52 protein-coding genes are annotated in these 49,382 nt (G+C 58.4%); 14 read left to right on the forward strand and 38 right to left on the reverse strand.

Annotation, left to right across the window (positions count from 1 at the left end; genetic code table 11):
* Positions 1 to 1,070: HD-GYP domain-containing protein (locus MJ643_RS31455; RefSeq protein WP_282103245.1), on the forward strand; the 1,070-nt coding region annotated here is incomplete at its 5' end.
* 219 nt (positions 1,071 to 1,289) lie between these two features.
* Here MJ643_RS31455 and stbC read toward each other — a convergent pair.
* Genes stbC through MJ643_RS08410 form a run of 3 tightly spaced genes read right to left on the reverse strand, consistent with a single transcriptional unit; the run spans position 1,290 to position 2,756 of the window.
* A complete protein-coding gene (stbC, locus tag MJ643_RS08400; RefSeq protein WP_204371207.1) occupies positions 1,290 to 1,673 on the reverse strand; it encodes a plasmid stabilization protein StbC in 384 nt (127 codons plus the stop codon).
* An 18-nt stretch (positions 1,674 to 1,691) separates the two neighbouring features.
* A complete protein-coding gene (gene stbB / locus MJ643_RS08405) occupies positions 1,692 to 2,396 on the reverse strand; it encodes a StbB family protein (protein WP_049289571.1) in 705 nt (234 codons plus the stop codon).
* A gap of 3 nt (positions 2,397 to 2,399) precedes the next feature.
* Complete coding sequence (locus MJ643_RS08410; RefSeq protein ID WP_208835879.1) at positions 2,400 to 2,756, reverse strand: hypothetical protein; 357 nt, start codon at positions 2,754 to 2,756, stop codon at positions 2,400 to 2,402.
* A gap of 494 nt (positions 2,757 to 3,250) precedes the next feature.
* On the opposite strand from MJ643_RS08410, the gene MJ643_RS08415 reads away from it, so the two are divergent.
* From MJ643_RS08415 to mobF, 3 genes are read left to right on the forward strand one after another with little or no spacing between them, the layout of a single operon-like run.
* Positions 3,251 to 3,580 carry a hypothetical protein gene (locus MJ643_RS08415; RefSeq protein ID WP_247726720.1) on the forward strand — a complete coding sequence of 110 codons (330 nt, stop codon included), beginning with the start codon at positions 3,251 to 3,253 and terminating at the stop codon, positions 3,578 to 3,580.
* Positions 3,580 to 5,118, forward strand: a complete 1,539-nt coding sequence (locus tag MJ643_RS08420) for a type IV secretion system DNA-binding domain-containing protein (protein ID WP_247726721.1) — start codon at positions 3,580 to 3,582, stop codon at positions 5,116 to 5,118. Before MJ643_RS08415 ends, MJ643_RS08420 begins: the two co-directional genes overlap by 1 nt.
* Positions 5,119 to 8,073 (forward strand): MobF family relaxase, encoded by a 2,955-nt coding sequence (gene mobF, locus MJ643_RS08425; RefSeq protein ID WP_247726722.1) that lies wholly within the window; start codon positions 5,119 to 5,121, stop codon positions 8,071 to 8,073.
* A gap of 36 nt (positions 8,074 to 8,109) precedes the next feature.
* Here mobF and MJ643_RS08430 read toward each other — a convergent pair whose 3' ends face one another.
* A complete protein-coding gene (locus tag MJ643_RS08430; RefSeq protein ID WP_247726723.1) occupies positions 8,110 to 8,850 on the reverse strand; it encodes a hypothetical protein in 741 nt (246 codons plus the stop codon).
* A 112-nt stretch (positions 8,851 to 8,962) separates the two neighbouring features.
* Complete coding sequence (locus MJ643_RS08435; RefSeq protein ID WP_247726724.1) at positions 8,963 to 9,310, reverse strand: hypothetical protein; 348 nt, start codon at positions 9,308 to 9,310, stop codon at positions 8,963 to 8,965.
* A gap of 63 nt (positions 9,311 to 9,373) precedes the next feature.
* Here MJ643_RS08435 and MJ643_RS08440 point away from each other — a divergent pair, with 63 nt between their 5' ends.
* From MJ643_RS08440 to MJ643_RS08465, 6 genes are read left to right on the forward strand one after another with little or no spacing between them, the layout of a single operon-like run.
* A complete protein-coding gene (locus tag MJ643_RS08440; RefSeq protein WP_247726725.1) occupies positions 9,374 to 10,066 on the forward strand; it encodes an HAD-IA family hydrolase in 693 nt (230 codons plus the stop codon).
* Positions 10,059 to 11,195 (forward strand): ABC transporter ATP-binding protein, encoded by a 1,137-nt coding sequence (locus MJ643_RS08445; protein ID WP_247726726.1) that lies wholly within the window; start codon positions 10,059 to 10,061, stop codon positions 11,193 to 11,195. Before MJ643_RS08440 ends, MJ643_RS08445 begins: the two co-directional genes overlap by 8 nt.
* Positions 11,196 to 11,205: 10 nt before the next feature.
* Positions 11,206 to 12,075 (forward strand): sugar ABC transporter permease, encoded by an 870-nt coding sequence (locus MJ643_RS08450; RefSeq protein ID WP_247726727.1) that lies wholly within the window; start codon positions 11,206 to 11,208, stop codon positions 12,073 to 12,075.
* Entirely contained in the window at positions 12,075 to 12,917 is an 843-nt protein-coding gene (locus MJ643_RS08455; protein ID WP_247726728.1) for a carbohydrate ABC transporter permease, read from the forward strand. The genes MJ643_RS08450 and MJ643_RS08455 overlap by 1 nt, the downstream gene beginning before the upstream one ends.
* An 11-nt stretch (positions 12,918 to 12,928) precedes the next feature.
* The gene (locus MJ643_RS08460) at positions 12,929 to 14,188 is read left to right on the forward strand and encodes an extracellular solute-binding protein (RefSeq protein WP_247726729.1); all 1,260 of its coding nucleotides are present in this window, start codon (positions 12,929 to 12,931) and stop codon (positions 14,186 to 14,188) included.
* A gap of 9 nt (positions 14,189 to 14,197) precedes the next feature.
* On the forward strand, positions 14,198 to 15,016 hold the full coding sequence (locus tag MJ643_RS08465) for a phosphodiesterase (protein WP_247726730.1): 819 nt from the start codon (positions 14,198 to 14,200) through the stop codon (positions 15,014 to 15,016).
* 625 nt (positions 15,017 to 15,641) lie between these two features.
* Here the strand turns inward: MJ643_RS08465 and MJ643_RS08470 are convergent.
* The 8 genes from MJ643_RS08470 to MJ643_RS08505 all read right to left on the reverse strand — a co-directional run bounded on the left by MJ643_RS08470 (position 15,642) and on the right by MJ643_RS08505 (position 22,987).
* Entirely contained in the window at positions 15,642 to 15,938 is a 297-nt protein-coding gene (locus MJ643_RS08470) for a hypothetical protein (RefSeq protein ID WP_247726731.1), read from the reverse strand.
* Between the two features lie 86 nt (positions 15,939 to 16,024).
* On the reverse strand, positions 16,025 to 18,991 hold the full coding sequence (locus MJ643_RS08475) for a Tn3 family transposase (RefSeq protein ID WP_019486346.1): 2,967 nt from the start codon (positions 18,989 to 18,991) through the stop codon (positions 16,025 to 16,027).
* Between the two features lie 3 nt (positions 18,992 to 18,994).
* Complete coding sequence (locus tag MJ643_RS08480) at positions 18,995 to 19,555, reverse strand: recombinase family protein (protein WP_011645023.1); 561 nt, start codon at positions 19,553 to 19,555, stop codon at positions 18,995 to 18,997.
* Positions 19,556 to 19,840: 285 nt separating this feature from the next.
* Positions 19,841 to 20,407: an OsmC family protein gene (locus tag MJ643_RS08485; protein ID WP_004574805.1), complete on the reverse strand. Its 567-nt coding sequence runs from the start codon at positions 20,405 to 20,407 to the stop codon at positions 19,841 to 19,843.
* Positions 20,408 to 20,421: 14 nt separating this feature from the next.
* Positions 20,422 to 21,198 (reverse strand): SDR family oxidoreductase, encoded by a 777-nt coding sequence (locus MJ643_RS08490; RefSeq protein ID WP_004574804.1) that lies wholly within the window; start codon positions 21,196 to 21,198, stop codon positions 20,422 to 20,424.
* A gap of 59 nt (positions 21,199 to 21,257) precedes the next feature.
* Positions 21,258 to 21,842 (reverse strand): TetR/AcrR family transcriptional regulator, encoded by a 585-nt coding sequence (locus MJ643_RS08495; protein WP_004574803.1) that lies wholly within the window; start codon positions 21,840 to 21,842, stop codon positions 21,258 to 21,260.
* Entirely contained in the window at positions 21,839 to 22,519 is a 681-nt protein-coding gene (locus MJ643_RS08500) for a cupin domain-containing protein (protein WP_004574802.1), read from the reverse strand. Before MJ643_RS08500 ends, MJ643_RS08495 begins: the two co-directional genes overlap by 4 nt.
* Before the next feature lie 36 nt (positions 22,520 to 22,555).
* A complete protein-coding gene (locus MJ643_RS08505; protein ID WP_232881378.1) occupies positions 22,556 to 22,987 on the reverse strand; it encodes a S24 family peptidase in 432 nt (143 codons plus the stop codon).
* Positions 22,988 to 23,093: 106 nt separating this feature from the next.
* Here MJ643_RS08505 and MJ643_RS08510 point away from each other — a divergent pair, with 106 nt between their 5' ends.
* The 3 genes from MJ643_RS08510 to MJ643_RS08520 are packed head-to-tail and all read left to right on the forward strand — an operon-like array spanning position 23,094 to position 25,911.
* The gene (locus tag MJ643_RS08510) at positions 23,094 to 23,780 is read left to right on the forward strand and encodes an SOS response-associated peptidase family protein (RefSeq protein WP_028692962.1); all 687 of its coding nucleotides are present in this window, start codon (positions 23,094 to 23,096) and stop codon (positions 23,778 to 23,780) included.
* 57 nt (positions 23,781 to 23,837) lie between these two features.
* On the forward strand, positions 23,838 to 24,626 hold the full coding sequence (locus tag MJ643_RS08515) for a hypothetical protein (RefSeq protein WP_081011201.1): 789 nt from the start codon (positions 23,838 to 23,840) through the stop codon (positions 24,624 to 24,626).
* Positions 24,571 to 25,911 carry a hypothetical protein gene (locus tag MJ643_RS08520; RefSeq protein ID WP_028692963.1) on the forward strand — a complete coding sequence of 447 codons (1,341 nt, stop codon included), beginning with the start codon at positions 24,571 to 24,573 and terminating at the stop codon, positions 25,909 to 25,911. The genes MJ643_RS08515 and MJ643_RS08520 overlap by 56 nt, the downstream gene beginning before the upstream one ends.
* 41 nt (positions 25,912 to 25,952) lie before the next feature.
* On the opposite strand, the gene MJ643_RS08525 is transcribed toward MJ643_RS08520, so the two are convergent.
* From MJ643_RS08525 to MJ643_RS08640, 25 genes are all read right to left on the reverse strand, one after another.
* Entirely contained in the window at positions 25,953 to 28,202 is a 2,250-nt protein-coding gene (locus MJ643_RS08525) for an SNF2-related protein (RefSeq protein WP_028692964.1), read from the reverse strand.
* A gap of 98 nt (positions 28,203 to 28,300) precedes the next feature.
* Positions 28,301 to 29,740 (reverse strand): DUF6094 domain-containing protein, encoded by a 1,440-nt coding sequence (locus tag MJ643_RS08530; RefSeq protein WP_023629560.1) that lies wholly within the window; start codon positions 29,738 to 29,740, stop codon positions 28,301 to 28,303.
* A 32-nt stretch (positions 29,741 to 29,772) separates the two neighbouring features.
* Positions 29,773 to 30,372, reverse strand: coding sequence for a hypothetical protein (locus tag MJ643_RS08535; RefSeq protein ID WP_028692965.1), 600 nt, complete (start codon positions 30,370 to 30,372; stop codon positions 29,773 to 29,775).
* Between the two features lie 60 nt (positions 30,373 to 30,432).
* Complete coding sequence (locus MJ643_RS08540; protein WP_023629562.1) at positions 30,433 to 30,687, reverse strand: hypothetical protein; 255 nt, start codon at positions 30,685 to 30,687, stop codon at positions 30,433 to 30,435.
* Positions 30,688 to 30,779: 92 nt separating this feature from the next.
* Entirely contained in the window at positions 30,780 to 31,385 is a 606-nt protein-coding gene (locus MJ643_RS08545; protein WP_023629563.1) for a DUF3275 family protein, read from the reverse strand.
* Positions 31,386 to 31,445: 60 nt separating this feature from the next.
* Positions 31,446 to 31,856 carry a hypothetical protein gene (locus tag MJ643_RS08550; protein ID WP_023629564.1) on the reverse strand — a complete coding sequence of 137 codons (411 nt, stop codon included), beginning with the start codon at positions 31,854 to 31,856 and terminating at the stop codon, positions 31,446 to 31,448.
* 69 nt (positions 31,857 to 31,925) lie between these two features.
* Positions 31,926 to 32,135 (reverse strand): hypothetical protein, encoded by a 210-nt coding sequence (locus MJ643_RS08555; protein ID WP_230852926.1) that lies wholly within the window; start codon positions 32,133 to 32,135, stop codon positions 31,926 to 31,928.
* Between the two features lie 418 nt (positions 32,136 to 32,553).
* Positions 32,554 to 32,904 carry a hypothetical protein gene (locus tag MJ643_RS08560; protein ID WP_023629565.1) on the reverse strand — a complete coding sequence of 117 codons (351 nt, stop codon included), beginning with the start codon at positions 32,902 to 32,904 and terminating at the stop codon, positions 32,554 to 32,556.
* 231 nt (positions 32,905 to 33,135) lie between these two features.
* Positions 33,136 to 33,561 (reverse strand): hypothetical protein, encoded by a 426-nt coding sequence (locus MJ643_RS08565; protein ID WP_023629567.1) that lies wholly within the window; start codon positions 33,559 to 33,561, stop codon positions 33,136 to 33,138.
* A gap of 75 nt (positions 33,562 to 33,636) precedes the next feature.
* A complete protein-coding gene (locus MJ643_RS08570; RefSeq protein ID WP_023629568.1) occupies positions 33,637 to 33,795 on the reverse strand; it encodes a hypothetical protein in 159 nt (52 codons plus the stop codon).
* Positions 33,796 to 33,848: 53 nt separating this feature from the next.
* The gene (locus tag MJ643_RS08575; RefSeq protein WP_028692967.1) at positions 33,849 to 34,421 is read right to left on the reverse strand and encodes an STY4534 family ICE replication protein; all 573 of its coding nucleotides are present in this window, start codon (positions 34,419 to 34,421) and stop codon (positions 33,849 to 33,851) included.
* A 324-nt stretch (positions 34,422 to 34,745) separates the two neighbouring features.
* Positions 34,746 to 34,871: a hypothetical protein gene (locus tag MJ643_RS31460; RefSeq protein ID WP_023629570.1), complete on the reverse strand. Its 126-nt coding sequence runs from the start codon at positions 34,869 to 34,871 to the stop codon at positions 34,746 to 34,748.
* Positions 34,872 to 35,120: 249 nt separating this feature from the next.
* Positions 35,121 to 35,471 carry a hypothetical protein gene (locus MJ643_RS08580; RefSeq protein ID WP_023629572.1) on the reverse strand — a complete coding sequence of 117 codons (351 nt, stop codon included), beginning with the start codon at positions 35,469 to 35,471 and terminating at the stop codon, positions 35,121 to 35,123.
* A gap of 252 nt (positions 35,472 to 35,723) precedes the next feature.
* On the reverse strand, positions 35,724 to 35,912 hold the full coding sequence (locus MJ643_RS08585; protein ID WP_023629573.1) for a hypothetical protein: 189 nt from the start codon (positions 35,910 to 35,912) through the stop codon (positions 35,724 to 35,726).
* 452 nt (positions 35,913 to 36,364) lie between these two features.
* Positions 36,365 to 36,805, reverse strand: coding sequence for a type IV pilus biogenesis protein PilM (gene pilM, locus MJ643_RS08590; protein ID WP_247726732.1), 441 nt, complete (start codon positions 36,803 to 36,805; stop codon positions 36,365 to 36,367).
* Positions 36,806 to 36,904: 99 nt separating this feature from the next.
* On the reverse strand, positions 36,905 to 37,558 hold the full coding sequence (locus tag MJ643_RS08595; RefSeq protein WP_247726733.1) for a hypothetical protein: 654 nt from the start codon (positions 37,556 to 37,558) through the stop codon (positions 36,905 to 36,907).
* Between the two features lie 128 nt (positions 37,559 to 37,686).
* On the reverse strand, positions 37,687 to 38,925 hold the full coding sequence (gene pilV / locus MJ643_RS08600; protein ID WP_247726740.1) for a shufflon system plasmid conjugative transfer pilus tip adhesin PilV: 1,239 nt from the start codon (positions 38,923 to 38,925) through the stop codon (positions 37,687 to 37,689).
* Positions 38,926 to 38,962: 37 nt separating this feature from the next.
* Positions 38,963 to 39,904, reverse strand: coding sequence for an ATPase, T2SS/T4P/T4SS family (locus MJ643_RS08605; RefSeq protein WP_023660718.1), 942 nt, complete (start codon positions 39,902 to 39,904; stop codon positions 38,963 to 38,965).
* Positions 39,905 to 39,915: 11 nt separating this feature from the next.
* On the reverse strand, positions 39,916 to 40,431 hold the full coding sequence (locus tag MJ643_RS08610; RefSeq protein ID WP_023660717.1) for a type 4 pilus major pilin: 516 nt from the start codon (positions 40,429 to 40,431) through the stop codon (positions 39,916 to 39,918).
* A 23-nt stretch (positions 40,432 to 40,454) separates the two neighbouring features.
* Positions 40,455 to 41,621, reverse strand: coding sequence for a type II secretion system F family protein (locus tag MJ643_RS08615; RefSeq protein WP_247726734.1), 1,167 nt, complete (start codon positions 41,619 to 41,621; stop codon positions 40,455 to 40,457).
* Complete coding sequence (locus MJ643_RS08620) at positions 41,614 to 42,957, reverse strand: ATPase, T2SS/T4P/T4SS family (RefSeq protein WP_247726735.1); 1,344 nt, start codon at positions 42,955 to 42,957, stop codon at positions 41,614 to 41,616. Before MJ643_RS08620 ends, MJ643_RS08615 begins: the two co-directional genes overlap by 8 nt.
* 221 nt (positions 42,958 to 43,178) lie before the next feature.
* Positions 43,179 to 43,736: a type IV pilus biogenesis protein PilP gene (pilP, locus tag MJ643_RS08625; RefSeq protein WP_023660714.1), complete on the reverse strand. Its 558-nt coding sequence runs from the start codon at positions 43,734 to 43,736 to the stop codon at positions 43,179 to 43,181.
* The gene (gene pilO2, locus MJ643_RS08630; RefSeq protein WP_305955418.1) at positions 43,726 to 44,940 is read right to left on the reverse strand and encodes a type 4b pilus protein PilO2; all 1,215 of its coding nucleotides are present in this window, start codon (positions 44,938 to 44,940) and stop codon (positions 43,726 to 43,728) included. The genes pilP and pilO2 overlap by 11 nt, the downstream gene beginning before the upstream one ends.
* A 124-nt stretch (positions 44,941 to 45,064) precedes the next feature.
* The gene (locus MJ643_RS08635) at positions 45,065 to 46,885 is read right to left on the reverse strand and encodes a PilN family type IVB pilus formation outer membrane protein (protein WP_247726736.1); all 1,821 of its coding nucleotides are present in this window, start codon (positions 46,883 to 46,885) and stop codon (positions 45,065 to 45,067) included.
* Positions 46,882 to 48,021, reverse strand: coding sequence for a TcpQ domain-containing protein (locus MJ643_RS08640; RefSeq protein WP_247726737.1), 1,140 nt, complete (start codon positions 48,019 to 48,021; stop codon positions 46,882 to 46,884). The genes MJ643_RS08635 and MJ643_RS08640 overlap by 4 nt, the downstream gene beginning before the upstream one ends.
* A 289-nt stretch (positions 48,022 to 48,310) precedes the next feature.
* Here MJ643_RS08640 and MJ643_RS08645 point away from each other — a divergent pair, with 289 nt between their 5' ends.
* On the forward strand, positions 48,311 to 48,964 hold the full coding sequence (locus MJ643_RS08645) for a hypothetical protein (protein WP_247726738.1): 654 nt from the start codon (positions 48,311 to 48,313) through the stop codon (positions 48,962 to 48,964).
* Positions 48,965 to 49,382: the final 418 nt, after the last annotated feature.

A 49,382-nucleotide genomic window follows, 5' to 3' on the forward strand; every position in this document is an offset into this window, starting at 1 on the left:
GAGCCCAGAGAGCCCAGAGAGCCCAGAGAGCCCAGAGAGCCCAGAGAGCCCAGAGAGCCCAGAGCCCAGAGCCCAGAGAATTGTCGGAGGAGCAATCTCTGCCGTCTAGTCCACTAAGCAAGAAAAGTGACGGCGCAACCTCAATGGAGAGCGAAATGTGTTATGCACGGAAACTCTGTCTTGCGGCCAAGTCCCAAGTCATGGACATGTTCCAGGAAGCCCGGCTTGGCAAGGCCGTCGACCCAAGCACGACGTTGCCGCTGGTCGGAGAAATCGCTGCCTCGGTGCTGCGCCAACCTCATGCCCTCATCAGCGTCGCACGCATCAAAACGCACGACGATTACACCTACCTGCACTCGGTTGCCGTCTGCGCCCTGATGCTATCGCTGGCCCGGCATCTCGATCTAGACGAGGAGCAAACGCGCCTGGCTGGCATCGGCGGACTGATGCACGACCTAGGCAAGGCCGCGATGCCGCTGGAAGTGCTTAACAAACCAGGCAAGCTCACCGATGCCGAGTTCGCCATCATGAAGCGCCACCCTGTGGAGGGCGCAAAGATGCTGCGCGCAGGCGGGGCCGAGCCCGGGGTGGTGGACATTGCCCTGCACCATCACGAGAAGATCGACGGAACCGGCTACCCGGATCGCTTGGCCGGTGACGCCATTTCACTCCTGGCCCGCATGGGCGCAATCTGCGACGTCTATGATGCCGTGACGTCGGAGCGAGCCTACAAAAAGCCGTGGGACCCGTCCGCGGCGATGCGGCAGATGGCCAAGTGGGAGGGCCATTTCGACAAACGCATCTTCCACGCCTTCGTCAAGGCCGTGGGCATCTACCCCGTCGGCTCCTTGGTTCGCCTGTCCTCTCAGCGTCTGGCCGTTGTCGTTGAGCCGGGAATGGAATCACTGCTGACTCCCAAGGTTCGCGTGTTCTTCTCGCTACGCTCGAGAGAGCCGATCCCGATGCAGACCATCGACCTGGCGGCCACGAGTTGCAAGGACAGTATCACTGGCCCCGAAGACCCGACGCTCTGGAACTTCAAGAACCTCGACGACTTGTGGATGGAATAGCCCCCACAAAACGACGGCCCCGTGAGGGAGCCGTTGAACATCGTCGAGCGATGCCCGTCCAGGGAGGGATGGCCGAGCTCGATTCTCCAGAAGGTAGCTGGTGACACGAGTGTTGAGCCCACCCAACTAGGGTGACGGAAATTTCTGGGGTTCCGGCTTACATCCCCACAAACGGCGAGGCCGCCTTGCGGCGGCCTCAGCGTGTGTCACACCCCGGCGCTAGCCGGCAACCAGGCGGTAGAAGAGCAGGGCACCGCCCAGACCTCCGGCCAGGCCGGCGATGCCGGCGCAGATCGCCGCCACCCACACCGTCCGACGCTGGGTCGCGGCCAACAGGCTTTTGGCTTGGCGGTCCAATTTTTCCAGGGCCTTGTCATGCCGTGCCTCGGTTTCCCGAATCGCGGCAGTCAGCTCCCGATGGGCCGTGACCAACTCGGCACGCGCATCCTCGACCGTGGAGGCCAGGCTTGCGCCGGCCTCCTGCATCGACTGGTGCACCTCGCGTGCCGCCGCAACCGCGCCTTGGAGATCGGACACAATCTCTCTGGAGTCGCCCAGGAACCACTCAATTAATACTTCTTCTCTCGGTTTCCTAGAATCCATTACTGGTACTCCGGTCGCTTAGGCCGTCAAGGCGGCGTAGCATTCGTCCAAGTTTTGACGAATAGGTTTTGCATAACTTGTCCAACGATAGAGACTTACATATTTGCTGCGCTGCGCCTCATCAGCTTCGGCCCGTGCCAGCGCCTTGTAATCGGTATCGTCACCGATCAACTGATCGAATGACATTTTGTTAGCAGCCAAATAACCATATACGTCGCTGTCAAACAGGAACGCGCCTGGCTTGATGGTGGCCTTCTTGGTCTTCTTTACATAGTTGTAGATCGACGGAATTTCGGCCTCGGGGTTATCTTGAATGCGGTTCGGCAGCAGAATAATGCGATCAGCCGAAACACCCATGGTCGCCAGCGCTTCTACAGTCTTCAAACTTTCTTGCCACGCTTTTTGCTCAGGCGTGACCGGAACAATGAATTGTTCGATCTCATCTATGAAGCCGTGGTAGCGCGAACCGGCTTCAAAGAACGACTCGATGTTCGACGCGCCAATGTCGATAATCGCCACGTCCTCAAGTACCAGTTCCTCGATCAAATCGCCTACTTCACGACCGCGCATGGTTTTGACCTCGGCAATGCCCAGGTCCAAAGCAGACTGGTTGATCGACTCGATGGCGAAGAATACCGAACTTGGCATGCGAGGGTAGAGCAGGTGCGCTGCGATAGTGGTTTTGCCGATGCTGCCGCTGTAGTTCAAGATGGCTCGTTTCATACGCTATTTCCTTTTGCCCGTATATTTATCATCAAGATCCGAGAAGTCCATGGAGTGGACTTTCTCAAAATCGCTACTGGTGACGATGCGACCCTTTAAGGGCGCCTCGGGTGGCGTGGGTTCATCTTTCTGGATTGCGCAATCCACTTCCTTTCCCTGGCCATCGCTCCCCGGTCGGGGTAGTGGTGGAGTGGTCGCCGCTGGTGTTCCAGCTCGCTCCTGCCTGGCGGCCCTCGCTCGCATCAGCGCCTTGCAAAATCCGTTAAACCCGATGGTCATCCCGTGCTCATTTTTGAGCGTTTCCCATACATCCTCCCGTGAGGCTCCGGCTGTCAGTGCGGCCTCGATCTCGCCGAGCATGTTCCGCACCAGGGCCGAATCGCTCCGTGGTTTTATTCGCGATAGTGGCATCGCTGATCCCTCGTTATCGACCTCGGGCACTTTTGTCCCCTGTTTGTCTCTGATCCGTACTCTAACCGTCCCTTTTGGGTCTGGCAAGTCCCTTTTCTGTCTCTTCGTTGTCTTCACTCCGTCTCTCGGTTGTCTCTAAAGCGTACTCAGTGGCACCCCTGGGCCGCGAAAAGCCCCTCACGCTGCGCGTGAGGGATCAGGAGGACGCTTTTTTGCGGCCTCCGAGGGGTGCAGACGGCTATTTTCTCCCTTAAAAGCAGAGCGGTATTTTCCCTTAACGAGCTATACACCATACGCAACGCTTCGCGTAGCTAAGTCGTTGAAAAATAAAGCATTTTCAACGACTTGCTAAAAAGCGTAATACCTGCGTAAGACAAAACTAGGCGCAAGCCCTGATTTTGCTGTATTTTGTGTCTTACATGCGTAATACAAGGAGTCCATCCGTGCCCACAGTGAGCTTTCGATGCACCGAAACACAGAAAATCGAGCTGGAAGAACGGTCGCAAGGCGACATTTCGGAGTATGTTCGCCGGCAGCTTTTCCGGCAGATGGAGCAGGAGGACACGCTAGATATGATCCTCCAGCGCCTCGATCAACGGCCTGGCGGCGACGGCCAACCCAGTGCAGGAATCGACCGTCAGTCGATGGCCATCTTGATCGAGCTGCTGTTGCTGCTGCGCACGGCGTCCAAGCCGGACGCCAAGAGGGAGGCCCAGGCTGAGGTCGAGCGTCTGGGCTTCGACGTATGGGATTCATCAAAGAGGGATAGCTGATGAACGAGCGCCAACGATCTCAAACCTGCCTTGCCGTCATGGTTCTGGTACCCCTGTTCGCTTGGTTCTTTACCGCCAAGCTGATGTATGGAATTGAAAAACAAGGCGCCCGCGATAGGGTGTTTTACCTGGCGAAAAATACGTTCACCTTGTGGCCGCTTACGGTCGCGTTAGTTTGTGGATTGATACTTGCGATTGCGTTGTGCGTGCTTATCGTGAAGTTGAGCAAAACCACTTTTGCCGGCGCCCACTTTGACAAGTATTTTCGCGGTAGCCAACTTGTTTCCCAGCGTGAACTCAAGCGGCTTACCAAGGAAAAAGAGGAACAAATAACCATTGCCGGCGTGCCTGTTCCTATTGCTGCCGAGGCTACACACTTCTCAGTTGGAGGCGCAACGGGTACAGGCAAGAGTACGATCTTCCGTGAAATGATGTACGGCTGCATGCAGCGGAAAGATCGTATGGTGATCCTCGATCCCGATGGAGAGTTCCTATCTACCTTCTATCGCAAGGGCGATAAGATCCTGAATCCCTATGATGCCAGGACAGAGGGCTGGAACTTCTATAACGAAATCCGCAGTCACTACGATTTCGAGCGATATGCAAAATCCATTATTCAGGTATCAGACAGTAACGACTCCGAAGAGTGGAACCAGTATGGCCGACTGTTGTTCGCGGAAGTGGCCAAAAAGCTGTACAACACCACGCGCAATCCTGGCATGAGGAATGTGTTTAGATGGACTAACGAGTGCAGTTCGGAAGCGCTACAAGGATTTGTAAAAGGCACTCGCGCCGTCTCTCTGTTCACTGAAAACGAACGCGCTACCGGCAGCGTCCGTTTTGTCCTCAGTAATAAACTGCCTGCACATTTTGACATGCCGCCAGGCAACTTTTCGTTGCGTCAGTGGTGCGAAGATCCTAACGGCGGCAACTTGTTTATCACTTGGGACGAGAACATGCGCGAAGCGCTGCGCCCGTTGATTAGTTGCTGGGTTGATACCATTTTCACCAGCATCCTTGGGATGAAATCCAACCCCAAGCGCCGGATCTGGACCTACCTCGACGAGCTGGAGTCGCTGCAACGGCTGCCCACCCTGGGCGACATGTTGACTCGGGGCCGGAAGAAGGGCGGTTGTGTGGTATCGGGCTACCAGTCCTACACCCAGCTCGAATCCGTGTATGGCGAGAAACTGGCGGAAACCATGCTGGCCAACCACCGGACGATGGTCGCCCTGGCCGTTGGCCGCATGGGTACGGCAACCGCCGAGCGCATGTCCAAAGCCTTGAGCGAACATGAAGTGTTGCGTACCAAGGAAGGCCGCAGTTCGCGCTGGGGTGACTGGGGCACTCGCAGCGAGAACGAGGATGTGAAACCCGAACGCATCGTTATGTCGTCGGAAATCATGGCCTTGAACAACCTCGAAGGCTTCCTTTCGTTCCCCGGCAGCATCCCGATTGCACGGGTGGCCATCGAGCCGATCAACTTCACCCGCACGAACCCGGTACCGGGCATCGTCCCAAACCTTGAGATCATCTAAATGCTCGATATCACGACCATTTCTCGGCAATCACTGGGCAAAGTCGTGTCGTACTACGCAGATGGTGCGGATGACTACTACGCAAAAGACGGCGGCGCCATGCAATGGCAAGGTGCCGGCGCCGAGGCATTGGGCCTATCCGGGGAGGTGGAGCAGGCCCGATTCCGCGAGCTATTGGATGGCCGAATTAGCGACAGCACGAAGCTCATGCGAACCGTCAAAGAGGCGGACGGCAAAGTGGTCAGCAAGGAACGACTGGGGTACGACCTCACATTCTCCGCGCCCAAGGGCGTGTCGCTCCAGGCCTTGGTCCACGGTGACGCCAGTATCATCGAAGCCCACGATAAAGCCGTGGCGGCTGCAATCCGCGAAGCTGAACGGCTATCCCAGGCACGTATAACGGTCAACAAGAAGACCGGCACCGAGAACACCAACAACTTGGTGGTGGCCAAGTTTCGACACGAAACGTCACGCGCCCTGGACCCGGACCTGCATACCCATGCGTTCGTGCTGAACATGACCCAACGGAGCGACGGCGAATGGCGGGCATTGAAAAATGACGGCGTGTTCAATTCGTCCATGTTCTTGGGCAACGTCTACAAGGCGGAACTGGCCCGCGAGCTGGAAAAGGCCGGCTTCCAGTTGCGCTACGAGCGCAACGGCACATTCGACCTGGCGCATTTCTCTGACGAGCAGATCCGCGAATTCAGTTCGCGCAGCCAGCAGATCGAGGCAGCGCTAGCTGCGAAAGGCCTGGACCGCAGCACAGCGTCTTATGCCGAAAAGAACCAGGCCGCGCTGGCCACCCGCGACAAAAAGCAGGGTGGCATCGACCGCGAGGAACTGCGCCAGGTTTGGCTTGAGCGGTCGAGGGCCTTGGGTATCGACTACCACAGCCGCGAATGGGCCGGTGTCGGCGCCGATGCCCAGGGCGGCAGGGAGCGAAACAGCGCGGCCACTCCGCAGATCGAGAAACCCCTGGAGTACCGTGCTGACCAGGTGATCGAATTCGCGATCAAGAGTCTGACCGAACGCCAGGCCGTGATCGAACAGAAGGAGCTGATGGATACCGCGCTGCGCCACGGGTACGGCGCCCTCACTATTGACGACGTGCGCGCCGGCATCGAGCGGCGCGCCGCATCTGGCCACCTGATCCGCGAAGAACCACTGTATTCCTCACAGAACCCAGGCGATGAAAAGAAGGGGAAGGCTGCCGAGAAGGCCCGCCAGGAGGCGCCACAGCTCAGCCGCAAAGAATGGGTGGCAAACCTTGTCCGCGCAGGCAAATCGCGCTCAGAGGCCGCCAGGCTCGTTGATGAGGGTATCCGCACCGGTAGGCTGCGCCAGGGTGAAAACCGCTTCACCACGCACATTGCGCAGAAGCGCGAGCGCGAGGTGCTGCAAATCGAGCGAATGGGGCGCGGTACGGTTGAACCGCGAATCTCCAAGGAAGCCGCCGAAGCCTTCCTTGCCGATCGGGGCTTGAACAAGGAACAGCAGGCCTCGGTGATGCGGATTGCCCGCACACAAAACCAGTTTATCGGCGTCCAGGGCTTTGCCGGCGTCGGCAAAAGCTACATGACTGTAGCGGCCAAGGACCTGCTGGAAGCGAACGGATACCGTGTCACCAGCCTGGCGCCCTATGGTAGCCAGGTGAAAGCGCTCCAGGCCGAGGGCCTGGAGGCACGCACTCTGCAATCGTTCCTCAAGGCCCGCGATAAGAAGATCGACAGCAATACCGTCGTGATTATCGACGAGGCCGGCGTAATTCCTGCGCGGCAGATGCACGAGGCCATGAAAACCATTGAGGCAGCCGGCGCTCGCGTCGTCTTCCTGGGCGACGTGGCACAAACCAAAGCCATTGAGGCGGGCAAACCCTTCGAGCAGCTGATGAAGGCCGGCATGGAAACGTCCCGGCTAACCGACATTCAGCGGCAGAAAGACCCGCAGTTGCTGGAGGCGGTGAAGCTGGCCGCCGAGGGCAAATCCAAGCAATCGCTGCCGCTGGTGAACGAGATACGCGAAATCGCGGACAACGGGGCACGCTACCAGGCGATTGTCGACGCCTATGCCTCTATGCCCAAGGCCGAGCGCGACCAAGCCCTGATTATCACCGGCACCAACGCCAGTCGGATCGAGATCAACGAAGGCGTGCGCGAGGCGCTAGGCCTGAAAGGGCAGGGCGCGGAGTATCCATTGCTCAATCGCCTGGACACGACCCAGGCCGAGCGCCGGCACAGCAAATACTACGGTAAGGGCAGCATTGTCGTACCCGAGGTGGATTATAAGAATGGGCTGCAACGGGGCGTGCAGTACGTGGTACTCGACACCGGTCCCGGCAACAAACTCACGGTGCGCGGGCCGGAAGGCGAGACACTGCAATTCACCCCGGCTCGGTGCACAAAGCTGTCAGTCTACAGCGTCGAGCGAACGGAGCTGGCCCCTGGCGATCAGGTGAAAATCACCCGAAATGACGCCGAGAAGGACTTGGCCAACGGCGACCGATTTGTGGTGAAGGAGATCCACAGCGACCGCGTGGTGCTCGAAGGAGACAAAGCCCGCCAGGTCGAGCTGGACACAGCATCGGCTATGTTCGTCGGCCTGGCCTATGCCTCAACCGTTCACAGCGCCCAGGGCCTCACCTGCGACAAGGTGCTCATCAATCTTGAAACCCAATCGCGCACAACCGCCAAGGACGTGTACTACGTGGCGATCAGCCGTGCCCGTCATGCAGCGGAAATCTTCACCGACAACCGGCAGAAGCTTGGGGATGCGATCAGCCGCTTGAACGCCAAGGCCGGCGCCCTGGATATCAAGCAGCTCCAGCGGCATGCGCTCGAGCGCAAAGGCCACGACCAGGCCGGCAAACAGAAGGACGCCGCGCAGAAGCAACAGCAAGGCCAGCAGTTGCCGGCCAAACAGCCCAAAGAAAAGGGCAGGGCATTCGGCCTGTAATCAGCAAAAGGAGCTTCGGCCCCTTTGCTCTGCGCGTTAAAGACCCTTGGCCATGCGCATTTGAGCGATCCGCTCATGGGACACACCTGCGAGCTTGGCCAACACGCTATTTGGCACCACGCCGAACAGGTGCACATACCGATCAGCACGCGACACGCGCTTGTACGGTGCGATGCCCAGGAACTCCCGGCGCGCCTCTACGACCGCATAGGCCACACCTACGGTGCGGCTCAATTTGGCGGCAGACATGGTGCCCAGGAGCGATTCGTAACCGAGTCCGGGGCCGTGGTAGTCCTCGACAGGCGCCGACCTGGCCAGGTCGGGGGAGGGCGCCACAGCATCCAGGCCGAACGCCTCGCGCAGCGCCTGCACGACTTCTACGGCCACACCCGATGCCTGGGCTATGTCTTCATCGGGCACCAGGCCCAGCGCGCTCTTGTACGGCCTCACGGGATGATCGAGCGGCAAGCGCTGAATACGGCGTGTGACCTTGGAACGGGGTGCAATGCCCTGGGACTCGCGGTAAGCCTGGATACTCTTCACCGACACCCCGCTTTTCGCAGAGACAGACCTGTCCGACTCCAGGCCCAGCAGATGCTGGAAAGGGGCAAGGGCTACTGCGACCGAGTAGACTTCGATCCCGAACTGAACACGTCGGCGCCGTATGCTGCCCTCGGTAGTTCCGACCACCCTGGCCAGGTCCCGGTCGGAAAGCTTGCCCAGCTTCCAGTCGTACCAGCGGGCCACACCAATAACCGTCCAGTTCGTTTGCTTCAAAATTTCCCCTCGTAACACAACATCTTGTGTCGCTGGCCAGCTGATCGAGCACACGATATAGCGACAAACAAAAGCCCCGCAAATGCGGGGCTTCGTTGTTAGCTGTAGAGCGCTATTTTCGGCGCTGCAACCCAAGGCGCTCGCGCAGACGGAGAGGCGAGGCTGGGGTGGAGAAGATCATCACACCGAACCCTACTACAAGGAAAGCGCAGTAAATCAGGGTCAGCGTCCGACCACCCTCCTTGGCCAGCACCTCGACAGCCACCTCTTTCACCTGCCAAGCCTCGCACGTGGCCACAGGCTCCGGCATGGCCCCACGCGACCGGCTTTCATCAGCGCAGCGCTTGACCAGCAGATGGCCAGGCGCTTCGGCTTTTCCTAATTGCTGGGCCTCGTATTGCATATCCATCAGCCATTTACCGGCCCCAGTAAATGACCAATCCGAGGCGAGGCCCAGCAACAGGATCTTTTCTGAGTGTTGGTGTTCACAATAGCGTCACGAACGATCATTAAAGTGCCGTCTATGACGACTTCAAGCACTTTTCAAACTATCGTGTTCGATCTGGACGGCACCCTTCTGGACACATGGCCCAGCCTGCTGGACGCAGCCATGGCGGTATCGCCTTTGCACGCCGGGCTGCTGGATCCCCGGGCGCTGCGGCTCATGCTCAGCGAGGGGATTGCACCGATGTTCGCGCTGGCCGCCAGGCAAATGAATCTTGCCCCGGATGCCGCCACAGGGGCCATGGCGAACCATTACGCCGACTGCACGCTTCTGGCGGCACGCCCCTACCCGTATGCCGGCGAATCGCTCCAGGAGCTGGCGCAGGCCGGGTACACACTTGCAATCTGCACCAACCGCGACCGCGCCTCGACGCTGGAGCTGCTTGTCCATTTCGGCTGGCAGCACTTGTTCTCGCACATCCAGTGCATCGACGACGGAGCGCCTGCCAAACCCGACCCCCGGCCGCTGCTGGACACCCTGGCCCGACTCGACACCCATCCCCAACAAGCATTGTTCATCGGCGACTCCCACGTCGATGCCCGGTGCGCCGCCGGCGCCAACGTCAGATTCGCGGCCCATCTCGGGGGATATCACGCTCATCGCGACGACCTCCTTCCCGCGGTCTTCAGCTTTGAGCATCCCGGCGCACTGCCCCGGTGGCTGGCGTGCCAGTCTCTCTCTACCCCTTTATTGGAGCCCCAGAATGGCTGACATTGTGCTCGACCAGATCAGCAAACGCTACGGAGAAACCACCGTGCTTGACCGGCTCTCGCTGACCATACGGGACGGCGAGTTCCTGACCTTGCTCGGGGCGTCTGGCTGCGGAAAGTCCACTCTTCTGAAACTGCTGGCCGGCCTCGAATCGCCGGACGCCGGAACCCTGCGCGCGGGCGGCGCCGATTTGCTGAGCCAGTCGCCAGGCGAGCGCGATTGCGCCATGGTATTTCAGTCGTATGCCCTCTATCCGCACATGACAGTCGGGGACAATATCTGCACGCCTTTGTACATGCGGGCGCTGAACTTCGTCCAGCGCATGCCCGGATCCCGCTGGCTCAGCCCCGACGCACGGCGCCGCATCCGGGAAGCACAGGAGCAAGGCCGCCAGGTGGCGGCAACGCTCGGCATCGACCATCTCTGGACAAGAAAACCCGCGCAATTGTCGGGCGGACAGCGGCAGCGCGTTGCTCTTGCGCGCGCCATGGTCAGGCGCCCGTCGCTGTTTCTTTTCGACGAGCCCTTGTCCAACCTTGATGCCAGCCTGCGCCAGTCGCTGCGCAGCGAAATCCGGCAGTTGCACGACGAGCTAGGCGTCACGTTCGTGTATGTCACCCACGACCAGCACGAAGCCATGTCCATGTCGGACCGGGTGGCGGTGATGAAAGCGGGCCGCATTCTGCAGCTGGGCACCCCCCAGGAAATCTACCGCTCGCCGCAGCATGCCGATGTGGCTGCATTCGTGGGCGCGCCCCGGATCAACTTCATGGCCGTAACGCACAACAGCACGAACACGCCATGCCTGCAGGGCCAGATACTGGAGGGTCGGTTCCCCGCGCAGGCGGCACGCATGGCATTCCGGCCGCACGCGGCGGTACTGGCGCCTGCCCACGACGCATTGAGTGTGACGGGCCGCGTAACGCTGGTGGAGTTCACAGGCGTCGAATGCATGGTCACGCTGGAAACGCCGGCCGGCGAAAGCCTGGTAGTAATACTGGAACCCGATGCCCCCGTGCATACCGGAACCACGCTGCAGGTGTACGTGCCCGATGATGCCTGGCACGTGTTCGACGCGCAGGGCAATGCCATTTCAGCCGGCCCTCGCGGCCTTGCGCTGGCCGCGTAGGAGAAGCGGCATGCGCATCAAATCACTGCAGCTCGCCCTGCTGCTCGGGCCAAGCCTGCTCCTGACACTGCTGTTGCTCATCGTGCCGCTTGGTATTGTGTCTGTGCTGTCGTTGACGGACTGGCAATTCGGCGCCGAAGCAATGAACTGGGTGGGGCTGGATAACTACACCGAACTCTGGAACGACGACACTTTCCGCAAGAGCTTCAGCAATACTGCGCTTTACCTTTTGCTGGTTTCTTCAGGCTCCATCATTATCGGCCTGGGCGCGGCCTTGCTCATCGAGTCGCACGACAGCTGGCGCGGCTTCTACCGCACGGCCTTCTTCATGCCAGTTGCCTCCACCCTGATCGCGATGGCGGTCGTGTGGCAATTTCTCATGCATCCGACCGTTGGATTCCTGAACCACATGCTGTCGTGGTTCGGGATAGCGCCGCGCAACTGGCTGCTGGACTACAGCCTGGCATTGCCTTCGCTTGCGGCAATCGGAATCTGGCAGATGTCCGGGCTGGCCATGGTCATGTTTCTTGCCGGCCTCAAGAACATCCCCACCGAAATGCGTCATGCGAGCCTGCTGGATGGCATGAGCCATCCCGTCGACCGCTTCTTCCGGCTCACACTGCCCATGCTGGGACCGACCCTGCTGTTCGTCGTCACGATCTGCGGGATCCGGTCGCTGCAGGTATTCGACACCGTGCACGCGCTCACCCAGGGCGGCCCCAACAAGGCCACCGAGGTTCTGCTGCACACCATCTATGCCGAAGGGTTCGGCTTCTTCCGGATGGGGTACGCCTCAGCAATGGTCGTGATCTTCGTTGCGTGCGTCGTTGTCCTCACACTCGTGCAACAGGCCGGCATGGAAAAAAGGACGCACTACTGATGAAAAACCCTATGCAAGCCTCTCTACCCTGGCGCGCACTGCGCCACGGCATCCTCCTGGCCGGAGCAGCCATCTACCTGCTGCCCTTTATGTGGATGCTATCGACCTCACTGAAACCGGCGGAGGAAATATTCCGGGATGGATTCCATCTGCTGCCTCAGCAGTGGGCCGCCGTCGAGAACTACTCGCGGGCGCTCACTCAGGTGCCGCTCCTGCGCTACCTGCTCAACGGCGTGATCGTATGCGGCGCCATCCTGCTGCTGCAGATTATCGTGTCACTGCCGGCTGCCTACTGCTTCGCCAAGCTGCAGTTCCGTGGCAAGCGCCTGGCCTGGGGGCTGGTGCTGCTGTCCCTCATGATTCCATTCCAGGCTACGTCAATCCCGCTCTACATCATGCTCTACCACGCGGGCCTGCTCGATACCACGGCAGCACTGGTTATTCCCTTCATCGCGTCCGCCTTCGGCATCTTCCTCATGCGCCAGTTCTTCATGGGGGTGCCCGACGACCTGATCAACGCAGCGCGGCTCGACGGAATGGGCGAGTTCGAACTGGTATGGCGGATCCTCATGCCCGCCGCAATGCCTGCACTGACGGCCTTTGCCATCTTCTCGGTGGTCTGGCACTGGAACGACTACTTCTGGCCGCTGCTGGTCATCAACACCAATGACCTGGCCACTCCGCCCCTGGGCACGATGTTCTTCAAGAACGAAGAAGCCGGAACCGATTTCGGGCCACTCATGGCCGGCACGGTAATCATCACCCTCCCGTTGCTGGCATTTTTTCTTATCGCGCAAAAGCGCTTCATAGAAGGAGTCACCCTCTCGGGTGTCAAAGGTTAAAAGGAACAAAGATGCAAACCAAATATCTGCTCGGCACATTGGCCGGCCTGTCTATCGCCTGCAATGCGGCCCTGGCGGCCAAGGTCGAACTGGTCGTCGACTACCCCTACCCCGACGTGTTCAACAGCGTTCACCAGGATATCGCCAAGCGTTTCACCGAGAAGTTCCCCGACTACACGGTCAAGTTCCGCGCCCCGACCACCGAATACGAATCCGCCGCCCAGCAGGCGCTGCGCCACGCTGTTACCAGGCAACTGGCCGACGTGTCCTACCAGGGCCTGAACCGTCAGCGCGTATTCGTGGACCGCGGCATTGCCGTTGACCTGACGCCTTTCATCAACGCCGAGAAGAACTGGGCGGACAGCGGATACAGCGAAGCGTTGCTGTCGCTCGGGCGCGTAAACGGCAAGCAGGTTGGCATCGGCTTCTCGCTGTCGACACCCATTGTCTACTACAACATGGACCTTCTGGCCGCCACCGGCACCACCCCGGCGACGCTGCCCAAGACCTGGGACGAAATCATCGCTGTAGCGGATAAGGCGCGCGCTGCGAATCCGGGCATCAACGGCTTGCACTATGACTGGGAGATCACCGGAAACTGGCTGTGGCAGGCCATGGTGTTTTCCAAGGCAGGCACCATGCTGAACGGCGACGAAACCCAGGTTGCTTTCAACGATGCTACCGGCCGTGAATCCATCGCGCAGATGGGCCGCATGGTCGAGAACGGCACCATGCAGAACCTGCGCTTCAAGGACGCTGTTCAGCTTTTCGTAACCGGCAAGCTGGCCGTGCTGTCTTCGTCCACCTCGCGCCTGTCGACGCTTGAAAAGCAGATCGGCGGCAAATTCAACATGGTCACCGGCTATTTCCCCGTCTACAACGAAAACGGCCGGGTTCCCGCGGGCGGCAACGTGGCAATGATGTTCACCAAAGACCCCGAGCGCCAGAAGGCGGCGTGGGAATACATCAAGTTCGCTACCGGCCCCGAAGGCGCCACCATCATGACGAAGTCCACCGGCTACTTCCCGGCCAACACACTGCCTATCGATGACCCCGCAAAGCTCAAGGGCTACTATGCCGAGAACCCCAACCAGTACACCGCGGTGAAACAGCAACCCTGGCTTACCGGCTGGTACGCCTTCCCCGGCGAAAACGGCTTGAAGATCACCGATGTGATCAACGACCACCTGCAGACCGTATTCGACAAATCGTCAAAGCCCCAGGCAGCCCTGGATGCCATGACGCAAGACGTGCAGAAACTGCTCAAGTAAGGAAGGCACATGAAATTCATTCACCTGACAGATACCCATCTGGTTGCCGATGCGGGCGATCTGTATGGCACCAATCCGAAGCAGCGACTGCAACAGGCTGTGGCCCACATCCTGGCCAACCAGCATGATGCCGACGCTGTCGTCATCACCGGCGACCTGACCCACTACGGCCACGCCGAAGCCTACGAGCACCTGCTTGAATGCCTGGAGCCCTTGCACATGCCCGTATTTCCCATACTGGGCAACCACGACAGCCGCCAGATTTTTACGGAGTACTTCACCACGGTGCCAGTCGATGACAATGGCTTCGTGCAGTATGCCTGCGACTTCGGGGACTACCTGGCACTGTTTCTCGATACCAACGAGCCGGACGTATCCTGGGGCGTCTACTGCGAGACCCGCGCCGCATGGCTGCGCGGACGCCTGAGCGAGTCCGACAAACCGGTGCTGCTGTTCATGCACCACCCCTACTTCCCGATCGGCATTCGCAGCATGGACGCCATATCCCTGCGCGACACCACGGCCTTCCTGTCGGCCATCTCGGGTTTCGAACACCGGATCCGCCAGATCTTCTTCGGCCATATTCACCGGCCGATCTGCGGCTCATTCCGGGGCGTCGGCTTCTCCACATTGCATGGCACGAACCATCAAGTTGCACTGGAACTGGACGGCGACGAAAGCAACATCATCGGCTGCCACGAACAGCCCCAATACGGCGTCGTGCTCCTCAGCCCCGAGCAGGTGCTGATACACGCGGAAGACTTCCTGGACACCAGCCGGCGCTACCCCTTGCACGAAGCCTACAACCCATCTGCCCAGATGGCCTGACCTCCTCAACCCTCCCTGCCCGGCCCGGGTTTCGCGTGCCGCGACACGCCCCCCCCGGTGCGGGCAGCACCCCATCCTCTCCCCCGCAGGGTCAGGCCGCTGATACGCCACTGCAATGTGAACGAGGCAGCCACCCGCCCACGCTGTCGCGTGATAGACAGACACTTTCCGATCAAAGCACCCCTGCCAAAACGAACAGCGGTTATTCACACCGGTATCAGCCAAAAAGGTCGGATTGAGAAATTCGTCGAGAATAGAGAACGCATCTCCACGCTCAAGCGACTGCATTTTCTACTTGTTCTATGAGCTTGATATAGCGAACATTCAAAGTCGCCACTTCATCGTAGTGCAGAACAAAGTAGTCCCCCTGAATGGGATAAAAACGAGTTCTGGGCTCGTGCTTTCTCCGCCGAGAAGATACAGGCCTACTGCCCGTCTCGATTCTATGAACGGCGTGCGCATAGCCCGACAACCTCAGATCATCATCTTTGAGCAGACGTCTCGACGCGTTACTGATGACAAGCCTATCGAGCTGCCCGCTTGCGTCTGTATAGTAGTGTTCCAGGATACCTTGATAAATCCCCATCCCCGCTCACGCGGGGAACACTCTTCGCACGATGAAACACTACGGCGACATCCGGGCATCGTAATCGGTGCCACTCTCCAGAACAGGCTCTTCACTGAAATCCAGCCCGCCCTCGACCTCGACACCTCGCTCTTTCATGTCGCGGATCATCCACTCGAAGGCCACGGTGAAATGCGGGATGTCGTAGCCCGGATCAGCCGCCTTGATCTTCTGGGACAGCGTGGCGATCTCGACCTTGATTGCATCATCGGTATCGTCCAGTTCCCACGCATCGGAATTCCCTTCCAGCGCAGTCAGGTGCCGTGCCTGACTGAAAGGCTCCCCTCCGACCTTCACAGCCGCATTCAGCCGCTTGTAAAGATGGCCGTCGCCCTTGCCTTGCTCCAGATGGGGAGCCCGCAGAATTCGGAAAAAATCGTACGCTAAGGTTTTCCGGGCAGCCTTAGCGGCCGAAACTTCCCGTCCTCCAGCCTGCGGCTCTGCCGCCAGACATAATCGCCGGTCAGGTTGATGTGCTCCCACCCCAGCGGCGACAGGTACTGCAGCAGCTCGCCATCCACCGACTTCCCCGCTTCGCCCATCGCCTGGGTGGCGCGTTCCAAGTACACCGTGTTCCACAGCACGATGGCGGCCGTCACCAGGTTGAGACCGCTGGCCCGGTAGCGCTGCTGCTCGAAGCTCCGATCCCTGATTTCGCCGAGGCGGTTGAAGAACACCGCCCTGGCCAGGGAGTTGCGCGCCTCGCCCTTGTTCAGTCCGGCATGCACGCGGCGACGTAGCTCTACGCTTTGCAGCCAGTCGAGGATGAACAGTGTGCGCTCAATCCGGCCCAGTTCGCGCAAGGCCACGGCCAGACCGTTCTGGCGCGGGTAGCTGCCGAGCTTGCGCAGCATCAGCGAGGCAGTGACGGTGCCCTGCTTGATCGAGCTGGCCAGGCGCAGGATGTCGTCCCAGTGGGCGCGGACATGCTTGATGTTCAGGGTGCCGCCAACCATTGGGCGCAATGTCGGGTAGTCCTGGACGCTATTCGGAACATACAGCTTGGTTTCGCCGAGGTCGCGGATGCGCGGTGCGAAGCGGAAGCCCAGCAGGTGCATCAGGGCGAAGACGTGATCGGTGAAGCCAGCCGTGTCGGTGTAGTGCTCCTCAATCCGTAGGTCGGACTCGTGGTACAGCAAGCCGTCGAGCACATAGGTGGAATCGCGCACGCCGACATTCACCACGCGGGTGCTGAACGGTGCGTACTGGTCGGAGATATGGGTGTAGAACAGCCGCCCCGGCTCGCTGCCGTACTTCGGGTTGACGTGCCCGGTGCTTTCGCCCCGACCGCCCGCCCGGAAGCGCTGGCCATCGGAAGAAGAGGTCGTGCCGTCGCCCCAGTGAGCGGCGAAGGTATGACGGTACTGGTGGTTGACCAGCTCGGCTAGGGCCGCCGAGTAGGTTTCGTCTCGGATGTGCCAGGCTTGCAGCCAGGACAGCTTGGCGTAGGTCAGGCCGGGGCTCGACTCGGCCATCTTGGTCAGCCCGAGGTTGATCGCATCGCCCAGGATCGCTGCCAGCAGCAATGTCCGGTCTTTGGCCTCGGCACCGTCCTTCAGGTGGGTGAAGTGGCGGCTGAAGCCCGTCCAGTCGTCCACGTCCATCAGCAGTTCGGTGATCTTGATGCGCGGCAGCAACTGGCTGGTCTGGTCGATCAGCGCCTGCGCGGTATTGGGCACCGCGGAATCCAGTGGGGTGATCTTCAGCCCCGACTCGGTGAGGATGGCATCGGGCAGCTCGTTGTCCTTGGCCAGGCGGGTGACGGTGGCCAGCTGCTCGTCCAGCAGCTGCAAGCGCTCTTCCAGGTACTGGTTCCTGTTCGGGTTGATCGCCAGGGGCAGAGCCTGCGCATGCTTGAGCGCGGCGAACCTCTCTGCCGGCAGCAGGTAGTCGTCGAAGTCGCGGAACTGCCGCGAGCCCTTGACCCAGATGTCGCCGGAGCGCAGCGCGTTCTTCAGCTCTGACAGGGCGCAGATTTCGTAGAAGCGCCGGTCGAGGCCTTCCGGGGTTATCACTAGCGGCCTCCAGCGCTGCTTGATGAAGGCGGTGGGCGCATCGGCCGGCACCTTGCGCAGGTTGTCGGCGTTCATCTCGCGCAGGGTCTGCACGGCCGCCAGCACGCCTTGCGCAGCCGGGGCGGCGCGCAGTTCCAGCACCTCCAACAAGGCTGGCGTATAGCGGCGCAGGGTGGCGAAGTTCTCTCCAACCAGGTGCAGATGGTCGAAGCCCTCCGGCCGGGCCAGCAGCTCGGCCTCGCTGACGCTCTCGGTGAACTCGTCCCAGGGAATCACCGCCTCGATGGCGGCGTAGGGATCGCTGCCGCTTTCCTTGGCCTCCAGCAGGGCCTGGCCGATCTTGGAGTACAGGCGCACCTTGTCGTTGATCGCCTTGCCTTGCTTCTGGAACTGCTGCTGATGCTTGTGCTTCGCGCCGCTGAACAGCTTGACCAGGATGCGGTCGTGCAGATCGACCAGCTCATCAATCACGGTCGCCGTACTCTCCAGCACCACGGCGGCCAGGGTCGCGTAGCGCCGCTGCGGCTCGAACTTACAGAGGTCTTTGGGCGTCATCTGCCCACCCTCGCGGGCCAGCTTGAGCAGGCGGTTCTGGTGGATGTGCCGGCCCAGAGCTTCGGGCAAATCCACCAGCTGAAATGTCTTCAGCCGCTCGATGTGTTCGAGCATGTGCCGGGAGTTCGGTTTTAGTGGGGCCTGCCGCAACCAGGTCAACCAGGTGATGCTGCTGCCGGCCTTGAGCTTCAACAGCTCGTCCAGTTTGGCCCGATGCGAGTCCGTGAGTGGTTCGACCAGGGCGCGGTAGACCCGGCGATTGGCCCGCGCAATGGCTTCCGAGCAGGCCCGGTCAATCACGCTCAGCGCCGGCAGGATGCGCCGCTTCTGCCGCAGACTCTCCAGCGCCTGGCCGGCCAGCAGCAAACCCTTGTCGGTCTGCTGGGCCAACTCGGTCAGCTCGCGCACCAGGGCGCGGAAGTCGGACAGGCCGAACGGGGCCAGTTGTAGGTAGGTGCGCAGTTCCTGGGCGTGCTCGCGGCGAGTCACGTCGCGTTCGCCGTATTTCGCCCAACTCGTTGGGTCGGCCTGAACTTGCTTGGCCACCCACTGGATGACCGGCTCGGGCAACTCGCTGTCGCTGCCCAGCGCATAGCCTGGATATCGCAGCAGGCTGAGCTGCACCGCGAAGCCCAGGCGGTTGGCGTCGCCGCGCCGCTGGCGGATCAGCGACAGGTCGGAGTCGTTGAAGGTGTAGTAGCGGATCAGGTCATCCTGGCTTTCCGGCAACGCGAGCAGGGTATCCCGCTCCGTAGCCGAGAGGATCAAGCGACGCGGCATGTATCAATCGTCCGTGCGTAGGTACTGGTAGAGAGTTTCCCGGCTGATGTTGAACTCGCGGGCAAGCTGCGCTTTGGGCTCGCCGGCCGACGCCCGCTGTCGCAGGGTAGCAGCCTGCTCGTCGGACAGGGCCTTCTTGCGGCCCCGGTACGCGCCGCGCTGCTTGGCCAGGGCGATGCCCTCCCGTTGCCGCTCACGGATCAGGGCGCGCTCGAACTCGGCGAAGGCCCCCATCACCGACAGCATCAGGTTGGCCATCGGCGAGTCATCGCCGGTGAACACCAGGCCCTCTTTCAGGAACTCGATACGCACGCCGCGCTGGGTCAGCTTCTGCACCAGGCGTCGCAAGTCATCGAGGTTACGGGCCAGGCGATCCATGCTGTGCACCACAACGGTGTCGCCCTCGCGGACGAAGCCGAGCATGGCCTCCAGCTGGGGACGCTGGGTGTCCCTGCCCGAGGCTTTGTCGGTGAACAGCTTGCCGACCTCAACTTGCTCAAGTTGTCGTTCCGGATTCTGATCGTAACTGCTGACCCGGACATAACCGATGCGTTGTCCCTGCAAGATGCCTCCATGGGCTGTAGGGCTTACGTTGGTTTTTGGTTCCATTGCGCCCGAAGCCTTGAATTTGTCAGGCTGAAATCTATGACCTTGGCAAGCATGTGTCAAAGAATGTGAAAGCGGATTCTATTCTGACGGCGCGGTGCGGCCTTGCCTGACATCCAGTTAGGGTATACCTCAAATTGACACTGCGTATTCCAGAGAACGTGATGACGGAAGGTTGAACCTTCCGTCATAGCGCATCTGGTTTGGCCTCCCGTCAGCCAACCACGGGAAACACTGACTCGATCATTGGAGAATGGTCAGCTTGGCCTTGAGATCAATGGCTCTCGCGAAGTTGTGGTAATTCGGCGATGTTCGCTGCACCTGCGCGTGCAATGCTTTCAGCGCCGCCGAATCCGCCGACGACTCCATTTCGACCTCATACTCGACCTGGTCGTACCCTGGATTGATCCCAGGATCGATTCCAAGAAAACCTCTCAGATCGAGGCTTCCCTTCGTGCGGATAGTCAGCGATTGCAACTCGATGTTCATTGCCGCCGCATTTGCCGCGTAGGTTGCAGTCATGCATGCGTTCAACGCAGCCAGGATCAATTCTTGTGGATTAGCGGCCGTGTCGGTACCGAGCAATTCTGCCGGTTCGTCCGCGTCGATGACAAAGCCGCGCGCCAAGGCCGTGTCACCTAGTACGAGCGGCATGGTTCGCGCACGCGTCCGGGTGCCACCCTCCCAGGTTGTCACGACGCCGAACGTCGCGATGCCTGCGGCGGGCTTTGCTGCGACCTGATCTGCAAACTCACGCAATGCGCCGACGTTGATCCCGTTGCCGGGAGTTCCTTTAATGTTTGTGTTCATTTCTCGTTCCCCCATTATGTGTTACGCCCGGCCATCACGCCGCCGTCAACGTCCCAGATTGCGCCCGTCACCCATGCTGCCTTGTCCGACAACAGGAAGAGGATGACCTCGGCGACGTCTTGTGGCGTCCCAACCCTGCCGATTGGGTGGAAGCTGTTGAATCCCTGTAAGGCGCCATGAACCTCGGCCTTGGGTATGAATCCCTCGTAAATCGGCGTTTCGACAACCGCCGGAGAAACGGCATTGACCCTGATTTGTTTGGATGCCAGCTCCATCGCAAGGTGCTGGGTCAGCGAATGCAAACCTGCTTTTGCCATCGAATACGCGGACGACGGCGTAGCCGCAATCGCCTGCTTGCCCCACATCGAGCCGATGTTCACAATGGCGCCGGGACGCTCGCTGGCCACGAGATTGGCCACGACTTTTTGTGTGATGAAGAAGAACGCTTTATTCAACGTCAAATATTGTTCGTAATCACTTTCCGTGTGCTCAAGAAACGCCTTCGGGAAGAACACCCCAGCCGCGTTGACCAGAAGATTGATGTCCTTGTGGTGTTCATCGATGGTATGCAGGAGTCGCTTCACATCTTCGGCTCGCGAGAGATCGGCAGTCAGGGCGGTCACGGTGCCCAACGACGACAGCGCCTTGCGGGCCTCTTCGGCCTTGTCTTCACGGTGACCGACGATGACGACGCTTCCGCCTTGCTCAAGAACCATGCGGGCAGTTTGCAGTCCCATCCCGCTAGTGCCGCCGATGACCAACAACTTCTTGCCATTAAATTCAGTACTCATAATAATCTCTTTAACTACCAACTAAATGGTAGGGTTGTGTTGCAAAAAAAGTGCCGACCTCAGGTCAACACGGTGGAAAGAAAAGTGTTTCCAACTTCGGCCGGTCCGCGTGACGACCGCATGCCACGGCCCACCATCATCGAGCCTTCCAACGCGCACAAGAATGCCTCTGCGAGAGCCTCTGGGGTGGAATTCGAGGTGATCAGCGCGGCACGCTGACCATCGGCAACGACAAGAGTCAACCAGTCGAGATTGACTTTAAAGAATCGCTCGACCTCGCTCACAACGGCGTCCGGCAGCGAGTCCGACTCGGCACCCAACATGCCGCAGACACAAAGGCGCCGGTCCTTGGCGAAGGTGCGTTCGAAAAGTGCCGCATACGCAGTTAGCCTGTCAGGCGCTTTCGCATGCTGCCCTTCGATGCTCAGCAACTCCTCACGAAACCGGTGCGTGTAGCGCTGTGCGACCACGGCCACGAGTTCACCCTTCTTGGGAAAGTGGTGGTGGATACTTGGTTTTTTGATGCCTACCAACTGGGCCACGTCGTCGTATGAGAAGCCGTTGTAGCCGTGCTGCTGTACCAACCCTTCAGCGGCATCGACCACCCGCTCGGCGGTCGGCGAGATTTCGGAGAAATGCTTCATGCAAGCGCCTCATTTGATTCGGCGACTGGCAGGTGGCCTGTCTTGACCAGGATGGTGCAGCCTGTATTGCTGAAGGGACGGTGAGCACTCAAATGCGGACTGCGCATCCATGTGCCGGTAGGGTAGCTTCCGAACTCATCCTCAAAGACGCCTTCCAACACATAGATTTCTTCACCGCCGTAGTGACGATGCGAATTGAATCGTGTCCCCGGGGCCCAGCGCACCAAAGCCGTATGTTGTGTGTCGAACTCAGAAAGTGGCATCACCGACAGACCCGGCACGAGGCCTGGAAACCAGGGGCCGTTACGGGTGTCGACCACGGTGCGTTGGCTGTCGGCTAGATCAAGATGGCGCAGCTTGACGAACAACGTGCAACCCGTCGCGGAGCTCGGTGCATGCGAAGAACCTGGTGGATTCTTGATGTAAGTCCCAGGCCCGAAGGTCCCGGATTCGTCGCTGAATTCGCCGTCCAGGACCAGAATCTCCTCGCCCAAGTCGTGCTTATGATTTTCAAAAGCGGAGCCCGGCGCGTATCGCACGATCGAGGTGGCACGCGCCACTTCGTCGCCATCACGCTCCAGTAACTGGCGTTGAATCCCGGTCGCTGGCGAATCGACCCACTGTAAGCTTGAAGGCTCGACGACAACACGCTGCGAAAGATCTGAATTGAGTTTCATGGCTTTATTTCATCTACCGACTACTTGGTAGGTAAGTTATAAGATCCCGATTTGTTTGTCAAATAGCTTTCGCCATTTTCTTTCATCCATTGAAAAAACAATGAATTGGTTACAAGAACTCGCGAAGCTTAGCGTACGATTTTTTCCGAATTCTCTATCGTCCCCATAAAGGCGTTTGCAGACGGGCTCGGTGTTGATCGCGGCGATCACGATATCGCCGTGCTCGGCCTCCCTACTGCGGTCTACGATGAGAAGATCGCCCGAGAAGATCCCGGCGCCCTGCATGCTGTCGCCCTCCACCTGCACCAGATACACGTGAGGTGCACGCAGGTCGAACAGCTCGTCGAGGGAGATGTGACGCTCCAGGTGATCCGCCGCTGGCGAAGGGAACCCGGCCGGCACACGGAAGGAGTACACCGGCAGCAGCATAAGGCCGCCCGTCGGCGCGCCCAGGAAGGTGATGGTCATGGCAGATCAACTCAAAAGGATATCTGTATATTTATACAGTAAACTGTCAGAGCGTTCCTACGTCAATGCGCGGATGCCTGGCAGCCGACAAACGAGCGAGGTGGGTATGTGTGGGAGGTACTCGATCTACGAGAGCATGGACGACTACCTGCGGCAGTTGGCCCTCGATCTGGTGGTCATCAACGGATATGACCATGAGCGGATCAACCGTTACAACGTGGCGCCTTCTACTCGCGTGGAGGTGATAAGGCCCGCCCCGGGAGGACTGAACGTCGATCGGGTGAAGTGGGGATGGTCGCCTTTCTGGGCGAAGGGGAAGAGGGTCGACCCGATCAATGCGCGGGCCGAGACGGTGATGACAGGGAAGTTCTTCAAGTCGCTTTGGCCGAATGGCCGAGCCTTGGCGCCGGCCAATGGGTGGTTCGAGTGGATACCCGATGTTGCAGATCCGAAGCGCAAGCAGCCTTACTACATCCAAGCGGCGGACGGTAGGTCATTGTTTTTCGCGGCGTTGGCCGAGGTTCATCCAGGGCTGGAACCAGATGAACGCAGTGGCTTCGTTATCGTGACTGCTGCGGCTGATGAAGGTTTGGTGGATATCCATGATCGTAAGCCGTTAGTGCTTACTCCTGAGCTTGCCCGAGAATGGATTGATCCAGGCATAACAACTGAACGGCTGGCAGAAATAGTCCAAACAGGCTGCCGGCATAGTACCGACTTTCAATGGTTCCCAGTGAGCAAACAGGTCGGGAATGTTCGCAATCAGGGGCCGGAGCTGATAAAACCGGTTTAACCGTTTTGGGTAAAGTCGGACAAAATACACATATCTGTAAATATGCAAGGTGATCGATTGAAAATAAAGGTTGGTAGGGTCCGCGATTACTTGGTTGCCACACTGGAAAATACCCAGGCTCACGCAAATGAAGCCCCTGAGCTCATGCATTTGATTGCTGAGATGGATGATATTTTTCACGATGAGATTTTCTCTATTCCGCTCTCACAAGAGCCGACAGCAAACTTGCTTATGATAAATGCATATACCATGCTTCTGGCTGGGATTAGAGAGGCCTTGTCTGGGCATGTTGTTTGCGTTTTTCCAATAGTTAGAGCTGCGTTAGAGTCTGCCTGTTACGCTTATCTCATAGCAAATGACGCTACCAAGGCTGATGTTTGGCTTGAAAGACATTCGTCGGATAATGCTGTAAAGAGGTGTCGGAATGTATTTACTGCTAAAAAAGCTGTGGATATTTTAAAGTGCAGTGATCCGGTGATGGCCGATTATGTCTGGGGGTATTACGAGGCCTCAATAGATTTTGGTGCGCACCCTAACACCAAGTCTGTGATTGGTCATCTGTCTGACTCCGGGTCGGTTGGAGAAGGTTTGCATGGGTTTGAGCTTACTAGCGTGTACGGAGAAAATAGCTGGCAAGTCAACCACGCCTTGTTTGTCTGCGTTGAGGCAGGGCAGGCCATCGCGTATTTAATAGCGGCCTCAATCGCAAATCACCCTTTGATTCACGAGCGTAGTACAGTATTCCAAGGCTGGGTAGATGCCAAAAATCGGATGGTTGAGGAGCTAACTGGTGAAGCTTGCGATCGCAGTACGCCAGTCTATTCTTCCGTTAGCCCGCCGCTTTGACTACATCGAAGAGGTTGCTATGCTGAATATAAGTGAGAATGCATTCAGGGATTATATATTCAATAACCATAGAGAAGATTTTTCCTCTTTGATTGCAGGGCGGAGGGAGCCGGTGGAGTGGTACGGCGAAGAATTTCCACCGCTTCATTTCTTGCTACGCCGAAAGGTTGAACGTGCCATAAATGAAATTCTGGATCAGCTGGAAGAATTGGTCTTAACGGCTAAGGAGCTACGGCTTGAAAAAAATGGTCCTCATCCGACTCGCGTGGATCTTTTTGGGTGCTCAGAGTCTACGGGCATCACTATCATCGAGTTGAAAAAGTCGCAGCAAACCGAACGCCAAGCTTTTACTGAACTCTTAGCCTATGCAAATCACTTCTGCTCGATATTTCCTGGAGTTAACGAGACGGCAATCACCACTGTGTTGGTTGCGCCGATGGAGACCAGAACGGTAAAGGATGCATACGTTCAAGAGCTATTGCTGAATAAGAAGAACATTGTATCTCTTATTCCTTCTTGTCAGGATGGGCGCTATTGTCTTAATGTATTTTACCCTGATGAGAATTACTACAAATGGTTCGAGAATAACGTATTCAATGATCACTCCATGACCTGTGTGACCATGTCGTTTCCGCTGATTAAAGGCTGGATAGACTCTGAATATAGCGAGCCTCCGCAGTACGCAAAAGATGCGCTGAATCAAATAAGCAACTCTATTGCGCAGGTTTTAGAGTCCAAAGGGTTCCATTCTATAGTTTATGCCTCTCAGAAGTGGAGCGAGATCGCGGGTCTATTCCCCTATCCTAATATGATTGTTGTGGCGGCAATGAATCCATTTTCTTCGGTGAGAACGTATGCTGAGGATGATGAGATAGGGGGAAGATCTGCACCCGGGAGGCTGACTGAAGTTCAGTTAATTTATAACCAGCTAACCAAAGACGGTCAGCGCTTTAACTGGCTTGAGACGATGGAAAGTGACTTTACCGGTCGTTTGATTCGAGCCGTCCGCGATCAGCTGGAGTTCTGCCTTCTGAATGATTCGCGATCAATACATGTCGAAACTGGACTGCCGGATTGGTATGGGTTCAAGACGAGTATGGTGGATGCGGTATTTACACACAATTTGGAGGCGCATACTACTGGGCTCTTGAGGGAAGTGTATACTGAATATGTTTGTTATCTATATGAAACTGGCCAACAAGAAGTGATGTTTGGTTATCAGATGTTAACTCCGTTTCTCGCAGTGTGGGAGATTTGTCGTGGCTTCGGTTACGAATCGGAGTAATAGCATTCAGGGAAAAAGGCCACCGATTGGTGGCCCTTTTTTCATGTAGCTATAAGCTGTCTAGCAAGAGCCATTTCAACAGAGTCCCCATCCTGGTTCAGTGAGTCGAGCCCGGATTCCGGTACATCGCCCGAAGTGCTCTGCGCCACCGCGATCTTCTTGGCCATCAGTTGCAGGCAGGTAATCTGCGAGCTGCCGGCGTAGCCGAAGAAAATCACGCGGACCGGATGTTTCTGCCCAATCCTCCACGACCGCCGCGCGGCTTGCTGTAGGGTGTACACGTTGTACCCCGTCTGCAGGAACGCGATGGTTGGGAAGTCCAGCAGGTCCAGCCCGGTCTTGACCAGCTCCGGGTTGGTGAGCAGCACGTCGATACCGCGGTCGACCTGGTCGAGGATCCAGTCCTCGCGCCGAGCCGTTTCAACCGTGGCCCGCAGTACCGCAACGCGCAGACCGGCCTGCTCGAGGACCTTCTTCAGCCTGGACGTGGTATCGCGCGTCCCGCTGTAGACGGTGTATGCAAGGACCTTGCGGCCTTTCGCTTTCTCCTCGAGGCATAGGTTCAGCAGCGCCTGCTCCTTGGGCATCAGTTCATCGTCGCCGAAGAGCGCCGGCACAAAGGCTAGCGTGTCTCGGGTGCGAGGATGTTTGACCATCTCCGATCGGAAGCAGCAATCCGGCCAGGCCAACAGCACATTGAGCACCACTCCCAGAAGGGTGGTGTCTCTCCGGGCCAGAGCCTGGCGGAGTTCAGCTGTCAACGTGGCCGCCAAGCGCAGGTAGGCCGAGGCCTGCTCCGGCGCCATGGGCACGTCGATGAATTCCTCCTGGTAGCTGGGCAGCACATTGCCGCCGATATCCTTGAGTTTCAGGAACACGGTGAATGGCAGCACGAACCGGTGGATGCCTTTAGGGCCGAAGCCTGGGGCCTTCACGGTGCGTACCGACAGCTTCTTGCCCTTGGCGGTCTTGTGCGAATCGCCATCGCGCTCGGTGTAGATGTCCTTGAGCACGCCGTGATCGCGCATGAACGACATGGCTGCAGGCGCCATGCTGCCGCGTGCGTTGGGTCGGTAGCCGTCCTCGATCATGCGCTGGGTGAGGATGCGGAACAGGAGGTAGAACAGGTCGTCGGCGTAGCCCCCCATCAAGGTCCCGGTGAGGAGCAAGGTTTTACGCGCCTTCGCGGCCAACACTCCCATGGCCTGGCCTTGGGCCGAGCCGCTGTTCTTGTACTCATGCCCCTCGTCGACAACCAGCAGGTCGAAGAAGCCATCGGGTAAGTAGCGCTTGATGAACTCTGTCGGCTGGTAGCCGCCTTCGCCGAATCCGAACTCGATGTTGGCCATCGCCCGCTCCATGCGTTTGGCCTGGCGGTCGCTGAAGACGAAGTTGCCTTTCGCGTCCATCAAGTTGATGAACTCTGAGACGTTGTCCACCAGCATCGAGGCCAGAAAGTCCTCGCCGAAGTCGTTCAGCAGCCGGTCCGCCCGGACCGGGCCGATCGTCGGTATCCGGCACATCGACTTCAGGATCGTCGAGCGTCGGTCCCCACCATCGGCTTTGCCTGGGCGCATAAGCGTCCAGAGGGCAGCGTTGCAGGCCGTGCAGTTGCGACGGCGATCACCGCGCTCGAATTCGTCCACGGTGACCAGGTTGCCCTCCAGGTCCTCGAGGACCTGGCCACAATCTGGACATGCTGCCAGCAGCTGGCCACCTGCAGTACGCCGTTTCCAGCAGGCGAGTCGCCAGTGGAAACCCATCCGCATCCTGACTCGGCCGAGAATGAAGAACTCCGGCCGGCCGTCGTAGGTTTGCCCCGACTGGTCACGCAGCTTGAGCAGCTTGACCAGCGTGTCCGGGCCGTTGAGTACCCAGACGCGGGCGTCTGGCGTGGTTTCCAGGATCTCACGTCGCCACTTGTAGACCAGGTGGGGCGGTGAGATGACGAGTGTCCGACGGTAGCCTGATGCATGCATCACTGCAGCGACAGCGATGGCCATCATCGTCTTCCCGGTACCCATCTCGGCGTTGATGATCGCGGCTTGCTCGTTGCGATCGAGCAGTAGCGCCGCAATAGCTTGGACAACCTCAGCTTGCGCCACGAATGGCGTTCGCTTGAGGTTCGCCATCACGGCCTGCCGCTGTTCGTTAATGCTGCCGGTGTAGACCGGAGGGTTGGAGCGGTTGAGAGATTCCAAGAGCTCGTCGCCGAACTCGTCGATGAAATCGGTCAGGTTGATATTCAGGGGGGAGTTGGCCGAGGCGGCCGCCTGGGTCAGTGCGTTCATGTGCATCTCCTGCAGGGAAAACAGGGCATGCACAAACCCAGACGGGTATGGACATACCCTGTGGGTTGGTGTGGGGTGGGGAGCTGTTGTGGCGCTGGTCAGTAGTCGCTGGGAAGTAGCAGGGTAGTGGAGCTGCGGTCGGCTTCGGTGATGATCCAGAGCCTGGACTCGTCGCCGGCGTCGATGTCGTAGCTTGAGAACAAACGGTCTCCATGGGTAAGCGCGAGCTGATTGGAGGATCGATCGTCATCGCATAGCTCACCCCAGTCGCCAGCAAGATGGCGTTTCAGCGCGGGAGTAGGGTTGAGCTGCCCGGTTTCGACCAGATGGCTGACAGCAGCGGTCATCATGATCTGCCCCGGGTTGAACAGCGGCGTTGCAACTGACTGGTCGGTTGCAGGCGTTTCGTCGTTGCTCGCCGGTGAGGAACTGATGATCAGCACCTGGCCGTGGTTCACCGAGGAAGGTGTCATTTCCCAGGCGCGGATGATCGGAATGAACCGGTCGGTGAGGATCCTGACTTCTGAGACGTTACCCTTCTCGTCCTCAGTGAATTCGGTCTTGCGCACCTTGTCCTTGTAGGTATCACCCTTCACGACCAAGGTCCGCCCCGACTTCGAACGTACAACACCGGAGATTGCGCCGGCGGCCAGGGCCAGTGCGAGGTGCCAGCGTGAAAGCTCGCGGACAGGGGCTCGGGGTTGAAGCCCGGTTTTCCCGAAGTGCAAGTTGAAGTCTGGCCAGAGGCCCCGCAACCGCAGGATCTCGGAGGCGAATTGCTCCGGCTCCAGGGTAATGCGGTAGAAGTGCTCCAGCTCGCTAGCAGCTGACGGGACGAGGTACGGCTCCCATGTCCAGTTGGCTGGGATCTCCTCAGCTTGCTCCTGGCCGGCGCCGATCGCCTGCAGGCGAGACCTCACCTGGTTGGTGGAAACCCGGGCCAGGTCCTGCCGACGTACACGGATGCCGAAGATCACCACCTGTTTGAAGGTGGGGTCTGCAGCACCGTATACACGCATTTCGGTGAAGTGGTTGCTCAGCCATCCAGTGAACTCGTCGTCCAGCACGTAGTGAGGAACGATGAGCACCATGACGCCGCCGTACTGCAGAAGCGGGAGGCAGCGTTGATAAAAAGCTTTCTCCAAGCGCCGGCGGCCGCTGCCTTGGTACTGGGATGCACCGGAGTGATCCGCGACGAGGTCACCGTAGGGTGGGTTGAGCCAGAGCAAGCCGAACGACTGGCGGCTGATCAAGGTGTCGAAGAGGTCGCTGTGCAGCACCCGATCGAGCAGGCCACGCGCGTGATCCGCGCGTTCGCGATCGTACTCGACGGCGAATGCTTGGACCTGGTCGCGGCCCAGGAGGTGAGCTGCTTCAGCAAGGGCAACACCCTCGCCGGCGCAGGGGTCGCAGATCCTCATCCTGCCCGAGGTGGCGGGAGTGAGCGCCTGCAGCGTGCGTTCGAGCGTGATCTCATCGGTGGGGTAGTAGCCGTTGCGGGCAAAGTTGCGCGCCAGGCGCGGAAACATAAGGGCCATAAGCGTTCCTTGAGTCATAGGTGAGCCCAGGCCTACGCCTGAGCTTCGATAGTGAGTTCGCCGCGACGGATCAGCTCTCCGAGGGAGGGCTCGAGCACGTCGAGCTGAAGAGCGAGCCGCCAGGCGCAGACGTTGCCGATCGCCCCGGGTAGGGCAGTCAGCATGCGGTGCTGGGTGAGGACTTCCATCACGGGCTCGTGCCAGTGGGGGAGAAGGGGAAGCGGGCAGGTCTCGATCACCAGTGGCCAAAGCCGTTGGTGAGGGGCTTCATTGCGCTCCAGGAGGGCAAAAGCGAAGTGATTGGCTTGGTCGGGCACCGAAGCGCGCCGATCGAACAGCCAGAGGTGCAACATGCTGCCGAATAGGGTGCCGCGGAATTGCCGTGTGGTGCGCTTTTCCAGTAGGTCATGGTTAGGGAAAACGGGAATGCTCCGCCCGTCGACGAGAATGTGGAACTGCTCGATGCCATTCTCTTCTCGGCCAAGTGTGAGCCTGGCCAGAAACTCCTGCAGTGCGGTGTCACGACCCCAGGCCGACATGAACACCAGGTTGCGTTGCTCGTCGCACACACAGGCGTCGACGTACAGGTCCGGGCATTCTTCGATCTGGAACAAGGGGGATGGGTGCATGATGGCCTCCGTAGTGGAGGCGTCCGTCCCAGAGGGCGGAAGCCCCCCGGGGTGGTCTGGTGGTTAGTTGAAGGTCCTGGTGTCTGGATCGAACACCACGGGTTTCTCATTGTGCAGTGGCCCGTGACCAGCAAGGAAAATCTGGATGCGATACTGGTCACGCAGGCGGATAGCGGCCTCCGCCTGGTCCAGTGTGAGCTCCAACTCCTCGATGAACAGGTCGACGAGCTCCTCGTCAGTCGACACCTCGTTGTTGGACAGCTGGTCCTCGATGTTCGCGAGGGTTTGTTTGCTCAAGTTGCTGAAGATGGCGTTCATGGTGGTGCTCCAGGTAGAGAATGGAGCCCCCCGAGGAGGCCCCTCAGGGTGCGTGGTTCAGGTTGACCACGGCAGTGGTGTGGCAGGGCGCTTTAAAGCGAGGCCCTGGTCCAGGTTTGAGTTTTGAAGTCCATGGTGAAACCGAGCTGGTCCAGTCGGGTGCATTGGGCGCGAAGCCGTTGTCGGTCAACGGTAGTGTCGAGCCTCACGGTTTCGCCCAGTGGCCACACCGTGCCAAACAGCTCGGCATCGATGTCGTTCGTGCTTGGTGGTGCCGTTGGACTCATCCCGAAGGGCTCATCCGAGGCGAAGGCATCAGTTTGGGGCCGTCGCGCCGGTGTATTTGGAGTCCGACGTGGCGGTATCGGTGTGGATGGTGGCCCGTCCTCTTCAAGAGGGTCAGGGACGTTTGTTGGCAGGTGTTCTTCGTCCTCGCGACTGAGACCTGTGACATCCTCCAGGGTCATGCCCTCAAGTTCAGCCCTGATCTCAACAACGAGTCGACCGCCGTGCGAGTAGTACGAAGGTCGAATCTGCTTGATTGCGAAGTCACCTCGGTATTTACCCTCCTGGTACTGATCCAGGAGAGCATCCTTGATGGTGAACTCACCGATCGAGGTACTGAGGCGGCCGACGTTGAAGAGCCCGAGTCGACCGGAGATGGTGCGGATGGCCAACTGGCCGGTGATGGAGATCATGTGCGCTCCCCGTAAGGCATGGGGAACACCAGCGGGTGCTCCCCGCGAGGTGGAAGGTGATCAGTAGTCGAACAGAGGCAGACCGTAGAGAACGTTGCTGTTGGGGTCGATGACCAGGAACCTCACTTCAGCCTGAGCGGCAAGGGTGAGCACTTGGATGGTCTCCTCGCTGAAACCCTCGGCGGCTTGCAGAGCTTGAAGTGTCGACAGGTCGTACCCCCAGTGCTGTCCCAGATGTTGGTCGGTCCAGGGCGTACTGAGAAGTTTGAAGCCGATGGCGTCACTGTCGGGCAGGGTGAAGCACTCGAAATGAAGCAGAGCTGTATCAGCAGTTTCTACGAGTGCCTGCAGCTCCTCCCAGTCCTCCTCGGGCAAGTGTGCCGAGGCGATCTCGAACGCTTGGCTGTAGCAAGGATGAGGTACAGGGTGATCGCCGGTAGCGATGTGGAATGGGTTGGGTGATTGTGCCATGTGGCGTGCTCCTGGTTGAGAGAAGCCACCCCAGAGGGTGACCCCTCTGGGTGAGTAAAAATGGCTGTGTCAGGCGGGGTCTGCAGTGTGCTGCAGCTGGATCTGGATGTAGGATGGCTCGTCCTCGGGGGTCACGATTTGCAACATGAGGGCGACCCAGTCACGGTCGCGGCCGGTGTGGCGCTTCGTGTACACACCGAAGGACAGAGCACTGGCCTGAGGCTGCTGCTTGAGCTCTTGCCACGCCGCCTGGACGACAGTGGCGAGGCGTTGGCTCATCTCGGCCACCCGCATGGGGTTTTCGAGATAGACCGCCCGCATCCAAGCCGGGTTGTCCAAGACTACAGGAAGGGTGAGGTATGCCTCGGATGAGGCGGGGGAAAACGACATATGAGGTCTCCAAATAAAGCGAGGCCTCGTCCGCGAGGATGAGATCCCCGCAGGTAGGTAATGTAGAAGGCACTCCATCACTGGGTGATGCGATCGCGCTGCCGAGTGCTCGGCGATCTTGGGTGGGTTGGCGCAACGCGCTGGAGCCTTAAACCCTGGCTCCGGGAGGCACTGTCAACGACAGTGAACCAATACGGAATTCGTTTCCCGGACTGTAGGCTGAGGCCTCACAGTTGCCAGGTGTCTGCTTTGAAAGTCCCCCCGAAGGGATACCCTTCGGGGTGGAGGACTGGTGATACAGGGTGGGTCAGATCATGTCTTCGTAGATCTCTTCCCAGAGGTTGGAACTAGCTTCCTGTACAGCGCGGTAGTGCTCATCATCGAGCTGGAAGCCTTGCCGTTCTGCCTCACGTTTGAACAACTGGTCGTGAGGAAAGGTGAGAGCTGCATACTGATCGCGCAGCGTAGTGAGCAGGCTCATCTCGTACAGTTCGAAGTGTTGGCCACAGCGATCCAGGGCGAGGTTCGAGCTAGCTTTGATTGAGTCCGCGAACCGCCGCTCAAGCACGTCTACGCGGATGAAGGCCCCGGCAACTCGTTTCTCGAAGGGATTGGTGATGAACATGACGCCATTGAAGACTTGGGTGGCTTCAGACATGGTGATTCTCCGATGAGGGGGTCACCAACCCGCTCGGGTGATGTACCCGATAAGGTTTATAAGAGCGCAGCCGAAGGATGTCTGGTTGTTACAGCACGATGGCATACGTCGCATCGATTGGTACGTAGAGGAGTTCGAAATTTCGCTCGAAGTTCAGCGGAGGCATGATGTCTCTCCATTGAGGATCATCAGCCAGATCGGGTGATGTTCCCGATACGGTTAAGTGAAATGCTACAGATCATTCGGATCCATAAGACCCTGTATGACCCTGATAAGGCATGTATTAACCCGAAGATCCTTGGGAGTTATCTCGCCTCGGGCATAGGCCATGTCAGCTAGATGGTATTCACGGCCGCTGAGTTGCGCATAGACATCAACAAGACGATATCTGTCATTTGACAGTTCATCATCCGTGATTGACCAGGATGAGGCGAAGTGAGGAAGCAGCTTGGCGTAATCGCACCACTGCATGTTCGTGTAGTCTGGGATTCGCACCCCGTTATCATCGATCTCACAGCCCAGATGCGCGAATGAGGTCGAGTAGTACAGCCTAGGTTTCTGACCCTGGTTACGCAGCTCCTGAATATCTGAGCGCGCGGTAGCGAAGTCAGGGAAGCACTGCTGAATATCTCCAGCGACAGTGATGCAGTAGGGCATGGCGAAGTCCTTTGTGAGGAAAACGCCTCCCGAAGGGGATCGTCGTCCCCTATTGGGTAGGAATCAGGTTAGTGATCAGTGGGGGAGCGCAGTCGGGACTGTGCTGGCTTTGCGGTTGAGCACGTTAATCGCGAAACCGCTCAGCCCAATGAAAGCGCAGGCACCGAAAACAATGTCGCCGAGGATTACAGCGGCGACCAGGATTAGAAGGTTCAACGCGAACAGGATTTTCATGACTGCCTCCTTGGCAGAATATGAAGGCGCTGAAATCAGCGCCTTGATAGGGGTTATGCAGCCTGGTTGGCTTCCTTGGGAAGATCATTACCGAGGACAGGGTCGAGTTGCTCACCGAATTGGTCGGCGACTGGCTGTCCCTGATTCACGGGTTGCTCAGGTTGTTCCTGATTCAACGTTTGATCAACACCAGGTTGTCCCTGATTGTCAGTGGGCGGGGTGGCATTTTTCGGCTTCGCTTCGTAAACCAGCTTGCCGTCAACTTTGATCCAGCCGATGAAGAGCAGACGGCCTTTGAGGCTTGCGCCGGCCTGGCCCTTCTTGTCGCCTTTATCATAGGTGAAAGCGTCAGCCCAGATGTCGCCGATTCGGAAGGAGACGAGCACCTTCTTTTTGGCTTCAACGGCCTGCTGGCAGCGTTTAACCAGCGATTCTGCCTCAGCACCGACAACGTTGCAGTCGATGTAGGAATACTCGGCTTTATCAGTCGCGCCGTGCAAAGCTGCAACGGTGACACAGGTGAAGGGCTTGCCCTTGCGGGGGCTTACTTCACGGATACGGTTGAGGTAGCCGATGCCAGTGGTGTGCAGGTCGAAGAATTTGGCTTCGTTGGATTGGTTGCTCATGGTGATTCTCCAGTTTCAATAGCGAAAGCGGAGAAACACTTCGCCCATGGGGGAAAGTATTCCCCGCGTGGGTTGGGATGTAGCAAGTTGGGTGGGCTTCCATCAATCTCTCGATTGATCAATCGCGCTTCCGGAAGCTTGGCGATTTTGGGGAGATCAACACCGCAGTGGGTGTAGCAGTCTTTCAGATCATGACTGCTCGGGCTTGGGTTACTGACGACGTCAGCAGCTCACGGTCACAAGGATGGAAACGGAGAAACACATTGTCAAGCCCTGAAAGAAAAAAACCCTCCAGGTGGAGGGTTAAGTAGGGAAAATCGATGATCAATGTGCTCGAAGAATCTTCTGGCACCGGCGTTTGATATTAGGCCAATCGGCCCAAACTGCCATGCCGACGCAGATGACGAGCAGGGCGGTGAACATGAGGATGCCGAATGTGGTTTGGCTCATGTCATTCCTCCGGGGTGAGGTAAATGCCTGTGATCCAGATTACAACACCTACCACGAGGGCGAAAGCGGTCAGGAGACGGCTAGTGCTGAGGAAGATACCTACGAGGGCGGCGGCAACGGCCGTCGTTCCGATCTTGCGAAGGTCGTCTGCCACAGCGGCACGTTTTTTTGAAACCATGGCGTTCCTTTGATCGCCAGGCCCTCACCTTGCCAGGTGGGGTGCCTGGCACTGGGTGAGGTTGGAGGGAGTTAGATCGCAACTGGAGCTATGAGGTCGTTCAGCGGGCCCATACGCAGCTCTGATGCTTTGGGTTTGCTCGGCTTGCGCTGACGGGTACGGCGCTTGGTCGGTGGTACCGCTTTGGTGTTGTTTTCGAACCACTGGTTCAGATCAACACCGCGGCGTGCGAGGGTTGGAATGCGGCAAAGCTCATCCCAGTCGCTGCGGGTGGGTGCTATGTTCGCGAGTTGTACAACAGGCCGAACATGTGCTGGGACTACTGGGGCTGGACGTTTCATGGCGCGCAGGAACTCACGGGTGAGGGTGCCGAGCGCGTAGCCAAAACGGAAGCCGATGGAGGGTGCGGACATTGCGGTCATGGTGTTTCTCCTGCGGTTAAAAAATGCGGAGAAAACACTGTCCCTAACGGGGAAATGTATTCCCCGCTGGGTTTGCGGAAGGAGCTTCTATCGACGGAGGTCGACCGGTCGTGCTACCAGAAGCTAAACGACCTTGGGCTGGTGGATCACACAGACTTCGTGCTGCAGCATTACGGATCCGAGCTGCATGGGGCATGTTGCTGACGACGTCAGCAGATCACGGCTTAATAATCGGAGCGGGGAAGGGTTGTGTCAAGCGGAGGGGGAAAGGGGGGAGAGATGGAGGGAGAAGTCCGGCTGGATCAGCCCTTGAAAGGTGACCCAGCCGTGGTTGAAAAAAAAAGTTGAAGGAGCCACCTGTGTCGGAATCGTCGATCCCTGGGCATTGATCGTTTCGACTCTCATCACCTGGCCATTCTCGTGGCTTTGGCCAGCAAACATGAGGCACGCATCCGCGCACAAAAGGAGCCCGGCTTATCGCCGGCGGGCCACCGGCAGGGGGAGAAATACCCATTGGGTAGCCTGATGGACCTCGCTTGAAGTCCATCAGGCTACCCAAAGGGAAAGAAAAGAGTGGGGCCACATCACCGGTGTGGCCCTTGGAGCTAAGAAGCACCGAATCTCTTGAGACTCTGTATGCCTTTGGACTCGATCATCACGAGTTAGACGGCTGCGCGACTAGAGAGAGCAGGGAGGCAAAGGGAGAATCACAACCAGATCCGCACGCCCTTCCCGGAGCTATAGCGTGCTTACGGTTTGGTATTGGGGCGAACCACAACACCTGGGCGCTACTGATGACCGTCAGTAGCCAGCGGGGTTGAACCATTGCTGATGGCATTATGTTGTCGGCACCGTACAGATGCAAGCCGATACGCCCTTGCAGCCTGAATTCTTTAGTTGAGCGCTACGACCGCGCCTTCGGGTACAAGCGGAGGAATAGTGACGTTCGTCACGCCAGCAACTGGCGAGTACAGCAGTCCGGAACGCTTGACCCCAACGGACATCGATTGGGTTCTTTCCACGAGTGCTGCCGGTAGCCCTGCTGGTATGGTGCCGGTGAAGTAGGTATAGCTCTGTCCCGCCGTCACGTAGACGGCCAAGCCCGTTGGTTTGGAAAACCAGGAGGGAAGCGACAAGACAGCATCCGCAGGCATGCCAGTGTAGGACGGGTTCGCAGCGGCATACTGCGCTGCAGCTGCTCGGTAAACGAGGAAGCTACGGCTGACCGAATCAACCGTGGCGTAGTCCGAGAGCTGGAGAGACTGTTCCTCTTGCAGGGAGACTATCCCCACGGCAATCAGAAGTATGGTTATGACGATCCAGTTGAAAGACATTGCCTGGTCTCCTGGAATGCAGAGGGTGAAGTTCAGTCTTGTGGGGGCGTCGTCAAGACCAATAGTTCCTGAGATCGCCCCAGCCGCATCATGAGCGTGTTAGAAATTCCAACGCAGCAACGTTTTCCACATGTTCTTGAGCGGCGAGCGCCAGTGCTTGCGCCAGTTGCGCTCCCACCAATCATCTTCATTTTTAACCACTTGCTCGAGGTCGCTCCCAGTTATGCAGGCAGCGTGCTGCCGGAACATCATCGGGAAAGCGCAGTGCTGGCGGATAGAGTTCTTAAAAACGACGTCGACAGGTGTTCCGTCATATGGGGTGTTTGCCAGGATCTGGCAACCATCTCGCGAAAGCACGTACGCATGCAATGCTACGACACGCCCACGAGCGATGAATGGGAACCACGTCAGCCATGTTCGGCCCATGGAGTAGCCCAGGTGCAGCGCCTCGAATCGGTGCCGACGCATGAACCGGTTGATCCATTGAATGCGTGAGGCTTTCAGTTCATAGGGCTTCACATCATCTTCAAACACAAGAATCCGCTCGAGTCCCTGATCCAGGGCAAGGCGAGCCAGCTGCTGATGAGACTCGTAACAACCTTGTTTGGGATCTTGATGTTTTTGAACGACGTGGAAGTTGACAGAGTTATCAATTACTTCGCCGATGCTTTCTCTGAAGAGCTGGCGGCGATCTTCACGAGTGTCTAAGGAGATGCAATACACTGCATCTACATCAAAATGGATACTGCTCACTTCTCAATCCTTGTAAGTGCTGCTTGGAAGCTCGGTAAGGCGGTAGGCCATGATACCCGCTAGATGGTGTGTCACAAAGCCATCATTGCTTATCGAGCAGTTGGAGCCGCCGGCACGGCGGTGCTGGGTCAGAACTGGCAGCAGAAAATGGTCGAGTAATCGTTGGAGCCGATGATGATTCCGGGCGTCGTGCTTGAGCGCCAACCCTGGCCGTAGGTGTCCCACCCGATCTTGGTGTAGCCAGCGGGGCAGGCGTATGTGGTCACGTCGTTCGCGGCGTACCCGGGGATGGTGTACGCCGCGCACTTGGGGGCTGTACTGGAGGCGGAGCGCCATACCCCTGACTGGCAGGAAAGGGTTTGGCCGGCAGCGTTTTTGGCGATCAGGCTGTTGTCGCTGCAGGCAGCACCCTCAGCAGCCTGGCCGCCGATCGACAGATACTCCCCCGTCGTGAGTCGCCCAGACGCGCTGATGCTGCCGTAGGACTGGACCTGACCGGCGACGACGGCACCACCCGTAGCGAGACCTTTGTTGTTGTAGATGCGCACCCAGTCCGGATCCGACTGGTAGATGCCGCCGCCCCATTTTTCGTTGTACCAGCCAGTATCACCGCGCGATCTGAACCAGCCGCCCGTATAGGTCTCCCCGGTGATGTTGGCGGTTGCTGCAGTCACCGTATTTGTCGCCGTCACGTTCCGAGCATTGATGTCCGCACTGGTTGTCACATTGCCAGACGCAGTGATGGCTGCTGCGTTGTTGATATTGTGCCCCCCGATGCTGAGGTCGGTGTTCATGCTGTTCAGCTCGGGGTGGCCCGGCACCGCGTTGCGATACAGGTAGTCGTTGGCGAGCTGGCCATCCATCAGGAACAGTGCGCTTGCGGTATGGCCGGCGCCGGGGTTGATGGCGTAGTTGCTCAGGGTCACTTGCCAGCCACCGCGCACGCCCTGGATCACATTGGTGTTGCTCGAAGAAATGAAGCCGCCCGGGCCGCCGAGGTTTTCTGCAATTGTTCGAATGCCCAGCTCCGATATGGCCTGGCCACCGGTGGTGAGGACGACAGCTTCCAACTGGTTGGCATTCGGCTTGCGAGCCAGCCCGACAATCGTCTGGCCAAACCCATTGGTGTCCGTGAACCCGGCCGGCAGGAAGTTCGTGTTGCGAAGCATCGGTACTGTGATCTGTACCGGATTCGTAGCGGTCGCGCTCGCCAGCACAGTACTGAAGTTGTCTTTGAGGTACTTGCTGACCGCGTCAGCGACCGCCCTCTGCTTGTCTGCAGCGATCCTGAAGTCCTGGGCGTCCATCTGCTTGATGATCCACACCGAGCCCAGGGTGATGAGCACAGAGAGCACGAGCAATGCCATGACGGCGTCCACGCCGAGCATCCCCGCCTGGTTGCGTTTATTGATCATTCCAGAGGCTCCTAGAGGACTGGTTGGCGATGTCTTGCTCGAGCATCTGCAGTTGGCCGGCACGAATCTTTTCGCGGATACCAGGTGCGTCGGTTCCAACCAGAGACAGGCATTGAAGTTTCAGCCGCTTGAAGCCAGATGCGTCGGGGATCAGGACCTGGTGGATGACGGCAATGAGTCCTTGAGCCAGCAGGTCTTTAGCATTCGGGATCAGTGGCTGTGCCAGCGAAGCCAAGCGCTCAATGCCTTTGGTGGCGCTGCCGGCATGCCCGGTGCAGATGATGAAATGACCATTGATCGAGGCCTGGACTACTTGGGCGGCAGTCGGTGTGTCGCGTACTTCGCCCACCATCAGGATCTCCGCGCGCGTTCTCAGCGCCCGGATCAACGCCTCCTCATATCCACCCTGGCGACGGGAGACTGGGATCTGGATACAGCGCCCAAGTCCATGCTCGCCATGCAGCAGAGGTTCGGGTGGATCCTCGACGGTCAGCCCCATTCCCCCAAGCTCCTCAAGCCTTGCCGCAACCATCGAGGCTGCACTTGAGGTCTTGCCGGAGCCCATCTCACCGCAGATGAATATCAACCCTCGTATGCCAGGGTCGAACAGGCTCCGATGGAGTTCATCAGGCAGCCCGAGATCGTCCAGCGGGAGAATCCGAACCACCGACCTGCTCAGTACGAAGAGTGATTGTGCGTGGAGATCCTGGAGCTGGGTAACCCGGTAAACGGCACCATCGAAAATCAGCGAGAACTCAGGTTCCTGCGTTTTGTTGAAGTGCTCTTGGCAGCGCTCGCGCAGTTGATCAATTTCGACTCCCCATTCCTGAGGGGCAGGAACACGAGTGGGCTGCCCAGGCAGCCCCTTCACGTCCGCGAAACCGTCGCCGAGGTAGAGGTCGACGAAGTTTGCTTCGGAGATGGCGCTCACACCAAGCTCCTTCAGTAGGTGGTCCAGGTCATGGTGTTGGCGTTGTTCGAGCAGCTGGTGGTTGCTGCAGTCGCTAGTACTTCACCCGTGGTCGCCGTGCCGCCATTGATTGCGGTAGTGGTCTGCTTGTCTTTGGCCACCTTGGTTGCCAAAGTGATACAGGCGCTTTTCGGAACGTTGGCTTCGGAGATAGTGAAGGTCATACCGTTGCTGACGACCGTCACGGCACCATTCCACTGGTTCACCAGGGTGGTGCCGGAAATCCCCATCGAGCCGGTGCCTTCGATGTTGATCAGGGACGTTACCAGGCTCTGCCCGGACGTCCCGTAGCCAGTGGAGCCTTTAAGCTTTTTGGTGTTTGCGATCAGGGTGCTGATGTTGCTCTGTTCGATCGCGACATCGGAGTTGCCGATCATTCTCCAGCTCATCCAGACGATGAAACCGATCGCAACCGCGATCAGCATCAGCCAGAAAACACCGTCAATCGACAGGAAGCCGGCTTGTGTACGTTTTGCACGAGTTACCATGCTTGTTACTCCTTGGTTACTGTTTAAAAGCTGGTTGAGTCCATTACGCTTCCGGCCATCTGGAAGATCCCGATGACCACGAGGATCATCAGGACGCCCATGCACACCGAGGACATGGCGATCAGGAATTTGGAAGTCGCATCAACGCGAAGAAGGGTTTGCTCTAGCCAGCGATTGGCAAAGCGCTCCATGGACTCCGCGAATCCCTTGCGGGTCGCCAGGACCTCCAGATAGTGGATGGCCATCGCATCGGGAAATTGGTGTCCGGCGAGCTTCAGCGCTTCGCCGAAGTTTTTGCCTGAGCTCACGCCGTAGTGAATCGCGTCGAGCCTTTCGCTGAGCCAAGGTGGAGCGCTCCTGTTGAGGATGGCTAAGGCATCCAGCTGGTTGATGCCGGTGCGCAACATCACCGACATGTTCAACAGGAAAATTGAGCCGTGCAGAACCTTGTACAGAGACCAAGGTGGGAACGACTCAACGCGAAGGCGCGCGACTTGCAGAACCCTGCTCACCTGTACCTGCCAGGTCGGGCTGTCAGGTTTGATCTTGAGCCCGCAAAATACGGGTAGCGTGGTTACAGCAATGGCGATCACCGCCAGCAGGCCGATCAGTATTGCCAAACCGTAATGGGTGACGAGGTTGGACAGGTGGTAAAGCAGCGCCGGAATACCTGTCCAGGATTCTGGGTCCGATCGCCTTGTCATTGAAGGGACCATCCATAGGGCGATCACATACAAGAGCGCCCACATCAGGCTCCAGGTCAGCGATGGAAGCGCAACTACTGATCGGACCAACCGGCCAATGCGCTGGCGGATCTCGATGATCCGCACGCAATCACGAAACGCCTGCACCAGGTTCCCGGTTTCTTCTCCCGTCTCGATCAGTGACGCTTCATCGTAAGGAACGTGAGCCCTGCAGGAATGCGCCAGGGACTTCCCCCCACGTACTGTCATTGCGATCTCGCCGCAGATTATCGATACCGGATGCAGCTCCTTGCCGTTGTTGCTGAAGGCTTTTTCAACCGTCTCCAGAGCAACCTCGATCGGAATCCCGTCCTCGAGCACGCCCATGAGGCTCTCGTAGAATTGGACGCGCTCCTTCTTCCCGAATTGCTTGGCATAGAAGGCCTCGACCCAACCTCGGGACGCCTCTTTCAAACCAGCTCGGAAGTCTTGAAGCGCATCAAACATGGGAGAGCTCGACTAACTGGCGGTCAAAATCGAGCGGACCAATAATGGTCTCTGCGTGCCGAGGATCGATACTTCCCATTTCGATCTTTGTAATGGCATGAGCGATCTTGGTAATGCCCCCCATCTCCTTAACCCAATGCCTACGCGCAGCGCTGGCACCTCTCTCTGAGAAGACACCCATGAACTGCATGTCGGTGAGCAACACCTCACCTACTACGGTTCGATCGACGACGCCGAGATTTCTACAGCATGAGCAGCCTTCGCCGCGCAGATTGACCTGGTCGACGATCCTCAGTTTTTCAAGGCGAGAAAGTAGGCCGGGAGTGATCGTCCCGAGGTTCCTAGACAATGGAACGCGACATGAAGGGCAGAGAACTGGAAGCAGGGACTGGTTGATGATGCCGGTGGTGAGGGCAGGATCCGTCACCAGGTACTTGGGTACCCCCATGTCGATCAGGCGCTGAAGGGAAGCGACAGCGTTATTCGTATGCAACGTCGACCAAACCTGGTGACCTGTCATCCCTCCGCTGTAAGCGGCCTGGGCCGACTCAACGTCCCGCAGTTCTCCGTACATCAAAATGTCAGGATCCAGGCGGACTGAGTTTTTGATGCCGTGATTCCAAGTCTCACCGCTACTCAATGGGGATTGATTGGCTTTTAGCGGATACTCGGGTGGATCCTCGAGAGTCAGAAGGTGCTTCGTACCCTGCGTCTCGTCGTGGAGTAAGTTCAGGTTCACCTGCAGCGATTTTGACTTTCCGGAGCCAGTCGGACCGGTGATCAAGTTCACCCCATACGGCAGACTCCGAAGGCGCGCGAACTGTTCGATTTGCGCCGGCAAGAAGCCCAAGTGTTCGAGCGTCATCTTTTTTTGATCGTCGTAAAGAAGCCGCATGACCATCAGCGGACCGTCCACGAGAGGGCGCGTAGCTACCCTGGCACCGAACAACCCAAGCTGTTGCACGAATTCCCGACCAACGCGCGCGTCTTGCGCGATCTGCGGTTGGTAGTGATCTTTGGTGACGTCACACATGCTGTTGTAGAGCGCTGAACACAGCTCCAGACCGACCAGGCTTGACTCCTGGCGTGCCTCCCAGAGCAGTCCATGTAGGCGGTAGAAAATCTTGGAAATGTCGTGGCCAACAACGATGTGTACGTCACTGGCCCCGCGTCGATGGGCATCACCCAGTATCTGCAGGGCATGGGCCTGACGGTCGGTATCGACTTGCGCGAGACCCGCGCCGGCCTGGGCGGAGGTTTGGTAAAGCGCCTTGATGTCTGTCATCGAGCACGTCGAGATCGTGTAGTCGAACCCTGCGTGGTCGAGCTGATCCATGAAAGCCATCACCCAAGGATCAGTCTGGTGCTGGGTCGACACATGAAGTGTGCCGTCTTCGGTTAGCGCGCAGTAAAGACGCAACTCGGGCTTTACCTCGAATCTGCCCCCTGGGGCCGTCAAGACGGTACAGGCAGGGGAGAACAGAGCTGCTGTGCCGGCATCTGCCGACAGACTATCGGCAGGGTTTGGAGCTGTAAGGACGGTCACTGGGCGCTACCTCAGGGCTTGGTTTGGAACATGCCGGGCAAGGCGTTGGCTGGCTGGGTGAGGGCAGGGGGCTGGATGGCTACCGATGGGGCCTGGTCAGAAAACCCCAACGGGAATCGCTTGCCCTTACGCTCGAGCGTTACGCCGTCCAGGGTGATCTGAGCAACGCGGTAGCCACCAGGCAGCTCGCGGCCAATCAGGGCATCAACCTCGATACCGCTGCTGTAGAGCAGGGTCGCCTGCATCCTGCGAGCTGAACCCGTGACGGCCTTGACCACTGGGAGGTCTGACTTGGCGGCTGCTTTGCTTTCAGAGGGCAGGTACTGCATAGGCTGAGGCGCAGGGAAGGGATTACTCATCCCAGTGCTTACCGGTTGGACCGATGGCGTGGGTTCGCCCTTCATTTCTCGCTCGGCCTTGGCTCGTTCGGCTTTGGCCTTCAACAGAATTGTCTCGCTCTGTACCTTCCCCAGTTCGCCAATGCTGATGCCAGACAATTCCGAAGGGGTCGCAAAGGCATTCGTAGCGAACGCCGCGACGATCAAGAGGCCCACGGCGTTATTTCGCATACAGATCACCTGTCACAGTCCACATCAAATGGTTGGCCTGATACTCAGCCTTGATTTCGCGCAGCCTCAGCCCCTGGACGGGTGCGTCCGTGAGCGAGTCGTGCGGTAGCACACCCGTGCTGTACTTCAATTCAAACTGCCTCCACTCAGGGGGCGGAGGCGGTGGAGGAGCGGGTTGTCCTGGCAGGGCGGGCTCTTGGGGAACGGCAACAGGCACTTCAGTGAGCGTCGGTTCTTGAGAAAAACGATGAAGCGACGACGTCAAATTGGCAGTTGCTTCGGCTACGTTCAGCAGTGGCTCGTCACCTGCTGCAGGCAGAGATATCGCGTAAGGCAGCGTCGCGGAATTACCCTGGTTGAAGAATGCAGGGGGACCCGAAAAGACGCCGTTCGTGGCGGATATGAGGTCAGCCGCCGTGCTGTTGCCTGTGCGGTTGTAGGTGGTCAGAACCTGGGAGCCGTCGCACACAGCGTCGGCATAAAGCCAGCCATCGATGCTGGGGGGCAGCCAGTAAATGACCTTGCTGCAACCGTCCACAAAGTCTCCGACTGAGGGACGTTTTGCCCAAGGGTGCTCCAAGGCTTGTGCAGGCTGAGTGCTGCCACTCTCCCGCTCCAGCCTGGCGAGTTCTTCGAGCCGCTTCTGCTCGGCCGCCAAGCGTTTCTCCAGCTCAACCTGGTCCTGGTAGGCGCTCCACTGCGACCAACCGATCAGCCCTGCTGTAACAACGATGCCTGCGATTGCTAGCTGGGACAGCTCTGCTCTGGATAGCCCGAACACCAATGGGCGTAGTCGATACTCGCGCTTGAGCTTCGACGGCTGGAGCAGCTCATCGACATCGAGTGGTTTGCCCCCCATGTCGAATTCGGTGGGCAAATACCACTCTTCAAACTCAATCCCGCGGCTGCGCTGTTGCGCCACTCGCCGGCGGATTTCGACTTCCGAGCCAATGACGTCACAGCCAGGGATGATGCCGCCCTTGTAAACAGCGACAAGCGCGTATCGATCCTCGTCCGGGCTCACTCGCCAAGCGGCGATCCAGGACTCACCGAGCTGGCCTGCCAGGGTCGAGGCCAGGGAGTACATCCCTTTTGTCACACCATCGGTACGCGCAACGAAGCCGGCCTGGATAATTCGCGGGTTACGTCGAATCGTGACGATATCGAGCTTGTTCTCCTTACCGAACTGGCGAGCTTCCTTCATGTGGCCAGTCACGCTGCCCAGCGGGTGCCATCGCAATCCGGTGACGAACGCTCGGCCTCGGTGGTGCAGAATCTGCACCCGAGAGATGCGTGGCGACTGAGTTTCAGTGCTCATTGTCGGCATCTCAAAGAACCTGGCAGACGCTGAGTGGCGGCCTGCAGTGAGTGCGGGAGGCAGGAGCGGTTCCGTTCAAGCTGAACTGATGGCTGCTGAGGGGGTAAGGAATGCTCCAGCTGCTGGACAGGCTGTCGGGTAGAACGATCGGCGTTACCAGAACGACCAGGGAGCTGTGGGTGGTAGCGCGCTGGCGGCCGCCGCCCAGGCCAAAGAAGCTTGCACTCCCTACACCACTCTTGTTGGCGTTTTCACTGTTCTCATCGAACCCGGTGAGGACGAGTGTTTCACCGCTGCGCAGGCGTACCTTGGGGGCAACGTTCTTGGTGTCATAGTCTGTGGTCTGGATCTTCGATTCATTGCTTTCGAAGTCCTTGAAGGTGGGCTTGCTGCTGATGCTCAGCGTGATCATCAGCAGCATGTTTTCTTTGTCCAGGAGCTTCGGCAGCAGCATCATGTTGAAGCCACTGGTGATGGTTGCCGGCGTCAGGGCAGTGCTTGAACCTACCGAGGCAGTGGTGGTGGTCGAGCTCGAGGCGACGTAGCTCTGAACGTTACCGATCTGGATGGGCGCGGGTTGCAAGTTGAGTGTAGTGACCGAAGGCGAGCGGACCTCCGACACCCGGCCTTGCTCCGACAGAGCTTGGAGGACGGCTTTCGAGCCAGCCCACGGCGAGCTGGACGTGTCCAGAATGCTACCGGTTGCAGAGATTGCCTCGGAGCTGATGCCGGCAACGGTGTTGCTGAGTCCAAAGCCCCATTTGCCTGATATCGACTTGTAGACGGCGCTCCAGTTGATGGCTGTCTGATCGCTGTCGGTAAAGTTCACCTCATAGACCTTGACGTTGAAAAGTACCTGCCGCGTGATACTGCGGTTGGTGTCCTTGAGGTAGGCCGCGATACGGTTCAGTACGTCAGGGCGATCGCTGACGGTGAGCGAACCGGTGGAGCGCGAAAGCGACAGGCGCCCGGGCGGTTGTACGCTGAGCATTGCCCGCACATCGTTCTCGATGTCGGTCATCAACGATGTCTTGTAGGTCGACTTGGTGCTCTGGTTGCTCCCAGACTCCCCTGTGGCGCCCGAAGAGCTGGACGAGCCGGTATCTCCGCTGCCTGTCGAGGTCAGCAGGCCGGACTTCACCGTACTCTCGATTTCCAGGACATCGCCGAAGGTCCACACATCGAAGGTGCGCGTGTCAAAGTAGGTGATCCGCACGCCTCGTAGTTCCTGGTCAAAGTGCCAGGACAGGCCGAGCTGAGAGGTCGCCTGGTTGAGCAGACCGGATACTTTCCCTGAGTACTTGAGGCCCGAAATCAAGCTGCTGGAGCCAATGCCGAGGTCGAAAGTGCTCGTATCACCATAGCCACCCATCACTGAGCTTGGCAGGAGGCCGGCCAAGCTATCGGGGTTTGCTACAGGAGGCTTTGGCTGGGCCGTTTTGTCCGACTTCCCAGACGACAGAATTGCCGGGTTGATTGCATCAGGTGCCACGATTACCGGCAGGCCTGTTTCCTTGGTGATGTACTGGGCCAGTTGCGAAATCGAGACAGCCCCTGCCGGGCGATACGCGATGTCGGCATCGAGCGCGAAGGGCAGCCCACGCTTGCTCACCAGCGGCTGCGTCGACACCCACGGCTTGTTGCTGAACACCACGGTTTCACGCGCCTGTTGAGGCTGCTGATTCTGGAGGTACTTGCTGTATTGCCCTGCAGTTCGCCCTTCATACTCCGAGCGGTCAAATGACTCGTTCACGCGCTGCAGCGCGCAGCTGGTCAACATTGCCATGGCGATCGGCGTCAGGGCCCAGCGTGCCCAAGCGGACTTGGTCATTTCTTTTTCCTCTCAGCTACGTGCAGGACGCTCTGCGCCCCCTCGCTGCCGTCGACCACGAAGGGGCGAGGGGCGTTGTCGTAAAGTGGGAACAGCTGCTTGATGGCTTCCTGGAAAGACCCTTCGAAACGCAGCGGGGCCTCAATGGGGTAGTTGAGGTCCTCCTGTGCCCAGATCACTCGCCAGTTGGCTTTTTTGGCCCATTCCTCAACGGTCTCGCGCAACGTTGATCCAACTACGGCCGTCCATGCCTGGGGCAGCGGCGGTGGTGCAGCGACGGCTTTGACTTCGGCCACCGGTGCCGGCACCGCTGGAGCGGCGGGTGGCGGGGTATGAGGCTTCGATTTGTCGAGCTGTGCAGCGGTGCTTGGCGCAGGGGCCGGAAGCGGTTTGGCAGCAGGACTGGATGCTGCAGCCGGAAGAGAGCCATCCTTGGCAGGTGCCACTGGGGGGAGCACGGGGGTTGCTGCTGCAGAAGCTGCGACAGCGGGTGAAGATGTGGAGATTGGAGCCGGGGTAGGCACTGCTGCGACGACGACGCCTGCTGTAGAGGGGCGAGCAATTGCGAGAGGTTCAGGATGACCAAGGCCCTTGTCGGCATAGAGCTGGCTCGTCGGCGCCGGTTGGGACGGTAGTTGGTAGCCCTGGCGGAGGACGAAACACACCTGACGGTTCACTTCATCCACTTTGACTTGCCAGGCCGGGCCGGCGAGGACCTGCAGGGTGTTGCGCAGCGTCATCGGGCCGAGCTTGTACTGGGCAGCTGGCAACGGGCGGGTGTAGAGGATGTTGACGTGTTGAGCGCTTGGTGGACAGAGGGCGTACCCAGACCGATCCACGACGTAGAGCATGGCATCACGCACGCTCGGGTTCATGCTTGACGGGATGGTCACGTCGATGATCTGCGCCATCAGATCGCGCTGGCTTGCATCAGGCTGGGTGCTCACCATCGTGTAGCGACCATACCGGACCACCGGCTCTTTCTCCGGGCTTGCGCCGTTTGGATAAAGATCCGGAGACAGCCATTCGGGATTGCGACTGCTGTCGAATGCCGGCTTCGGCGGCTGCTCAGCCTTCTGGATCGCACAACCCGCAACAAATGCGGCGAGCGAGAGAGTGGTCAACTGCCTGATCATGAGGCCCCCTGTAGTCATTGAGGGCACGTTGACAGCCGAGCGTTTCCCGCGCAGCAAGAAATCAATATCACGCAGAGTTAGAATTTTCGGCGTGCAGGATCGGTGTCTGCAGTTGCCAAGTTTGGGGCTGATTTGCGTATGACATGAGGCCTCCACTGTCAGTAACGAAGGCTGCTCGAATCATTCCTGTCCTTCGCGAACAACCGATCACGGCCACTAGCTGCCACTCGGCATCCTGTCGAAAGCCGGATATATTTGAAGTAGAACGGTAATTACAAGGATCACAGCAATGGCGTACCTCAGTATCGATACGCTCGTAAATTTGGTTGTAGGCCTTATGGGGGCAGGCATTGGGGGATACTTTACTCTCAAGGGAACCAGTCAAGCGCATCGGTTCGCACTTGAGAAGGAAGCTGCAGCCGATCAGGAAAAAATGATTACTACACTGATGCTCTTACGCACCGAGATAGCGACCGCGTGGCAGATATTTAGTCATGAAATTGGGAATGAAATGCTTGCTCAGGCCTCGGATGAACCACTCCTGAGAGTATTTCCTATAGGGGAGTCACCCTTTCCTCTTTATAACTCTGCCCCGCAAGCACTCAACCTGCTGCCATGCGATCTGGCCCAAGATCTTGTTCACTTTTACATGCGTGCCAAAGGATTGATAGCGATGATTGAGATGAATAATCGTGATTACGAGCAGGCGCTTCAACATGGTCGTAATCTGCTGGGTGCTCGTCTAGTGCAAGATCGAAATATGTCTGAGCAATTGCAGCAGGAAATCTTTCAGAGCGGCGTCGAGTACATGGCAGCCATGTTGGGAATGGGTGATAGCGCGGAAGCTATTCGCGGGCTCGCCCGTGAGTTAGCCCCAGTGGTTAAACGCATAACAACTGCTGTCGACGATTTACTAGTCCCTCAAATCGACCGAATAGGCTAACTGCCGAAACCGCTCCGGTAGCATCTTGAGCGATCAAAAGCTCTACCTATTCCGTCGACCAACAAGCCGGCGCAGCTTCTTTTGACGTCCAGCGCCCACTATCTGGCCGGTGCAATACGTGGGCAGAGGTTGCGAGAGAAAAGAACGTTTGTTTACTTTGCTGAAGGTAGGTGTTTGTCTAAATGAGCTAGAAGATCTATGTAGGCGTCATACATTTCTCTAAATTGCTCTTGCTCTATTACATAGGTCTCACCGAGTTCGCCGGTGTGTGTGTGTTTTTGAAAATTCTCGTCGACTATGCCATAGTTGTGAATGCATATGTGGCGTACTTGGAAGGCGAGGTTTATTTTGCTAAATTTATCTGGCGGTTGCAGGAGCTGAGTGCAACACGGTTATTGAATTGAAGCCGGAGCATCAT

The sequence above is a fragment of the Pseudomonas sp. PNPG3 genome (assembly GCF_023093815.1).
In the GTDB taxonomy this organism is placed as follows: Bacteria; Pseudomonadota; Gammaproteobacteria; order Pseudomonadales; family Pseudomonadaceae; genus Aquipseudomonas; species Aquipseudomonas asiatica.

Coding starts and splice junctions, on each gene's coding strand:
- stbC (WP_204371207.1), bottom strand. CDS start 1,673: ATGGATTCTAGGAAACCGAGAGAAGAAGTATTAATTGAGTGGTTCCTG.
- stbB (WP_049289571.1), bottom strand. CDS start 2,396: ATGAAACGAGCCATCTTGAACTACAGCGGCAGCATCGGCAAAACCACT.
- MJ643_RS08410 (WP_208835879.1), bottom strand. CDS start 2,756: ATGCTCGGCGAGATCGAGGCCGCACTGACAGCCGGAGCCTCACGGGAG.
- MJ643_RS08420 (WP_247726721.1), top strand. CDS start 3,580: ATGAACGAGCGCCAACGATCTCAAACCTGCCTTGCCGTCATGGTTCTG.
- mobF (WP_247726722.1), top strand. CDS start 5,119: ATGCTCGATATCACGACCATTTCTCGGCAATCACTGGGCAAAGTCGTG.
- MJ643_RS08440 (WP_247726725.1), top strand. CDS start 9,374: ATGACGACTTCAAGCACTTTTCAAACTATCGTGTTCGATCTGGACGGC.
- MJ643_RS08445 (WP_247726726.1), top strand. CDS start 10,059: ATGGCTGACATTGTGCTCGACCAGATCAGCAAACGCTACGGAGAAACC.
- MJ643_RS08450 (WP_247726727.1), top strand. CDS start 11,206: ATGCGCATCAAATCACTGCAGCTCGCCCTGCTGCTCGGGCCAAGCCTG.
- MJ643_RS08455 (WP_247726728.1), top strand. CDS start 12,075: ATGAAAAACCCTATGCAAGCCTCTCTACCCTGGCGCGCACTGCGCCAC.
- MJ643_RS08460 (WP_247726729.1), top strand. CDS start 12,929: ATGCAAACCAAATATCTGCTCGGCACATTGGCCGGCCTGTCTATCGCC.
- MJ643_RS08465 (WP_247726730.1), top strand. CDS start 14,198: ATGAAATTCATTCACCTGACAGATACCCATCTGGTTGCCGATGCGGGC.
- MJ643_RS08475 (WP_019486346.1), bottom strand. CDS start 18,991: ATGCCGCGTCGCTTGATCCTCTCGGCTACGGAGCGGGATACCCTGCTC.
- MJ643_RS08485 (WP_004574805.1), bottom strand. CDS start 20,407: ATGAACACAAACATTAAAGGAACTCCCGGCAACGGGATCAACGTCGGC.
- MJ643_RS08490 (WP_004574804.1), bottom strand. CDS start 21,198: ATGAGTACTGAATTTAATGGCAAGAAGTTGTTGGTCATCGGCGGCACT.
- MJ643_RS08495 (WP_004574803.1), bottom strand. CDS start 21,842: ATGAAGCATTTCTCCGAAATCTCGCCGACCGCCGAGCGGGTGGTCGAT.
- MJ643_RS08500 (WP_004574802.1), bottom strand. CDS start 22,519: ATGAAACTCAATTCAGATCTTTCGCAGCGTGTTGTCGTCGAGCCTTCA.
- MJ643_RS08505 (WP_232881378.1), bottom strand. CDS start 22,987: ATGACCATCACCTTCCTGGGCGCGCCGACGGGCGGCCTTATGCTGCTG.
- MJ643_RS08510 (WP_028692962.1), top strand. CDS start 23,094: ATGTGTGGGAGGTACTCGATCTACGAGAGCATGGACGACTACCTGCGG.
- MJ643_RS08525 (WP_028692964.1), bottom strand. CDS start 28,202: ATGAACGCACTGACCCAGGCGGCCGCCTCGGCCAACTCCCCCCTGAAT.
- MJ643_RS08530 (WP_023629560.1), bottom strand. CDS start 29,740: ATGGCCCTTATGTTTCCGCGCCTGGCGCGCAACTTTGCCCGCAACGGC.
- MJ643_RS08540 (WP_023629562.1), bottom strand. CDS start 30,687: ATGAACGCCATCTTCAGCAACTTGAGCAAACAAACCCTCGCGAACATC.
- MJ643_RS08545 (WP_023629563.1), bottom strand. CDS start 31,385: ATGATCTCCATCACCGGCCAGTTGGCCATCCGCACCATCTCCGGTCGA.
- MJ643_RS08550 (WP_023629564.1), bottom strand. CDS start 31,856: ATGGCACAATCACCCAACCCATTCCACATCGCTACCGGCGATCACCCT.
- MJ643_RS08555 (WP_230852926.1), bottom strand. CDS start 32,135: ATGAGCCAACGCCTCGCCACTGTCGTCCAGGCGGCGTGGCAAGAGCTC.
- MJ643_RS08560 (WP_023629565.1), bottom strand. CDS start 32,904: ATGTCTGAAGCCACCCAAGTCTTCAATGGCGTCATGTTCATCACCAAT.
- MJ643_RS08565 (WP_023629567.1), bottom strand. CDS start 33,561: ATGCCCTACTGCATCACTGTCGCTGGAGATATTCAGCAGTGCTTCCCT.
- MJ643_RS08570 (WP_023629568.1), bottom strand. CDS start 33,795: ATGAAAATCCTGTTCGCGTTGAACCTTCTAATCCTGGTCGCCGCTGTA.
- MJ643_RS08575 (WP_028692967.1), bottom strand. CDS start 34,421: ATGAGCAACCAATCCAACGAAGCCAAATTCTTCGACCTGCACACCACT.
- MJ643_RS31460 (WP_023629570.1), bottom strand. CDS start 34,871: ATGAGCCAAACCACATTCGGCATCCTCATGTTCACCGCCCTGCTCGTC.
- MJ643_RS08580 (WP_023629572.1), bottom strand. CDS start 35,471: ATGACCGCAATGTCCGCACCCTCCATCGGCTTCCGTTTTGGCTACGCG.
- MJ643_RS08585 (WP_023629573.1), bottom strand. CDS start 35,912: ATGTTTGCTGGCCAAAGCCACGAGAATGGCCAGGTGATGAGAGTCGAA.
- pilM (WP_247726732.1), bottom strand. CDS start 36,805: ATGTCTTTCAACTGGATCGTCATAACCATACTTCTGATTGCCGTGGGG.
- pilV (WP_247726740.1), bottom strand. CDS start 38,925: ATGGCATTGCTCGTGCTCTCTGTGCTCATCACCCTGGGCTCGGTGTGG.
- MJ643_RS08610 (WP_023660717.1), bottom strand. CDS start 40,431: ATGGTAACTCGTGCAAAACGTACACAAGCCGGCTTCCTGTCGATTGAC.
- MJ643_RS08615 (WP_247726734.1), bottom strand. CDS start 41,621: ATGTTTGATGCGCTTCAAGACTTCCGAGCTGGTTTGAAAGAGGCGTCC.
- MJ643_RS08620 (WP_247726735.1), bottom strand. CDS start 42,957: ATGGATCAGCTCGACCACGCAGGGTTCGACTACACGATCTCGACGTGC.
- pilP (WP_023660714.1), bottom strand. CDS start 43,736: ATGCGAAATAACGCCGTGGGCCTCTTGATCGTCGCGGCGTTCGCTACG.
- pilO2 (WP_305955418.1), bottom strand. CDS start 44,940: ATGAAGGAAGCTCGCCAGTTCGGTAAGGAGAACAAGCTCGATATCGTC.
- MJ643_RS08635 (WP_247726736.1), bottom strand. CDS start 46,885: ATGACCAAGTCCGCTTGGGCACGCTGGGCCCTGACGCCGATCGCCATG.
- MJ643_RS08640 (WP_247726737.1), bottom strand. CDS start 48,021: ATGATCAGGCAGTTGACCACTCTCTCGCTCGCCGCATTTGTTGCGGGT.
- MJ643_RS08645 (WP_247726738.1), top strand. CDS start 48,311: ATGGCGTACCTCAGTATCGATACGCTCGTAAATTTGGTTGTAGGCCTT.